Annotated in this window: 39 protein-coding genes; 14 read left to right on the top strand and 25 right to left on the bottom strand. The window is 67.5% G+C overall.

Annotated elements, in window-relative coordinates; translation table 11 throughout:
• Positions 1-180: 180 nt before the first annotated feature.
• Positions 181-1,129 (top strand): IS630 family transposase gene (locus QOZ99_RS20620; RefSeq protein WP_306891877.1). Its coding sequence is split into 2 segments (ribosomal slippage): positions 181-516 and positions 518-1,129, totalling 948 coding nucleotides; the frame shifts between segments, so codons are not numbered across the junction.
• 280 nt (positions 1,130-1,409) lie between these two features.
• Here QOZ99_RS20620 and QOZ99_RS20615 read toward each other — a convergent pair.
• Both QOZ99_RS20615 and QOZ99_RS20610 read right to left on the bottom strand, forming a co-directional pair.
• Positions 1,410-2,630 carry an FAD-dependent oxidoreductase gene (locus tag QOZ99_RS20615; protein ID WP_306891875.1) on the bottom strand — a complete coding sequence of 407 codons (1,221 nt, stop codon included), beginning with the start codon at positions 2,628-2,630 and terminating at the stop codon, positions 1,410-1,412.
• Positions 2,627-3,958: an amidase gene (locus tag QOZ99_RS20610; RefSeq protein ID WP_306891874.1), complete on the bottom strand. Its 1,332-nt coding sequence runs from the start codon at positions 3,956-3,958 to the stop codon at positions 2,627-2,629. Before QOZ99_RS20610 ends, QOZ99_RS20615 begins: the two co-directional genes overlap by 4 nt.
• A 285-nt stretch (positions 3,959-4,243) precedes the next feature.
• Between QOZ99_RS20610 and QOZ99_RS20605 the strand changes: the two genes are divergently transcribed.
• Entirely contained in the window at positions 4,244-5,302 is a 1,059-nt protein-coding gene (locus QOZ99_RS20605) for a GlxA family transcriptional regulator (RefSeq protein ID WP_306891880.1), read from the top strand.
• A gap of 63 nt (positions 5,303-5,365) precedes the next feature.
• Here QOZ99_RS20605 and QOZ99_RS20600 read toward each other — a convergent pair whose 3' ends face one another.
• From QOZ99_RS20600 to QOZ99_RS20575, 6 genes are all read right to left on the bottom strand, one after another.
• Complete coding sequence (locus QOZ99_RS20600) at positions 5,366-6,130, bottom strand: ABC transporter ATP-binding protein (RefSeq protein ID WP_306891879.1); 765 nt, start codon at positions 6,128-6,130, stop codon at positions 5,366-5,368.
• An 11-nt stretch (positions 6,131-6,141) separates the two neighbouring features.
• Positions 6,142-6,975 (bottom strand): ABC transporter ATP-binding protein, encoded by an 834-nt coding sequence (locus QOZ99_RS20595; RefSeq protein WP_306891873.1) that lies wholly within the window; start codon positions 6,973-6,975, stop codon positions 6,142-6,144.
• The gene (locus QOZ99_RS20590; RefSeq protein WP_306891872.1) at positions 6,972-7,901 is read right to left on the bottom strand and encodes an ABC transporter permease; all 930 of its coding nucleotides are present in this window, start codon (positions 7,899-7,901) and stop codon (positions 6,972-6,974) included. Before QOZ99_RS20590 ends, QOZ99_RS20595 begins: the two co-directional genes overlap by 4 nt.
• The gene (locus QOZ99_RS20585; protein ID WP_306891871.1) at positions 7,898-8,956 is read right to left on the bottom strand and encodes an ABC transporter permease; all 1,059 of its coding nucleotides are present in this window, start codon (positions 8,954-8,956) and stop codon (positions 7,898-7,900) included. The genes QOZ99_RS20590 and QOZ99_RS20585 overlap by 4 nt, the downstream gene beginning before the upstream one ends.
• Positions 8,957-8,987: 31 nt before the next feature.
• Positions 8,988-10,565, bottom strand: coding sequence for an ABC transporter substrate-binding protein (locus tag QOZ99_RS20580; RefSeq protein WP_370876902.1), 1,578 nt, complete (start codon positions 10,563-10,565; stop codon positions 8,988-8,990).
• A gap of 83 nt (positions 10,566-10,648) precedes the next feature.
• Positions 10,649-11,728 (bottom strand): dipeptidase, encoded by a 1,080-nt coding sequence (locus QOZ99_RS20575; protein ID WP_306891869.1) that lies wholly within the window; start codon positions 11,726-11,728, stop codon positions 10,649-10,651.
• A gap of 494 nt (positions 11,729-12,222) precedes the next feature.
• Here QOZ99_RS20575 and QOZ99_RS20570 point away from each other — a divergent pair, with 494 nt between their 5' ends.
• Both QOZ99_RS20570 and htpG read left to right on the top strand, forming a co-directional pair.
• Entirely contained in the window at positions 12,223-14,106 is a 1,884-nt protein-coding gene (locus QOZ99_RS20570; RefSeq protein ID WP_306891868.1) for a heavy metal translocating P-type ATPase, read from the top strand.
• 174 nt (positions 14,107-14,280) lie between these two features.
• Positions 14,281-16,173, top strand: a complete 1,893-nt coding sequence (htpG, locus tag QOZ99_RS20565) for a molecular chaperone HtpG (protein WP_306891867.1) — start codon at positions 14,281-14,283, stop codon at positions 16,171-16,173.
• Positions 16,174-16,310: 137 nt separating this feature from the next.
• Here htpG and QOZ99_RS20560 read toward each other — a convergent pair whose 3' ends face one another.
• From QOZ99_RS20560 to QOZ99_RS20515, 10 genes are all read right to left on the bottom strand, one after another.
• Positions 16,311-16,859 carry a formaldehyde-activating enzyme gene (locus tag QOZ99_RS20560; RefSeq protein WP_306891866.1) on the bottom strand — a complete coding sequence of 183 codons (549 nt, stop codon included), beginning with the start codon at positions 16,857-16,859 and terminating at the stop codon, positions 16,311-16,313.
• 36 nt (positions 16,860-16,895) lie between these two features.
• Positions 16,896-17,255, bottom strand: a complete 360-nt coding sequence (locus QOZ99_RS20555) for a VOC family protein (protein WP_306891865.1) — start codon at positions 17,253-17,255, stop codon at positions 16,896-16,898.
• 93 nt (positions 17,256-17,348) lie between these two features.
• Positions 17,349-17,885: a flavin reductase family protein gene (locus tag QOZ99_RS20550; protein ID WP_306891864.1), complete on the bottom strand. Its 537-nt coding sequence runs from the start codon at positions 17,883-17,885 to the stop codon at positions 17,349-17,351.
• Entirely contained in the window at positions 17,882-18,601 is a 720-nt protein-coding gene (locus QOZ99_RS20545; protein ID WP_306891863.1) for an ABC transporter ATP-binding protein, read from the bottom strand. Before QOZ99_RS20545 ends, QOZ99_RS20550 begins: the two co-directional genes overlap by 4 nt.
• Positions 18,598-19,458, bottom strand: coding sequence for an ABC transporter ATP-binding protein (locus QOZ99_RS20540; protein WP_306891862.1), 861 nt, complete (start codon positions 19,456-19,458; stop codon positions 18,598-18,600). The genes QOZ99_RS20545 and QOZ99_RS20540 overlap by 4 nt, the downstream gene beginning before the upstream one ends.
• A 31-nt stretch (positions 19,459-19,489) precedes the next feature.
• Complete coding sequence (locus QOZ99_RS20535; protein ID WP_306891861.1) at positions 19,490-21,163, bottom strand: branched-chain amino acid ABC transporter permease; 1,674 nt, start codon at positions 21,161-21,163, stop codon at positions 19,490-19,492.
• Positions 21,164-21,167: 4 nt separating this feature from the next.
• Positions 21,168-22,265: a branched-chain amino acid ABC transporter permease gene (locus tag QOZ99_RS20530; RefSeq protein ID WP_306891860.1), complete on the bottom strand. Its 1,098-nt coding sequence runs from the start codon at positions 22,263-22,265 to the stop codon at positions 21,168-21,170.
• Complete coding sequence (locus QOZ99_RS20525) at positions 22,262-23,497, bottom strand: branched-chain amino acid ABC transporter substrate-binding protein (RefSeq protein ID WP_306891859.1); 1,236 nt, start codon at positions 23,495-23,497, stop codon at positions 22,262-22,264. The genes QOZ99_RS20530 and QOZ99_RS20525 overlap by 4 nt, the downstream gene beginning before the upstream one ends.
• Positions 23,498-23,601: 104 nt before the next feature.
• Entirely contained in the window at positions 23,602-24,684 is a 1,083-nt protein-coding gene (locus QOZ99_RS20520) for an LLM class flavin-dependent oxidoreductase (RefSeq protein WP_306891858.1), read from the bottom strand.
• 35 nt (positions 24,685-24,719) lie between these two features.
• Positions 24,720-25,451: an SDR family NAD(P)-dependent oxidoreductase gene (locus QOZ99_RS20515; protein WP_306891857.1), complete on the bottom strand. Its 732-nt coding sequence runs from the start codon at positions 25,449-25,451 to the stop codon at positions 24,720-24,722.
• Between the two features lie 336 nt (positions 25,452-25,787).
• Here QOZ99_RS20515 and QOZ99_RS20510 point away from each other — a divergent pair, with 336 nt between their 5' ends.
• From QOZ99_RS20510 to QOZ99_RS20500, 3 genes are all read left to right on the top strand, one after another.
• Positions 25,788-26,861 (top strand): LLM class flavin-dependent oxidoreductase, encoded by a 1,074-nt coding sequence (locus QOZ99_RS20510; protein ID WP_306891856.1) that lies wholly within the window; start codon positions 25,788-25,790, stop codon positions 26,859-26,861.
• Position 26,862: 1 nt separating this feature from the next.
• Entirely contained in the window at positions 26,863-27,855 is a 993-nt protein-coding gene (gene gcvA / locus QOZ99_RS20505) for a transcriptional regulator GcvA (RefSeq protein WP_306891854.1), read from the top strand.
• 69 nt (positions 27,856-27,924) lie between these two features.
• Positions 27,925-28,710, top strand: a complete 786-nt coding sequence (locus QOZ99_RS20500) for an NAD(P)-binding domain-containing protein (RefSeq protein ID WP_306891853.1) — start codon at positions 27,925-27,927, stop codon at positions 28,708-28,710.
• A gap of 166 nt (positions 28,711-28,876) precedes the next feature.
• On the opposite strand, the gene QOZ99_RS20495 is transcribed toward QOZ99_RS20500, so the two are convergent.
• From QOZ99_RS20495 to QOZ99_RS20470, 6 genes are all read right to left on the bottom strand, one after another.
• Complete coding sequence (locus QOZ99_RS20495; RefSeq protein ID WP_306891852.1) at positions 28,877-29,812, bottom strand: acetamidase/formamidase family protein; 936 nt, start codon at positions 29,810-29,812, stop codon at positions 28,877-28,879.
• Between the two features lie 32 nt (positions 29,813-29,844).
• Complete coding sequence (gene urtE, locus QOZ99_RS20490) at positions 29,845-30,537, bottom strand: urea ABC transporter ATP-binding subunit UrtE (protein WP_306891851.1); 693 nt, start codon at positions 30,535-30,537, stop codon at positions 29,845-29,847.
• A gap of 2 nt (positions 30,538-30,539) precedes the next feature.
• Entirely contained in the window at positions 30,540-31,268 is a 729-nt protein-coding gene (gene urtD, locus QOZ99_RS20485; RefSeq protein ID WP_306891850.1) for an urea ABC transporter ATP-binding protein UrtD, read from the bottom strand.
• Positions 31,265-32,407: an urea ABC transporter permease subunit UrtC gene (gene urtC / locus QOZ99_RS20480; protein ID WP_306891849.1), complete on the bottom strand. Its 1,143-nt coding sequence runs from the start codon at positions 32,405-32,407 to the stop codon at positions 31,265-31,267. The genes urtD and urtC overlap by 4 nt, the downstream gene beginning before the upstream one ends.
• Positions 32,404-34,023, bottom strand: a complete 1,620-nt coding sequence (urtB, locus tag QOZ99_RS20475) for an urea ABC transporter permease subunit UrtB (protein WP_306891848.1) — start codon at positions 34,021-34,023, stop codon at positions 32,404-32,406. The genes urtC and urtB overlap by 4 nt, the downstream gene beginning before the upstream one ends.
• 80 nt (positions 34,024-34,103) lie before the next feature.
• Positions 34,104-35,357, bottom strand: coding sequence for a substrate-binding domain-containing protein (locus tag QOZ99_RS20470; RefSeq protein ID WP_306891847.1), 1,254 nt, complete (start codon positions 35,355-35,357; stop codon positions 34,104-34,106).
• Positions 35,358-35,738: 381 nt separating this feature from the next.
• Here QOZ99_RS20470 and QOZ99_RS20465 point away from each other — a divergent pair, with 381 nt between their 5' ends.
• On the top strand, positions 35,739-36,122 hold the full coding sequence (locus QOZ99_RS20465) for a transposase (protein ID WP_306891846.1): 384 nt from the start codon (positions 35,739-35,741) through the stop codon (positions 36,120-36,122).
• 143 nt (positions 36,123-36,265) lie between these two features.
• A complete protein-coding gene (locus QOZ99_RS20460; RefSeq protein ID WP_306891845.1) occupies positions 36,266-37,723 on the top strand; it encodes an amidase in 1,458 nt (485 codons plus the stop codon).
• Between the two features lie 79 nt (positions 37,724-37,802).
• Here QOZ99_RS20460 and QOZ99_RS20455 read toward each other — a convergent pair whose 3' ends face one another.
• Positions 37,803-39,473 (bottom strand): amidohydrolase, encoded by a 1,671-nt coding sequence (locus QOZ99_RS20455; protein WP_306891844.1) that lies wholly within the window; start codon positions 39,471-39,473, stop codon positions 37,803-37,805.
• A 161-nt stretch (positions 39,474-39,634) separates the two neighbouring features.
• On the opposite strand from QOZ99_RS20455, the gene QOZ99_RS20450 reads away from it, so the two are divergent.
• From QOZ99_RS20450 to QOZ99_RS20430, 5 genes are all read left to right on the top strand, one after another.
• Complete coding sequence (locus QOZ99_RS20450; protein ID WP_306891878.1) at positions 39,635-40,741, top strand: ABC transporter ATP-binding protein; 1,107 nt, start codon at positions 39,635-39,637, stop codon at positions 40,739-40,741.
• Between the two features lie 2 nt (positions 40,742-40,743).
• Positions 40,744-41,667, top strand: a complete 924-nt coding sequence (locus tag QOZ99_RS20445; RefSeq protein ID WP_306891843.1) for an ABC transporter permease — start codon at positions 40,744-40,746, stop codon at positions 41,665-41,667.
• Complete coding sequence (locus QOZ99_RS20440; protein ID WP_306891842.1) at positions 41,660-42,463, top strand: ABC transporter permease; 804 nt, start codon at positions 41,660-41,662, stop codon at positions 42,461-42,463. Before QOZ99_RS20445 ends, QOZ99_RS20440 begins: the two co-directional genes overlap by 8 nt.
• Before the next feature lie 64 nt (positions 42,464-42,527).
• Positions 42,528-43,562, top strand: a complete 1,035-nt coding sequence (locus QOZ99_RS20435) for an extracellular solute-binding protein (protein WP_306891841.1) — start codon at positions 42,528-42,530, stop codon at positions 43,560-43,562.
• 139 nt (positions 43,563-43,701) lie between these two features.
• On the top strand, positions 43,702-45,120 hold the full coding sequence (locus QOZ99_RS20430) for an amidase (protein WP_306891840.1): 1,419 nt from the start codon (positions 43,702-43,704) through the stop codon (positions 45,118-45,120).
• The last annotated feature ends 137 nt before the right edge of the window (positions 45,121-45,257 follow it).

Here is a 45,257-nt window from a genome sequence, read left to right as displayed (position 1 = left end):
CCCGCTATGACAAACGAGACGACAATTTCCTCGCCTCAGTCCAACTCGCGTCAATCCGCATTTGGTTGCGGAGTTATGAGTCGGTCTCCTAGAGCCTTTCTGCGTTTGATTGAATCGTAGGGATTCCAGTTTTGGGGAAGTTGTGATTCAAGATGCTGGCTGGGCGGAGGCCAGCATCGCATGGTCCGACCTCTATCGACTGACCTGCGGGAGCGGGTTGTTGCAGCGGTTCTTTCCGGAGAGACGAGCCGAGCGGTTGCGGCGCGGTTCGGAGTTGCGGTCTCCTCGGTGGTGAAGTGGTCGCAGCGTCACCGTGCGACGGGCTCGGTGGCACCGGGGCAGATGGGCGGCCACCGCAAGCGGGTGCTTGAGCCGCACCGCGCCTTCATCGCCGAGCGGATCGCGCAGACCCCGAGCCTGACGCTGCACGCCCTGAAGGGGGAACTGGCGGCGCGAGGAATCTCGGTCTCGCATGACGCCATCTGGCGGTTCTTGCGCCGCGAGGGGCTGCGCTTCAAAAAAAACGATGTGCGCCCTTGAGCAGGCCCGAGCCGATATCGCCCGTCGCCGCCAGCGCTGGCGCAAACATCAGCCCAAGCTCGACCCGAGCCGGCTCGTCTTCATCGACGAGACCTGGATCAAGACCAACATGGCCCCGCTCTATGGGTGGGGACAGAAGGGCAAGCGCCTGCGCGGCTTTGCGCCCCACGGCCATTGGAAGACCCTGACCTTCCTCGGAGCCCTGCGCGTCGATGCCCTGACCGCGCCTTGCGTCTTCGACGGCCCGATCAACGGCGCGTGCTTCCGCGCCTATGTCGAGCAGGTGCTCGTGCCCACGTTGAAGCCCGGCGACATCGTCATCATGGACAATCTGGGCAGCCATAAATCCGAGGCGGTGCGCCACCTGATCCGGGCGGCCGGCGCCAGGCTCTGGTTCCTGCCGCCTTACTCGCCCGATCTCAATCCGATCGAGCAGGCCTTCGCCAAGATCAAGCACTGGATGCGCAAGGCCCAGAAGCGAACCATCGAAGACACCTGGCGCCATGTCGGCGAACTCGTCCACGCCATCGACCCAACCGAGTGCGCCAACTATCTCAAAAATGCCGGGTACGCTTCAATCAAAACATGAAACGCTCTAGAGGGATTCTTAGCGACGGCGTTTGGCCCCAGGTCTGAAGATCAGACCGTCTCGGACCACCCGTCCAGCGATGTCGACCGGACCTACATGAACAGGCTTTTGCAGCTTGGGGACCCGGCCGGCACGTTCGGAAAGCACGGGCCTGTCACCCATCCATGGCGCCGACAGCGCCGACAGCGCCGGCTCGCCCAGGCGATGATCCCGCGGCGAGAGAGGCGCAAACAAGCGAAGCCCGGCATCCATTCGCGGCTCCAGCAGCGACTATGTGCGATTACTCCGCGATCATATCGACGAGGCGCCGTGCCGTGCCCAGCGCGAGGGTCCAGCCGAGCATGCCGTGGCCGATATTGTAATACAGGCCGGCGGTGAGGCGCGAGCGCCCGATCAGCGGTCGGGATGACGGCGTCATCGGCCGCTCGCCGGACCAGCGGCAAACCTCGGATGTGTGGTTGAAGAGGTGCGGGAACACGCTGCGTGCCGTCTTTTCCAGGGCCTCGCAGCGGGCCTCATCGAAGCGGCCGCCGCGCGGCGCGATGTCGGCCAGCCCCGCGACGCGAAAGCGGTCGCCGATACGGGCGAAGGCGAGCTTGCGGCTGACATCGGTGAGGCTCACCGACGGTGTCCCGGCCGGTGCCGGCAGGGTCAGCGAATAGCCGCGCACCGGCCAGATGGCCTGCGCCTCCGGCAAGTCGCGCAGCAGGTTCAGCGCCTGCGGTCCAGCGGCAACCACCGCGAGATCGACGGGGAGCGCGTCACGGTCGCGAAACTGCACGGCGTGCAGCCGTCGCCCCTTTCGAGCGAAGCCGGTGACGGTGTGATCGAACAGCGTCGTGATGCCGTAGTGACGGACGAGATGGGCGGTGAGCCCGCGGCAGTATTCGGCGCAATCGCCGACGGCATCCTGTGGCGTGTGCACGGCGCCGATGACGGCGCCCTCGAACGCCTCCAGCGCGGGTTCGATCAATGTCGCCTCGGCACGGCTGAGCAGGTTTTGCGCCAGCCCGCGCTCGCGCTTGCGCTGCACGGTCGGGCGCATCGCGTCGAGCCCGGCCGCACTGGCATACAGATGAAGCTTTCCCGCCATGCGATAGGAGAAGGAGAGGTCCACCTCGGCGAGAAGGCTGGCCATTTCACGCCGCGAGACCTCGGCAAGATCGAGAATGTGGGCCGTGTTGCTCCACCACCGCGCGGATCCGGCATTGGCGAGAAAGCGTACGCCCCAGATAAGGAAATGCGGGTCAAGGCTCCACGTGACGCGAAAGGCCGGGTCGCGACCGAGCGCGATGGCCGGCAGGTGCCGTAGCAGGGCGGGGGAGGCCATGGCATCGCCATAGGCATAGGAGAGCTGGGCGGCGTTGCCCGCGCTGGCGCCGCGCCCGGGTTCGGCGCGGGCGTCGACCAGGATCACATCGTGACCCTGCCGGGCGAGCCCGTATGCCGTGCTGACGCCGACCACGCCGGCGCCGATGACGGCAATCCTCCTGCGGCTCATGAAGGCGCGCGCTCAAAGCCGACAGGCGGGCTGAGCGCCGCAAGCGCCTCGCGTTCCAGCATGGCGGCAACCGCCAGAACCCGCCAATCGTCGAGCCCGCGGCCGATCAGCGTGATCCCGATGGGCAGACCGTCGCTTGTCAGGCCCACCGGCACCGACGCCGCGCACAGGTCCAGCATGTTCACATAGCGCCCGAAAAGGCTCAGCACCATGTTGGACTGGTCGATGTCGGAGAGCGGCGGCGGCGCGATCGGCACGCCCGGCATGACGAGAATGTCATAGCCGGCGAAGGCTTCGGCGAACTGTGCCTTCCACTGCCGCTTCAGTGCGTGGAGTTCGGCCACTTCCGACGCGGAAATGCTGCGGCCGAGATTGATGCGCGCGCGGATTTCGGGCGCGACGTCGGTGGCGGGATCCTCGGTGATTGTGTGAAGGCTGGCATAGCTCTCCGCCGACATCAGCCGTCCGGCCTTGTCGCACATCGTCGCGAGCGGCACCGGCAGCCTCAGGGTGCCGATGGCATCGAGCCGGTCGCCGAGCCGGTCCAGTGTCGCGCGGAACCGCTGCCGCACCTCGTCATCGAGCCGTTCGAGCGCGGGATCGTCCAGCGTGGCGAACCGTATCGACCCGGAAAAAGCCTCGTCGCGCCCGCCGAAGGCAATGGCGGGCAGGGCGAGGGTGGCGGTGTCCTCCACGTCCGGCCCGGCCAGAATGCCCATCGCCGCGCGCAGGTCCCGCACGCTGCGGGCAAGCGCGCCGACGCTGTCATGGGAGGGGGAGAGGTAGCGCATGCCGCCACGGCTGATCAACCCGGGCGTCGACTTGTGGCCGAACAGGCCGCAGAACGCTGCGGGGATGCGGATCGAGCCGCCGGTATCGGTGCCGAGCGCCAGCGGTACCATGCCGCTTGCCACGGCGACGGCCGAGCCGCTGCTCGAGCCGCCGGGCGCGCGATGCACCTTGCTGTCATAGGGGTTGACGGGCGCGCCCAGCACCGGGTTGGTGCCCCATCCGCCGAACGCAAATTCCACCGTGTGGGTCTTGCCGACGATCACCGCGCCGGCCTCCTCCAACTTGCGCACGGCGCTGGCGGAGACCGCCGCCCTGTGGTTCGGGAAGCTGCGCGACCCCGAGCCGGTGCGGTAGCCCTCGATGTCGAAGAGGTCCTTGACCGCGACCGGCACCCCGTGGAGGGCACTGCGCAGCCTGCCGGAGGCCCTCTCCCGGTCCCGCTCGTCCGCCAGTCTCGTCGCCCGTTCGTCGAGCCTCAGCACGAAGGCATGCAGCACGCCATCGACAGCGTCGATCCGCTCCAGGCTCTGGCGCACGGCTTCCCGGCTTGTCAGCCGTCCATCGCGTATCCTCGCGCCGATCTCGATGGCGTCCAGGCGGAGTATGTCCATGGCGGGCAACTTTCATCGGTTCGCGATGCGTGGCTTTTGAAACTTCGCCATGGCACGTCGCTTGCTTTCTGGATTTATCGCTTTCTTTCTGGATTTACTGACGATGGACCGCCGCCGGATTTTAGATTTCGGACTTTTCGTTGGAGGTTTTTAATGCCCGTGCAGCAGCGGGGCGGGCGATCGGCACCCGGTGTCGAACCCCTGCCGGCAATGGCTCTGGATGCCGGCGAAGATGCGAGCCGTCGCGAGTTGGGCAGCGATTACGTGACATGGCTGGACGGCCTCTGGTCGCAGCGCCTTTCCAGCGTGCCGGACCGCCGGCCGGAACTCACGATCGGCATTCTCCTGTGGCCGGGCTTCCCGATGATGTCGCTTACCGGCATCGTGGAATCGCTACGGCATGCCGGCGATTTCGGCGATAATTCCCAGCCCGTGCACTGCCGATGGTTCGTCGTCGGTGATCGCGGCGCCGCGGTGGCCGCCAGTTGCGGCCTTCGCGTGCAGGCGGACCTGCCTTACGTCAATCCCACCGATTTCGATTATCTCGTGGCCATCGGAGGATTGCTGCCGCAGTTACGGGCGGCCTCAAGCCGGCATCGCGATTATCTCCGGATCGCGGACTCGGCCGGGGTGCCGATCATCGGCGTGTGCACCGGCGTTTTCGTGCTGGCCCAGGAGGGGCTGCTGGCGGGGCGCAAGGTGGCGGTTCATCCGTTCCACCGCGAGGATTTCCATGCGGCGTTCCCCTCGCTGCGCATCTCCTCGCGCGACGACTTCCTGGCCGATGGCGACCGTATCACCGTGCCGGGCGGTGTCTCGATCCTCAGCCTGATGACCGACCTGATCCGGACCCATTGCGGCGCCGACAGGGCCGCCAAGGTGGTGCACCAACTGTCGCTGGCCAATCAGCCGGCCACCAGCGAGTTCGACCGCGCGAGGGCATCGAACTTCCGCTATTCGGCCGATCCGCGCATCCAGCAGGCAGTGGTCATCATCGAAAGCCGAATGGGGCAGGACGCGACCCCCGACGACATCGCCACCCGTGTCGGCCTGAGCAGCCGGCAATTCGGCCGGCTGTTCAAGGAGCAGATCGGCATGACGCCCAAGCGGTTCATTCTCGAAACGCGGCTGCGCTATGCCCGCTGGCTGGTGGAGAACACCCAGCGCTCGGTGACCGAAATCGCCTACGAGACCGGCTTTTCCGACTGCGCGCACCTGGCCACGGCGTTCAAGGCCAAATTCGGCAAGCCGCCGACCCATTGCCGATAGAGCGCTTCGAGCGACGTGTAGATGAACGTCTGGCACGCGACGCTCGCGGGCGCGCCAGGTCGGTCAGGCCGCGAGGCCACTCGCGCGGACGAAGCCCTCGCTCGCTCGCATGAGCTGGCGGGTATACTCGGTGGTGATACGGCCGGCGACGAGGTCATTGGCCGCGACAAGCTCCACCATCCGGCCGTGCTGCAGGACGGCGATGCGCTCGCACATGTGGGTCACCACTCCGAGATCGTGCGTGACCATGACGAAGGTCAGCCGGCGATCGCGGCGAACCTGTTCGAGCAGGTTGAGCACCTCCGCCTGCACCGAGGCATCGAGCGCGGAGGTGGGCTCGTCGAGCAGCAGGATCGTCGGTTCGAGGATGAGGGCCCGGGCGATGGCGACGCGCTGGCGCTGGCCGCCGGACAATTGGTGCGGGTAGCGGAACCGGAAGCCGGCGCCGAGGCCGACCTCGTCGAGCGCGCGCAGGATCCGGCGCTCGCCATCCCCCACCCCATGGATCGCCAGCGGCTCCAGCAATTGCCGGTCGATGGTCTGGCGCGGGTGCAGCGATCCGAACGGGTCCTGAAACACCATCTGCACGCGGGAGTAATAGGTTCTTTCCCGCCGTCCCGGCTTGAGCGTCTCGCCCTGCAGCCGGATCGAGCCGGACGTGACCGGGGCGAGGCCTGCCACGGCGCGCAGCAGTGTCGACTTGCCCGATCCGGATTCGCCGACCAGACCGAAGGCCTCGCCCGGGGTGATGTCGACGCTCAGCTGGTCCAGCGCATGATAGCCGCCATAAACCACGCTGAGATTCTTGACCGAGAGCGCCGGGGACATGCTGTCGATGGTCATAGGCGCCACTCCGGCTGGCGGTCGAGAACGGGCAGGGGATGGCGGTTCGTGCCCAGCGTCGGCATGCAGTTGAGCAGCCCGCGGGTGTAGGGGTGGCGGGCGTTGCCCAGTTCCGAGGCGGCGATTTCCTCGACCACCTTTCCCGCATACATGACCAGCACGCGGTCGCAGAAGGACGAGACCAGGCGCAGGTCATGGGAGACGAAGACAAGGCCCATGCCCCGGTCGGCGACCAGCCGGTCGAGAATGGACAAGACTTCGAGCTGCACGGTGACATCGAGCGCGGAGGTGGGTTCGTCCGCGATCAGCAGTTCGGGGCCGGCGACCAGCATCATCGCGATCATGGCGCGCTGGCCCATGCCGCCGGAGACCTCATGCGGATACAGGTCGAACACGCGGGCGGGATCGCGAATCTGCACGGCCGCGAGCATGTCGAGCGCTCGCTCGCGCGCCACCTTGCGGGAGACGTTCTCGTGGGTGCGCAGCGTCTCCACGATTTGCCGGCCAATGCTCATGACCGGGTTGAGCGAGTATTTCGGGTCCTGCAGCACCATGGCGATCCGCCCCCCGCGCAGGCTGCGGCGCAGCTTGGGCGGGGCGGAGAGAAGGTCGATGCCGTCGAACTCCAGCCGCGCCGCCGAAATGCGGGCCTGCGGCGGCGTCAGCCCCATGATGGCGCGTCCGGTCTGCGATTTGCCCGAGCCGCTTTCCCCGACAATGCCCAGCCGCTCGCGGCCCAGGGTGAAGCTGACGCCCCGGACCGCCTCGACGAGGCCGCTGCGGGTGGGAAACGACACTTTCAGGTCGTCGACATGGAGCAGAGGCCTCATTGTCCCGCCTCCCGCGGATCGAGCGAATCGCGCAGGCCGTCACCCACCAGGTTGAAGCCCAGGCTGACGATGAGGATCGCCATGCCCGGCATGGTCGCCACCCACCACTGGTCGAGGATGAAGCGACGGCCGGAGGCGATCATCGCGCCCCATTCCGGCGAAGGCGGTTGGGCGCCGAGGCCGAGAAAGCCGAGGCCGGCGGCGATCAGGATGATGCCGGCCATGTCGAGCGTCACCCGGACGATCAGCGAGGAGAGGCACATGGGCATCACATGGCGCAGCACGACCCGGACCGGCGAGGCGCCCATCAGCCGCACCGCGGCGATATAGTCGGAATGGCGCACCGCCATCGTCTCCGCCCGTGCCATGCGGGCATAGGGTGGCCACGAGGTGACGGCGATGGCGATCACGGCATTCTCGATTCCCGGCCCGAGCGCGGCAACCAGCGCCAGTGCAAGAACCAGCTTGGGAAAGGCGAGGAAGATGTCGGTGATCCGCATCAGCACGCCGTCCACCCATCCGCCCGCATAGCCGGCGACGGTGCCGACCAGGAGGCCGACCGGCGCGGTGATGACGGCGACAAGCAGCACCACCGTCAATGTCAGCCGCGAGCCGTGGATGAGGCGCGAGAGGATGTCGCGGCCCTGGTCGTCGGTGCCCAGCAGATAGCCGGGCGAGAGCGGCGGCAGCAGCTGGGCGCCGGCCAGGTCTCCCGCCGTCGGCGAGTGCGGGGCGAGAATGTTGGCGAAGGCCGCGACCAGAACGAGCACCAACAGGATGGCGAGGCCGACCAGCGCCAGCGGGTTGGAGGCGAAGCGAAGCCAGCTGATATAGGCCCGCCCGAGGCGCGCCTGGGCACGCGATTGCGGCCGGTCCGAGAGCAGCCAGGCGCGGGTGCTTCGCGGGGCAGCGGGGACGTCCGTCATGCGCGGGTCCTCGGGTCGAGCGTCCGGTAGAGCAGATCGGACAGCAGGTTGATGCCGATGAAGGTGGAGCCGATGATGATGGTGCCGCCGAGCACGGCGTTCATGTCGGCATTCTGCAGCGAGTTGGTGATGTAGAGGCCGAGGCCGGGCCAGGAGAAGACGGTCTCGGTGAGCACCGACCCCTCCAGCAGCGTGGCGTAGGAGAGGGCGATCACCGTCACCAGCGGCACGGCTGCGTTGCGCAGCGCGTGGAACCAGATGATGCGCGCTTCCGACAAGCCCTTGGCCCGCGCCGCGACGATGTACTCCTGCCCCAGTTCGTTCAGCATGAAGCTGCGGGTCATGCGGCTGATATAGGCCATGGAGAAATAGCCGAGCAGCGCGGCTGGCAGGATGATGTGGCGGAAGACGTCCACAGCCACTTCCCACTCGCCCTGCCAGAGCGCATCGATGAGATAGAGACCGGTGATCGGCGTGAAGCTGTATTCGAAGGCGATGCCGATACGGCCGGGATAGGCGACCCAGCCCAGCTTGGCGTAGAAGACCAGCAGCGCGAGAAGTCCCAGCCAGAAGATGGGAACGGAATAGCCGATCAGGCCGATGATGCGCACGAGCTGGTCGAGCAGCGTGCCGCGCTTCACCGCCGCCAGCACGCCGAGCGGGATGCCCAGCGAGGTGCCGATCAGCGTGCCGAGCGTGGCAAGCTCGATCGTGGCGGGAAACACCCGGGCGATATCGCTCATCACCGGATGTGTGGTGAGCACGGAGGTGCCGAAGTCGCCCGCGAGCGCCTGCCGGACATAGATGAAGAATTGCTGGTAGATCGGCAGGTTGAGGCCCATCGCCTCGCGGGTCCGCTCGATCGCCGAGGCGGGTGCGCGGTCGCCCAGAACGGCAAGCACCGGATCGACCGGGATGACCCGGCCGATGAAGAAGGTGACGGCGAGCAGGCCGAGGAAGGTGGTGATCACCACCCCCGCGAAACGCAGCACTCCAATGGCGACCGGCCACGCCCTCACATGAAACGGGCGGCCGGCTCGAACGGATTCGGACATCGTCGTCGAACTCATCGCACCGGCCCTCCGCTCAGTTCTTGGAGACCGGAGCGACGAAATTGGTGTCGAAGGTGGGCCCGAGCTTGAAGCCGTTCACGTTGCCGCGCAGCCCCGCCACCTCGGTCTGCTGGAAGATCAGCGCGAACGGGCTGCTATCCAGCACCGCCTGCTGAAGCTCCTGATAGATCGCCGCGCGCTTGGCGCCGTCCTTTTCCAGCAGCGCCGCCTTGGTCTTGGCGGTCAGGTCCGGGACGTCCCATGCGTTGCGCCAGGCAAGCGTCTTGAACGTGGCGTCGTCGGCATTGTTGGGGTTGGCGGTGAAGGTTTCCGCATTGGAGTTCGGATCCCAGTAGTCCGAGCCCCACTGCCCGATATAGATGTCATGATTGCGGGCGCGGTATTTGGTGAGGGTCTGCTTGCCGTCGCCCGGAAGGATGCTGATCTTGATGCCGGCCTGCGACGCCGTCTGCTGGAAGGCCTCGGCGATGCCGGTTACGGGCTGGGTGTTGCGCACGTCCATGGTGACGCTGAAGCCGTCCGTGAGGCCGGCCTTGGCCAGCAGTTCCTTGGCCTTGGCGACGTCCAGCTTGTAGGGATTGACGTCGAGCGCGCCGAGCTGGCCCTTGGGCAGGAAGGTCTGGTGGATCTCGCCGATGCCCTTGATCAGCGTCGCGCCGATGGCGTCGTAGTTGATGAGGTATTTCAGCGCCTCGCGCACCTCGGGCTTGGCGAGGTTCGGGTTCTTCTGGTTGAAGCTGATATAGTAGACGGTGCCCTTGGCGGCGCTGGTGACGTTGAGCCCCTCTTTCCTGGCTACCGCGGCAAGGTCGCCCGGCTCCAGATTGCGGGCAACGTCGATATCGCCGGCCTCCAGTGCGAGGCGCTGGCCGGCACTTTCCTTCATATGGCGGTAGACCACGCGCAGCAGCTTGGCCTTGTCGCCATAGAAACGGTCATTGCGCTCCAGCACGACCGCCTCGTTGGCCCGCCATTCGCGCAGCTTGAACGGGCCGGAACCCGCGAAATTGGTCTTCAGCCAGCCATTGCCGAAATCGTTATCGTACTTGTTCGTCGCGTCGACGGGGATCGCCTTGACGTGCGGCAGCACCAGCTTCTTGTCGATGGCCGAGATCGGGCTTGCCGCCATCACGTTGAGCACGAAGCTCGGCGCGTAAGGCTGGTCGACGGTCATGGTCAGTGTCGAGGGGTCGAGCGCCTTCACCTTCTCGGTGACATTGTCGCCGGTAAGCCCGAACTGGTTGAGCAGGAAGGCCGGGCTCTTGTCGAGCTTCACCATGCGCTCGAACGACCAGGCGAAGTCCTCGGCGGTGATCGGGTTGCCGGAGGCGAAGGTCAGGCCCGGCTTGAGCTTGAACGTGTAGGTGAGCCCGTCATCCGAGACGGTCCAGCTCGCGGCGAGATCGCCCACCACCTTGCTGGTATCGCTCAGGTCGAGGCGCACCAGCTGGCTGTAGATGTTGCCGATGACCTCGCCGGCGGTCAGCTCGAAGGATTCCGCCGGGTCCATGCTGATGATGTCGTCGATGGCGAAGCCTTCGACCAGCGTGTCCGCCGGCGTCTTGGCCATGGCCGGCGTGCCGGCGGCCATCAGGACGGAGAGGGCGGTTCCCACCGCAAGAGCACTCAAGAACGGAAGTCGCTGCATGATCATTGTGGGCCTCTTCTGGAAGGTTATTGTTTGCTTGGGGTGTCTTCATGCCAGGCACGACCGAGGATTCTCAGCCAGTTCTCACGGCATATCTTCGAGAGGTCGTCGGCATTGAAGCCATCGGCCGCGAGCGCGACAAGGAGGTTCTGCTGGCCGGCTGCATCGGCGAGCGCCGCGGGAATGGTGGCGCCGTCGAAGTCGGATCCGAGCGCCACGCAATCGATGCCCATGCGCTCGACAAGATGGTGGATGTGCCGGACCATGTCGCAGAGCGGCGTCTGCGCGTTCTCCTGCCCATCCGGGCGCAGCATTGTGGTGGCGTAATTCAGCCCGACGAGACCCTGGCTCTCGCGCACGGCGTCGAGCTGGCGGTCGGTCAGGTTACGCGCCACCGGGGTCAGCGCATGGGCATTGGAATGGCTGACCACCAGCGGCTGATCGCTGGTGCGGGCGACATCCCAGAAACCCTGCTCCGTGATATGGGCGAGGTCGACCACGATGCCGAGGCGGTTGCAGGCGCGGATCAATTCGAAGCCGGCCCCGGTCAGTCCCGGGCCGCAATCCGGGCTCATCGGATAGGCGAAGGGCACGCCATGGCCGAAAATATTGTGGCGGCTCCACACCGGGCCGAGCGAGCGGAGCCCGTCCGCGTAGAAGCTTTCGAGCACGGCGAGGTCGGCATCGATCGCCTCGCATCCCTCCATGTGCAGCACGGCGGCGAAGCCATCCCGCGCCATCGTGGCCCGGATCTGCGCGGTACTCCGGCAGAGGGTCCAAAGTCCCGCGCGGTCGAGCCGCAGCGCGATGTCGAGCAGTTCCCGCGCGGTTTCCAGCGCCGCGATCCGGTCGACCGGCTGCGACATCGGCGTGATGTAGTGGCCGTTCGCGTCGGGCGTCGCCAGAATGAGTTCGCCCGAGGGCACGAAGATCGCGCAGAATCCGCCATGGAGCCCGCCGCGGCGTGCGCGCGGCGCATCGATATGCCCCTCGCTTGCGCCCTCGCCATATTCCAAGATGGGGTCGCCGCCCTGCGCCGCGTGCTTCCAAAGCCGCAGCAGCACGTCGTTGTGGCCATCAAAGACTGCCTGCTTGTGTAACGGCATGCCCCGGCTCACCCTGTAAATGTCTCACGTCTGACACATGAATGGTGTTGCAGGGCGGAGGGGATTCATTTTGGATTTCGGCCAACCTCTTTTAGTTTCCGCCATACTCGCCGGCTCAGGCCGACGGAACAGACGCGAGGCGCGGAAGTCCGCTCCGCAGCGGTCCCGGCTTCGCGCCGTTCGCCTCCGTTCCGCTCACGGTCCCGATCGTCGCGGCGATCGTTGATCGATGACGCATCGGCAACAGCACGGATGGCGACAGGCATTCGGCACGGCGTATGACGTGTTCCATGGGCGGGACGCCGCCCAGCTCGGGAGGGCATGGGCTGGAGCTTTTGCGGGGAACGCCGGTTTACCGGAAAAGCTCCAGATTATTGTTCTGACGCATTTTCTTGACGCGAACCAGAATCCACTTCGCTCGAAAATGCTCTGGACGGCGGTTCGATACCCGTTCGGTTTCCGAGCGTGTGGATTGATTGCGGGATGCACGCCAGATGAACCCCTTGCGGCTCGATCGCCTCAACATCGCGCTTCTGGCCATTGCCGGGCTCGGCCTCGTCTCGGGCCTCGCCCTGCTGCTGGGAGGCCAACCCCATCTTGCCACGCTGGCATGGACGGCGGGTGTCGCCCCGGTACTGGCGGCGCTGGTGGTCGAGATCGTTCGCAGCCTCGCGAAGGGCGATGTCGGGTTGGACATCGTCGCCGCCCTGTCGATGTCCGCCGCCTTGCTGGTCGGCGAGACGCTCGCGGCGGCGGTGGTCGCGCTCATGTATTCCGGCGGAACCTTCCTGGAGAGTTTCGCCGAGGGCCGTGCGCGGCGCGAGATGACCGATCTTCTGTCGCGCGTGCCAAGAACCGCGACACGCAAGCGCGGCGGCGCGCTCGAGGACGCGCCGCTTGACGAGATCGAGCCCGGCGACCTTCTCCTGATCCGGCAGGGCGACATCGCGCCCGTGGACGGCACGGTCGAGAACGACCGCGCGATGATCGACCAGTCCGCGCTGACGGGCGAATCCATGCCCGTGCGCCTGGAGCGCGGGCAGGAGGTGATGAGCGGCTCCACCAATGCGGGCGACGTGTTCGATCTGCGCGCCAGCCGCCGCGCCACCAACAGCACCTATGCCGGCATCGTCCGGCTGGTCGAGGCGGCGCAGCAGTCCAAGGCGCCGATGGCCCGGCTCGCGGACCGCTACTCGCTGCTGTTTCTGGCCGTCACGCTGGCGCTGGCGACGGCGGCCTGGTGGTTTACCGGCGATCCGATCCGCGCGGTGGCGGTTCTGGTGGTCGCCACGCCCTGTCCGCTGATCCTTGCCGTTCCGGTCGCGCTGGTGGCCGGCCTGTCGCGTGCCGCCCATTTCGGGGTGCTGATAAAGGGTGCGAAGCCGCTGGAATCGCTGGCGCGGATCCGGACCCTGATCCTCGACAAGACCGGCACCCTGACCGACGGGCGGCCGCAGGTGGTGTCTATCCACACGCTCGGCGCCTTGACCGAGGACGAGGTTCTGAGCTTCGCCGCCGCGCTGGATCAGGCGTCGAAACACCCTATCGCGCAGGCCATCGTCGCGGCGGCCCGGGCGCGCGGTGCCGTGCTGCCGCTCCCGGAGCAGATCGTGGAGACGGCGGGAGACGGCGTCACCGGCATCATCAACGGCCGCAGGGTCGTGGTCGGGGGCGCGGGTTTCGTCGCCTCGCAGATCGACGCGGCCGAGCCTGAAGGCGCGATCCGCGACGCCGGATCGGTCGTGGTGGCGCTCGCGGTGGACGGAAAGCTCATGGGCCATCTGGTCATGGCCGATGCGCTGCGGGCCGGCATCGCCGACCTGCTCGCCGGGCTGCGCCGACTGGGCATCCGCCGTATCCTGCTGGCGACGGGGGATCGCCGGGCGGTGGCCGAGGCTGTCACCGCCGGGCTTCGCCTCGACGCCATCCGCGCGGACCTGACGCCGGACGAGAAGGTTGGGGTGGTCCTCGCCGAGCGCGCGAACGGCCCGGTGATGATGGTGGGCGACGGGGTCAACGATGCTCCCGCGCTGGCCGCCGCCGATATCGGGGTCGCGATGGGCGCGCGCGGTGCGGCCGCTTCGGCCGAGGCGGCCGATGTCGTCCTGCTGGTCGACCAGCTGGGCCGGCTGCTGCCGGGGATCGACATCGCCCAGCGCTCTCGCCGCATCGCGCTGGAAAGCGTCGTGGTCGGAATCGGCCTGTCGATACTGGGCATGGTGGCGGCGGCGCTGGGATATCTCACGCCCGTACAGGGCGCCCTGCTGCAGGAACTGATCGATGTCGCGGTCATCCTCAACGCGCTGCGGGCGCTCAGGATCGTGCCGGAACAGGCCGGGCGGCCCGCGTCCGCGGCGGCCGAGGCCTCATCGGGCTGACCCCGCCCGCCCCGGGCGCGGATCCACGCCCCTCATCGTCGGCGTCCGGGTTGCCTCGCGCCGCAGGATGCGGCCGTGGCGCGCGCGCGTGAGCGGGAGGCGAGCCGGCGTCTTGAAACTCTCACGCGTTCTTGCCATGTCACGGCCTGAGTTTCCCTCGAACAGCGTGCCGCCATGACGATAGAAACCACCGAGAACCGCCCCTTCGAGGCCGATGTTTCCCGCCTGCTGCACATGATGGTGCATTCGGTCTATTCCGACCGCGACGTGTTCCTGCGCGAACTCGTATCCAACGCCGCCGATGCCTGCGAGAAGCTGCGCTACGAGGCGATCGCCAGCCCGGATCTGCTGGGCGACGATCCCACTCTCGCCATCACCATCGCCGCCGACCCGGAAGCCAACACGCTCGCCATTGCCGATAACGGCATCGGCATGAGCCGGGATGAGATGATCGAGGCGCTCGGCACCATCGCCCGCTCCGGCACGCGCGGCTTCATGGATCGCGTCGCGGAGGCGGAGGGCCAGGACGGTGCCAGGCAGGGCGCGCAGCTCATCGGCCAGTTCGGCGTGGGTTTCTATTCCGCCTTCATGGTGGCTTTGAGGGTCGAGGTCGTCAGCCGCCGCGCCGGCGCCTCGGAGGCCTGGGCCTGGACCTCGGATGGCAAGGGCGCCTATTCCGTCGCCCCCGTCGCGCTGGAAGACGCGCCCGTTCGCGGCACGCGGGTGCTGCTGCACCTCACCGACGACGCCAAGTCCTATGCCGAGCGCTGGACGCTGGAGCGCATCGTCAAGGAGCAGTCCGGCCATGTGCCGGTGCCGATCACGCTGATCGAGAAGCCCGGCGCGGAAGCCGCCTCCCTTTCCGATGGCGCCGCGCTGTGGACCAAGCCGAAATCCGACATCACCGCGCAGGATTACACCGACTTCTACCGCAGCGTCGCCGGCCAGTATGACGAGCCGGCGCTCACCGTGCATTTCCGCGCCGAGGGCCGGTTCGAGTATACCGCGCTCGCCTTCATCCCCGGCGCACGCCCGTTCGACCTGTTCGACGCCGACCGCAAGGGCCGCATCAAGCTTTACGTGAAGCGCGTCTTCATCACCGACGATGCCGAGCTGCTGCCGCGCTATCTGCGCTTCGTGCGTGGCGTCGTCGACAGCGCCGACCTGCCGCTCAACGTCTCGCGCGAGATGATCCAGGACAGCCCGCTGCTCGGCGCGATCAAGAAGGGGGTGACCAACCGCGTGATCTCCGAACTCGCCAAGCTCGCCGACACCGATGGCGAGGCGTTCGGCAAGGTGTGGGAGAATTTCGGCGCGGTCATCAAGGAAGGCCTCTACGAGGATTTCGAGCGCCGCGAGCAGCTTCTCGGCCTCGCGCGGTTCAAGACGACCGCCTCGGGCGAGGGCACGCGCAGCCTCAAGGATTATGTGGCGGCGCTGCGGGAGAACCAGACGGCGATTTATTACATAGCCGGCGACGATGCCGCCCGCATCACCAGATCACCGCATCTGGAGGGCTTCCGCGCCCGTGGCATCGAGGTGCTGCTGCTGGCCGATCCGGTCGACGCCTTCTGGGTGGCGAGCGGGCTCGATCATGAGGGCAAGCCGTTCAAGTCGGTGACGCAGGGCGCCGCCGATCTCGGCCTCATCCCGCCGCTGGACAGCGATGCGCCGCTCCCGGCCGAGGCCAGCGCGGAAGTGACGGCCCTCATCGCGGCGATCAAGGAGACGCTCGCGGAAGACGTGGCGGATGTGCGCGCCTCCGACCGTCTCACCGACAGCGCGGTGTGCCTGATCGCCGCCGAGAGCGGGCCGGACCGCCAGTTCGAGCGCATGCTCGCCGCCGCCGGTCGCATCGGCAGCGCCGCCAAGCCGATCCTGGAAGTGAATCCCCGCCACGCCATGATCGCGAGCCTCGCGGCCAATACGGACGAGGCGGTCAAGGTGGATGTCGCGCACCTGCTGCTCGACACCGCCCGGGTGCTCGATGGCGAGAAGCCGACCGACGCCAGGGCCTTCGCCGAGAGGCTTAGCCGGCTGATCGCCCGCGGCCTCACGGCTTCCTGAAGCCGGGCCCGATCCGCCTGGAGCGGGCGGATCGGGCCTTCCGGCCGGCGGGGCCGAGGCTCCGCTGGCGATCGGCGCACCATGGCGCCCGAGTGGCACTCGAGTGGCACCCGCCCGATGGGCGGCGGCGGGGGAGGTCAGATTTTTCCGTCGAGGCCCATCTGGTAATATTTGTGGACGATCTTGTCCTGGTTCTCCAGCAGCCAGTCGATCGAGGGCTCGCAGGTCATCGCCTTGCGGATGGCCTCGGTCGTTCCCCGGCGATGCAGGTCGAACAGGATCTTATGGTCGAGATTGGCGTCGGTCACGACGGAAGGGGCGAGCCAGACCGAGCAGATGATGCCGAGATCGTTGGCCTGTTCCTTCGGGATATAGCCCGCGCGCACCGCGTCGAGCACGCCATTGGCGATGGCGAACTGCACCGTGCCCATCAGGATGCTGGTGTAGCGGTTATCCTCGACCGTCACCTTGGAGACGCACAGCGTGACGGGCCGCACCATGATGTCGGTGTTGAGCAGCGCGAACACCTTGGTGTGGCCGGCGACCTGCGAGCCGGTCAGCGTCGCCAGCGCCGTGCCGACCGGCCCGTCGAGCGCGCCGATCACCACCTCGGGCTCGGCGGCCGTGCCGGGCGGGCCGCCGGCGACAAGCGCCTCGCCCGCGCGCAGAATGATGCGGTCGGTCATGTCGATCTTCCTCGTTCCTGAATAAGCCGGGCGCGCTCAGGACGCGCCGCGACGCTGGAAAAGCTGGAGATAATTACCCGCTGGATCGATCAGCGTCACCGTGCGGCCGTGACTTCCCATGTCGCGCGCGGCAAGGATGCGGATGCCGGCCGCACTCAGTTCGGCCTGCCGCGCGTCGAGATCGGGCACCTCGAACACCGCGACCGCGCCGGCCGCGCCGTCGGGAAACTCCGCCGCCGAGCCGACGGCGAAATTCACCCCGCCCGCATCATATTGCACCCAGCGCTCTCCGTCGGCGAATTTTGGGGTCAGACCCAGCACCTGTTCGTAGAAATGGCGGCTCGCCGCCATGTCGCTGGCGCCCACATAGACATTATGCAGTTTTTTCACGGTCATTGTCGTGTTTCCTCGCGGGGGCACCGGCGGCGGAGCCTTGCTCCCTCTGCCGTGCGCGCGCGTCCGACCCCTGTGGTCCGGTCGCGATTGCCGTCAACTCGCCGCGGCGAACGTGCCCGCGCGATAGAGCAGCGCGGCGCGTTGCGGCGAGACGGTGGTGGCGGTGACGGCGCCGAGAAACACCGTGTGCGTGCCGGCGTCGATCGCCTGGATCACCTGGCAGTCGAAGGCGGCGACGGCGTCCGCCAGCACCGGCGCGCCAGTGGCCAGCGCGCGCCATTCGCCATGCTCGAAACGCTCGGCGCCGCGCGCCCCGTCCCGGCCGGCGAAGCGCTCGGCGAGGCATTGATGCTCGGCGGCGATGACATTGACGCAGAAGGCCCCGCTCTCGCGGATCGCCGCGTGCCCCTCCGCGCTGCGATTGACGCAGACGAGCAGTGTCGGCGGGTCGGCCGATACCGAGCACACCGCGGTGGCGGTCAGCCCGCGGCGCCCGTCCTCGCGTCCGGCGGTGATGATGGTGACGCCGGCGGCCAGTTCGCGCATCGCCGCGCGGAAATCGGCCGCGCCGGCCGCGTCCGGCGCCCGGGTGGAGGAGGCAGGTGGTGTGGGGTCGGGTGAGGGCATCATGCGTCATATCCCAGATAGGCACTGCGCACGCGCGGGTGGGTGATGAGGTCGGGTCCGTTGCCGGTGAGCGTGATCTCGCCCGATTCCAGCACGAAGGCGCGGTCGGCGATTTCCAGCGCGCTATAGGCATTCTGCTCGACCAGCAGCACCGTCACGCCTTCGCCATTCACCCGCCGCACCGCGTCGATGACGAGGTCGACGATCTGCGGCGCCAGCCCCATGGTCGGCTCGTCGAGAAGGAGCACCTTGGGCGCGGTCATCAGGGCGCGCCCCATCGCCACCATCTGCTGCTCACCGCCCGAGAGCGTGCCGGCCAGTTGCCGGTAGCGCTCGCGCAGGCGCGGGAACAGTTCCAGCACATGCTCAAGGTCGTGCCTGCGCGCGGCATGGTCGCGTCTTGCATAGGCGCCGATCTCAAGGTTTTCCGCCACGCTCATGCGGCCGAACAGCCGTCGTCCTTCCGGGACCTGCGAGAGCCCGTGGCGCACCCGCTCGTGCGGGGGCAGGGCGGTGATGTCGTCCTCCCCGAGCTTGATAGTGCCCGCCCTGACGTCGCGCAGGCCGCACAGCGCGTTTAGGATCGTCGTCTTGCCCGCGCCATTGGCGCCGATGATGGTGGCGATCTCGCCGGCTTCCACTGTGAAGCTGACATCGCGCACCGCGGCAATCTCGCCATAGGCGACGGTGAGGTTGGAGACGTCCAGCGCCTTGCTCATGCGATTCCCGCCTCCATCTGGCGCTGCGGCTCGGGGGACGCGGCGGCGGCGACCTGCCCGCTGCGGCGGCCGAGATAGGCCTCGATCACCCGCTCGTCGGCCTGGATCTCGCCCGGCGTGCCCTCGGTGAGGATGGCGCCGCGATTGAACACGGTGATCCGCTCCGCTACCGCCATCACCACGCGCATGTGGTGCTCGATCAGCACGACGGTGACACCCAGATCCGCGCGTATCCGCTCGATCAATTCCACCAGCGCGCGGCCCTCGGCCGGGTTCATGCCGGCGGCCGGCTCGTCGAGCATGAGGATGCGCGGCCCGGCCACCAGCGCGCGGGCGATTTCCAGCCGGCGCTGGTCGCCATAGGGCATGTGGCGGGCGAGGTCTCCGGCCCGCTGCGGGATGCCGACAAAGGCGAGATATTCCATCGCCCGCGCGCGCGCCTCCGCCTCCTCGCGGCGGAAGCGCCCGCTGCCCAGGATGGCTTCCCAGAAGGTGGCGTGCAGCCGGCGGTGCTGGCCGACCAGCACGTTCTCCAGCGCCGTCATGTTGGGGAACAGCCGCACGTTCTGGTAGGTGCGCGCCACGCCGTGCCGGGCCACCACATGGGCGGGCAGCCCGTCAATGCGCTCGCCGCCGAGGAAGATCCTGCCGGCGGTGGGCGGCACGAAGGCGGTGATGCAGTTGAAGGCGGTGGTCTTGCCGGCGCCGTTCGGCCCGATAATGGCGTGAACGCTGCCCTCGGCGATGCTGAGATCGACATTCTGGATGGCGATCATGCCGCCGAACGCCTTCTTCAGGCCGCGCACGTCCAGCAATGGCGCACGCGAGGGAATGGGCAGCGGTCTGTCGAGGAGCAAGCCGTCGGGGAGCCGATTTGGGGGGAGGACGTCAGGCACGGGCGTTCTCCTTGGTCTGGGTCGTGGCGGGCCAAAGCCCTTCGGCCCGAACATGCATCATCGCCACCAGCGCGATGCCGTAGAACAGGTAGCGGAACTCGCCGAACTCGCGCAGCAGTTCGGGCAGGCCGATCAGCACGATGGCGCCCACCAGCACGCCGGGGAGCGAGCCGAGACCGCCGATGACCAGGATCGCCAGCACGTTGATCGAGACCAGAAGCTGGAAGGAATGGGGGTAGACCGAGCCCACCAGCGCCGCGAACACCGCGCCCGCCGCCCCGGCGAAGGCCGCGCCGATCGTGTAGGCGAGCAGCTTCGAGGCCACGGGATCGATGCCCAGCGCCTGCGCCACGTCCTCGTCCTCGCGCATGGCGAGCCAGGCCCGGCCGATGCGCGCATGCTGCAGCCGCCAGGAGATGAAGGCGACCACGCCGGCCAGCGCCAGAGCGAGGTAGTAGAGCGCGGCCGGCGATTGCAGCGAGATGCCGAAGATGCGCGGATGGTCGATCTCGATAATGCCCTGCGATCCCCCGAGATAGGGCGCCAGCGCATCCGACAGCACCAGCACGCGGATGATTTCGCCAAGACCCAGCGTCGCCATGGCGAGGTAGTCGCCGCGCACCCGCAGCACCGGCAGGCCGAACAGCATCCCCGCACCCGCCGCCAGCACGACAGCGACCGGCAGCGCCACCCAGAACGACACGTCGGCGACCGCCAGCGGTCCGGACGAGCACATGAGAGCGACCGTGTAGGCGCCGACCGCGAAGAAGGCGACGAAACCGAGATCGACCAGCCCGGCAAGGCCAAGCTCGATGTTCAGCCCCATCCCCATCAGCATGTAGAGCGCCACCAGCATGGCGACCTGGGCCACGAAGTCATTGGTGACCAGCGGCAGGACAAGAACACCCACCAGCAGCAGCACGAGCCCGGCTTTCGAGGAGCGCGCCCGGCGCGCGGGGTCGATCCGGGCGTTCCAGCGATCGCGCAGCAGGCAGAACAGCCCCCCCGCCACCAGCAGCACCAGAGCCGCGCCGCGGTTGAGCCCGCCCGGGCCGAACACCTCCCAGTCCGGTCCGTTCAGGTCCGGCAGGTTTTCCAGCACGCTGACGAACACATCGCGGAACAGGCCGGCGATGAGAACGGCGGCAAAGCCATAGGTCAATGCCCGGCGGTAGCGACTCGGCATGGCCGCGAACAGCCCGCCGATCACCCCGAGAAGGGCACCGAGCGCGGGCAGTTGCACCAATGCCTGCAGCGAGCCGATCGGCGCGCCAAGGCTCAGCGCCTTGATCAGCATCGGGCTGGCCGCCACCAGCGTGGCGCGCAGGCTGATCGAACCCATGAGCAGGAGCAGCGCCGAGACGCACAGCCCCGCCATGAGCCCCGCCACCGCGCCGTGAACGACGACGCGGGTGCCCGAGGGGCGGCCCTGCCGGTCGCGGCCGGCGACATAGCCGGCGGCGATGGCCATCAGCGCGAAGGCGATCTGCGACAGGGTCAACGTGTCTTCGACCACATGGCGCTTGTCCATCGCCACATAGGCGCCGATCAGCGCGAAGCCGATCGCCGCAAAGCCGGCGAGGGCGCCGACCTGAAGGGTCTCGGCCAGCGGCGCCCTGCGCCGCCGCGTGACCTTGAAGGAGCTGGTAACGGCGTTGAAGGACATGGCGTCAGGCCCGCTTCGAGGCGAGTCGCTCGCCGAGCAACCCCTGTGGACGGAAGATCAGGATCATCACCAGCATGCCGTAGCCGATCACGTCCTTGAGCTGATAGGGCGCGGGCAGGCCGAAGCCTTCCAGCACCAGCGCCGGGCCGAGCGCCTCGGCGAGCCCCAGCACCAGCCCGCCGAGCAGCGCGCCGCCCAGATTGCCGATGCCGCCGAGAATGGCCGCGGCGAAGCCCTTGACGCCGAGAGCGAACCCCATGAAGACGGTGATCTGCTTGAACACCAGCGCGTAGAGCACGCCGGCGACCCCGGCCATGGCGCCGCCAATGGCGAAGGTGGCGACGATGACGGCGCCGACATTGATGCCGACCAGCGCCGCCGCATCGCGATCCTCCGCCACCGCCCGCATCGCCTTGCCCAGCGGGCTCAGCTTCACCAGCGCCAGCAGGCCGGCCAGCACGATGAGCGCGGCGATGAAGGCGACGATCTGCGGGATCGGCACGATGAGACCGAACAGGCTGACGGTGCCCTCCATCCAGCCGAAGCCCGGATAGGCGCGGTTACGCGTGCCGAACAGGCCGCGCGCGGCATATTGCAGGACGAAGGACATGCCGATGGCGCAGATGAGCGGCGCCAGCGAACGCACATGCAGGAAAGGCCGGTAGGCGATACGCTCGATGATGAGCGACATCGCCGCGCCCCCCGCCATGCCGGCGGCGAGCACCAGCGGCAGCGCCAGCAGCGGCAGGGCGTTGACCAGCCCCGCATCGTTCAGCGCTCCCGCCGCGAACAGCCCGGCGAAGGACCCGATCATCATCACGTCGCCATGGGCGAAGTTGATCATGCGCAGGATGCCGTAGACCATGGTGTAGCCCAGCGCGATCAGCGCGTAGATGCTGCCAATGGTGAGGCCGAACATCGTGAAGGACACGAAATCGGCGGCGGAGTAGGTGCCGGCGGTGAGACCGCCGGCAAGACCCACCAGGACGAGAGCCGCGACACTGATCCGAATGGCGAGAAGCACGTGGTCGACCCAGGTCGACCGGCGCAGCCATTCGGAGAATGCCCCCGGCTCCGTCGCGGAGCGCGGGACCTCGCTCACGGAAAGATCCGCTTCGGGTTGGTGCCGGGCGCGAAGGAGGACTGGTCGTCGCTGGTGAACTCCCAGATCGCATAGGTCGCGGCGCCGCAATCGCCGTGGGTGTCGCAGGTCAGCGCGCCGGTGAGGCCGGGCAGGGCCTTGGTCGCCATCATCGCGTCGTGCAGCGCCTGGCGGCCGATATAGAGGTTGCCCTCGGCATCCGTCTTGCCGACTTCCTTGATGGCCGCCATCGTCAGCAGCGCGGCGTCATAGCCATAGGCGCTGAACCCGCCGATCGGCGCCTCGCCATATTCCGCGGTGAAGTTCTTCACGAAGATCGGGAAACGCTCGGAGAACAGGTCGGTCGAGGGGCCGACAATGTGGAAGCCGACGATCTTCGGGCCGACCGCTTCGATCACGTTCGCGCTGAACACGCCTTCGCCGCCGATCACCTTGGTGCCGGCGAGCCCGGCCACTTCGTCCTTCTGGCGCATCAGGAAGCCGACAGTGGAGGTGAAGACCGGGGTGAAGATGAGCTCCGGCTTCTTGGTGGCGATGCGCGTCAGCACCGGGCGCAGGTCCGTGTCGGTCGGGGAGACGGCCTCGCTGGCGACGATGGTGCCGCCCTTGGCGACGAAGTTCTTCTCGAAGGCCCGCACCAGCTGCTCGGTATAGGGGCTGCCGTCATGGATGGTGGCGGCGGTCTTCACGCCCAGCTTGTCATAGGCGTAGCTGGCGGTGAAGGCCGCGCTCTTGAGGTCGTTCGGCACCACGCGCAGGAAGCCCTTGAAGCCGTCCGGCCGGTCGGCGGCGGTCAGCGCCGGCGCGGTGGCGCCGATGGCGACGCTGGGAATGCCAAGCTTCCACAGGATGGGAGCGCCGACGCGCGCGCCCGAGGAGCAGCTCGGGCCGAGCACGGCGACGATCTGCTTGTTGCCGGCGAGCTTGGTGGCGGCGGTCTGGCCGCCCTCGGCGGTGCACTGCGCGTCCTCGCCCAGCAGCTTCACAGGGAAGCCCAGCACCTTGCCGCCGGCATCCTTGATGGCGATCTCGGCGCCGCGCAGTTCGTCGATGCCCTGGTTGGTATCGCCGCCCGACTGGGAGGAATAGCCGCCGATCTGGATCGGCTGACCCTTGGTGATCTTCACCACGCCAAGCGCGTCGGTGACGGGGCCGAGCGTTTCCGCCCGGCTGCCGGATGCGGCGAGAAGCACCGCGGCGAGGGTCGCCGCGGAGAAGAATACCTTGTTCATCGTCGTCCATCCTCTGGTTGGCGCGCGGCCTTTTGCCGGCCGCGTCGTTCGAAAGATCGGTTGGGGCTACACCTCTCCGAAGCGGTTCCGGAGTATTTCGCGCATCACTCGGCCGCGACCGGGACAGGCTTTCCGATCGCCGACAGGGGTCCCACCTCGCGCTCGACGAGGGGCAGCACCTCGGCGCCGAAGCGCTCCAGCGCGCGCCGCGCGCGGGCCACCGGCATGTCGCCGAACTGGAAGAAACAGTTGTAGTGCTGCGGGTTGAGCCGGCGGATTTCCGAAACCAGCCGCTCCGCCACATGATGCGGGTCGCCGATCAGCAGGTTGTCGCGGAAGGTCTCCAGCGGCGGCTCGTCGGGAATGGGGGCCGCTTCCACGAAGGAGCCGTTCAGCGTCAGCACGTTGCTGCGCAGACCATGCACCATGCGCCCGACATAGCGGGCGCGCTCGGCCGCCTCCAGCGCTTCGCTCGCGCTGTCGGTGACGTGGATATATTGCTGCAGCGCCACCGGCATGGTCGGGCCGTCCAGCCCGCCCTGCACCCAGGAGGCGCGTACCTGCTCGGCAATGCCGAACAGTGCCTCGGAGCCGCGCCAGCCGGCCGTGATGAAGGGCACGCCGCCCCATTTCGACAGCGCCTTCAGGATCGGCGGATGCGGCGAGGTGCAATAGACCGGCGGCATGGGCTGCTGCACCGGGCGCACGGTGATGGCCGTCTCCGGCACGGTGATGTGCCGGCCCTCGAAGGATACGCGCCCTTCGGTCAGCACCTGTTCGACCACCGACCAGTATTCGAGGAAGATCTCGGTCTTCTTCGCGACCTCGGCGCCATAGCGCTCGAATTCATAGGCCTGGTAGCCGGTGCCCACGCCCAGCACCGCGCGCCCGCCGCTGATCTGGTCGAGCAGCCCGATTTCCTGCGCCACCCGCAACGGATGATAGAGCGGCAGCACCACCACGCCGGCGCCGAGCCGGATGCGGCTGGTGTGGCCGGCCATGTGCGCAGCCACCATCAGGGGCGACACGCTGACGGAGTAATTGGTGAAATGATGCTCGGCGAACCAGGCGATCTCGAAGCCGATATCCTCGGCGAGCGTCACCATGCTGCGCGTATCATCGATGACGCCCGCGACCCCGCCGGGATTGTCGCGCAGGCCCATCAGGTTGAATATGCCGAAGTGCATGTTCGTACTCTTGTTCTCAAATAAAGGACGAAAGATCAGGCGATGAAGTAACCGCCGCTGATCGCGACCGTCTCGCCGACCATGTACCTGTTCTTTTCCGAGATCAGGAAGATCACCACATCGGCGACATCTTCCGGCTCCGCGGCGCGGCCCAGCGCGGTCTGCGCCGCCAGTTCCGGCAGGAAGCCGGCGGCGCGCGCCTTCTCGGTGGCGATGCCGGCCGGCGCCACGCCGTTGATGAGGATGTTGTCGGGCGCCACCGCGAGGGCCATGCTCTTGGTCAGGCTGACCACCGCCGCCTTCATCGCCGCGTAATGCGCGTTCTTCGGATGCGCCTTGAGGGCGTCGATCGAGGCGATGTTGACGATGCGCCCGCCGCCCTGCGTCTGCATGTGCGCGATCGCCGCCACCGAGACATTGTAGAGCCCGCGTACATTCACCGCGAAGCTGAAGTCCCAGTCGGCGTCGGTGATCTCAAGGATCGGCCGGCGCGGATACACCCCGGCGCAGTTGATCAGGCCATGCACGCGCCCGGCCTTGGCGATCGCGCCGTCCACCAGCGCCTTGGCGCTGTCGCGGGTGGTGATGTCGCCGATCACCGAGAAGGCCTTCCCGCCCTTGGCCGTGATTTCGTCGACCACGACCTGCGCGGATTCGGCGTTGATCTCGAGGATGGCCACCTGCGCGCCGGCATCGGCCAGGCCCAGACAGATGGCACGGCCCAGGCCGCTGCCCCCACCGGTGACGATAATGGTTTGACCCTGCATGGAGGCTCCGATGTCTGGAAAGGTTGCATCGCCACTTGAGGCATGACGACGTTCTTGTGACGGAGTGTTCCCGACCGAGGGCACCGATCACAAACGATGAATTCTCATGGAACGATAAGGAAAGACGCCGCTCGCCCGCGCCGCCAAGCCCGGCTTGGCCAAGCATAAGAACAGCTAATTTGCCGGGCGCCGGAGCTGTTCCTATGCTTTGAGATAACGAGCGCCATGCCTTGAGATGACGGGCATGCGAGCCACATGACAGGCCTGCGACGGATAGCGGAGCAGGCGGCGGAAGGCGCGTGTCTGCATCCGCATCCGTCGCAATGGGGGAACGCCATGACCAAACTCGGCCTCTTCAACCTCATGGGCCTGTATGACCGCAATACCTCGCCCGCCTCGGTGCTGCGGACCACGGTCGACACGGTGAAGATGGCGGAGGATTTCGGCTTCGATGTCGCGTGGTTTGCCGAGCACCACTTCACCAATCACTCGATCTGCCCGTCATCCCTGGTGATGGTTGCCCATTGCGCGGCGGAGACGACGCATATCCGCCTCGGCCCCGCCGTTCTCGCGCTGCCCTTCTACGAGCCGCTGCGGCTGGTGCAGGAGGCCGCCTTCGCCGACCTGCTGACGCGCGGCCGGCTGATCCTCGGGCTGGGCTGCGGCTACCAGCCCTATGAGTTCGACCGCTTCCGCGTCGATCCGAACTATCGCTACCAGAAGATGCTGGAGACCTGGGACATCCTGGAGCAGGGCCTGACCAGCGGCGTGGTCGAGTATGCCGGCCAGTTCCACCGCATCCCGCGCACGGAGCTTTCCATGCGCCCCTTCGGGCTGGCCATGCCGGAGGTCTTCGTGGCCAGCAGCCATCCCGAAATCCTCGCCCGCATGGCGACGCGCGGCCACACGCCATTCATGAGCTTCGGCCATCGCGGGCTGACGGCGGCGCAGGCTTTTCGCGACGTCATCGCCGAGCGCTGGCAGGCGGGCGGGGGCGATGCCGCCCACATGCCGCTGGCGGTGCAGCGCTATGTCTATGTCACGGACAACCCGGACGAAGCCCGCCACGCCGCGCAATGCGTGCGGGACCTCGCCCGCGCCGCCGTGCCGCTCTCCACCGCGCAGCCCAGCAAGGATGGCCCGTTCCTGCGGCTGATGCCGCTCAATGACGAGCCGCCGCTGGACAATTTCCTCGACAACGCGGTGATCGGCTCGGCAAGCTACTGCGCCGACAAGCTGGCCGAGGAACTCGACAGCCTCCGGCCGACGCATCTGTCCTGCTTCATGGGTTTCGCCGGCATCGGCCGCCGCGAGACCCTGGCGTCGCTGGAGCGCTTTGGCTGCGATGTGATCCCTCAGCTCGACGGCCTCGTCGAACTGAGGGACATGGGCCTGCAGGATGCCGCATGAGATGACGAAGCCCCCGGACGAGAACCTCCTGAGCGACGCGGCGGCCCTGGTCTCCGATGCCGTCGCGCCGCGTGTTGCCCCGTCCGATCCGCGCCCCCTCCGCCGGGCGGCCCGGCTGCCGCCGCTCAATCTCTTCCGGGTATTCGACGCCGCCGCGCGCAATGGCAATTTCACCACCGCCGCCGAGGAACTCTGCGTCACCCAATCGGCGGTGAGCCAGCAGATCCGCCAGCTGGAGGAACTGCTGGAAGTGCGCCTGTTCCGGCGCATGCCGCGGCGGGTGGAACTGACGCGCGAGGGCACCGCCCTCGCCAGCGCGGTGGGCGAATCCATGGCGCTGCTGGTGCGCGCCTGCGAGCGCATCGCCGATCCCAAGGCGCCCGTGGTGCTGTGCGTCAACGCGCCGCCCGCCATCGCCTCGCGCTGGCTGGTGTCGCGGCTCAAGCGCTTCATGCAGTTGCACCCGCAATTCAAGGTCACGCTGCTCGCCTCCAACGATCCCGTCGATTTCGACCGTCAGGACATCGACGTCGCCATACGCTGGGGCCATGGCGACTGGCCCAATGCGCGCATCGAGCTTCTGGCGCCGGACCGGCTGTTCCCGGTGTGCAGCCCGGCGCTGCTGCGCGAGGGGCCCCCGCTGCTGGTGCCGGGCGACATCATCCGCCACACGCTGCTGCAGGTGGTGAATGGCAGTTTCTGGGGCGCGTGGTTCGGCGCGGCCGGGGCGGGGGGCATGTCCTTCGACGAGACGCTCTATTTCAACGATGCCGGGCTGATGCTCGATGCCGCCGTGCAGGGCCAGGGCGTGGCGCTGGCCAGCCGGCTGCTGGCGGAGAGCGACCTCAAGGCCGGGCGACTGGTGCGGCCGTTCGATCTGGAGATCGAAACCGGCGCCGGCTTCCATGTGCTGACCAGCCCGGATTTCTCGGAGAAGCCGGCCGTGGCCGAATTCCGCCGCTGGATCGGCTTCGAGGGACGCGAAAGCGCCTGACGCAGGCTCGCCTCCCGCACGCATCTCACCCCTTATCCCCTCCGTTCAGCCCTCATCAGGAGCATGGTCATGTTGCGTCTCGGTTTCGTCGGTACGGGCACGCTCGTCAGCGCAGTCATCGACGGCCTTCAGGCGACCCATGGGGATCGTTGCCGCATCCTGCTGTCGCCGCGCTCGCAGGAGACCTCGCAGGCGCTCGCCGCGCGCTATGCCAATGTCGAGCGGGCGGAAAGCAGCGCGGCGGTGGTGGAGGGCAGCGACGTGGTGTTCCTCGGCATGCGCCCCAACCAGTTGGACGAGGCCACAGCGGGACTTCCCTTCCGCCCCGACCAGACGGTCGTCAGCTTTCTCGCCGGCGTGTCGCATGCGCGCGTGAGCGAGAAGGTGCAGCCGGCGGGCCATGTGGTGCGGGTCAACCCGCTGCCGCCGATTCGCCTGCGCAAGGGGCCGGTGGTGATTTATCCCGCCAACCCGATCGTCGAAGATCTGTTCGGCGGGCTCGGCGACCTCATCGTCGCGGGCAAGGAGAGCGACCTCGCGGCGATCGCCAATGGCAGCGCGATGATGTCGTCGCACTACGCGCTGCAGAACGCCATCATCGACTGGCTGGTGTCGCGCGAGATGGCGCCCGACACCGCGACGCATTATGTGCGCTCCATGTTCAGCGGGCTCGCCGCCGTCGGGCTCGATGCCTTCGCCAAGGGCGAGCCGGTCGATCCCGCCCATCACGAGACCAAGGGCGGGCTGAACGAGCGTGGGCGACGCTATCTCGGCGATATCGGCTGGTTCGACGAGATCGGCCGGGCGCTCGACGTGATCGAGGGCCACGTTCTCACCGCCCGCCCGAAAAGCTGAGGGCACCGCCCCTAGAGCTTTTCCGGTGAATTCCGGTTCACCGGAAAAGCTCTAGGTTATTGTTCTGACGTATTTTCTTCACGCGAACCGGAATCCACTTCGCTCGAAAATGCCCTAGGGTACGCCGAGGGGCGGCGGGCTTCGCCAGACCAGGAGCGGCGGGCGCTCAGAGAAGAGACTTGCGCAGCATCATGTGCACGCCCTTATTGCCGTCCACCATCTGCGTCACGCGCAGGTTGCCCGCCAGCGAGCACAGCATATAGGCTTGGTTCCGCGAGAGGTTGGTGCGCTCGCATACGTGCTTCACCATTTCGCGCGTCGCCTGCTTGGCGGCATCGTCGAGATCCTCGTCGAGGCCGATGGAAATCAGGTGCGTCGCGCTCTCGGCGAACGGCCAGCTCAGTTCCATGTCCTTGCGGACGGTCAGCCGGAAGGTGCCGGTGACGCCGGTTTCCAGCGCGGTGATGCAGACCTCGCCGTCGCCCTGCACGCCGTGGCCATCGCCGGCGAAGAACAGCGCGCCCTCGTTGAACACCGGCAGGTACAGCGTGGTGCCCGCGCGCAGCTCCTTGTTGTCCATGTTGCCGCCGAAAGCGCGCGGCACCGGCGAGCCGCAGCGGCCCCAGGCCGGCGGCGGGGCGGTGGCGATGATGCCGAAGAACGGGTCCAGCGGAATTTCCGTGCCCCACGGCATGACGCAGACATTCTTCGCGTGATCGACCACGGGGTGGATGGTCTCGTAATCGGTGAACTCGTCGGGCAGCGTGCCGAGCAGCGGCAGGATGGAGACGAAGCCCCAGTCCTGTCGCACCTTCACGTCGAGAATATCGACCTGCAGCACGTCGCCGGGCCGGGCGCCGGCCACATGGACCGGTCCGGTGATGAAGTGGGGGCCCGCGCCCTGCGGCATGGTGTCGAGCGCCAGCTGGTAGTCCGCAGGTACCGGCAGCGTGTCGGGCAGCGTTTCCTTGCCGCCGGCGGGGAAGGAATGCAGCGTCACCACATCGCCCGAGGCGACTTCGAGGACGGGCGGGGTCGAGCTGTCGAGATAGCCCCAGACCATGTTTTCCGGTGTGGCGGGGATTTCAAAGCGGCGCGACATGCTGAACTCCTGATGCTGGCGCGGATACGAAATCAGACGGCGATGAAACGGGTGAGATGCTCCCGGCTCATCGCTTCGGCGCGGCCGGTCTCGACGATCGAGCCACGCGAGAGAATGACGAAGGCGTCGGCGGTGTCGATGGCGAAATCGAGATACTGTTCCACCAGCAGGATCGACAGCCGGCCCTTGAGCGCGCGCAGCACCTCGCCGATCAGCGCCACGATATTGGGCTGGATGCCCTCGGTCGGCTCGTCGAGGATGAGCAGGCGCGGCTGCGTGACCAGCGCGCGGGCGATGGCGAGCTGCTGCTGCTGGCCGCCGGAGAGTGCTCCGCCCGAGCGTTTCCACATGTCGCGCAGCACGGGAAACAGGCTCACCGTCTCCTCCGTCGCCGCGGTGCCATAGGTGCCGTGGGCGCGCGCGGCGGCCTCGATATTCTCGCCCACCGTCAACTCGGCGAAGATTTCCCGCCCCTGCGGCACATAGGCGAGACCGGCCCGCGAGCGGCGGTTCGGCGACCAGCCGGTGGCGTCGGCCTCATCGAGCAGGATCCGGCCCGCGCTCGGCGCGAGCAGGCCCATGATGCATTTGAGCAGCGTGGACTTGCCGGCGCCGTTGCGGCCGAGCACCGCCAGGCACTCGCCGGGCGCAATCTCGAAGCCGACATGGCGCAGAACCTGCGCCGAACCGTAATGCTGGTCGAGATCCTCGACACGAAACCGCATGATCAGCGCCCCAGATAGACCTCGACGACCGCCTTGTCGGCCCGGACCTTGTCCATGGAGCCTTCGAACAGCGTGCGGCCCTCGTGCAGCACGGTGACGCGGTCGGCGATGCGTTCAACGAAATCCATGTCGTGCTCGACCACGACGATGGCGCGGTCGGGGCGCACCAGCGCGCGCACGAGGCGGGCGGTGCGCTCGGTTTCCTCATCGGTCAGCCCCGCCACCGGCTCGTCCAGCATCAGCACGCGGGGATCGGACGCCAGCACCATGCCGATTTCCAGCCACTGCTTGTGCCCATGGCCGAGTTGCCCGGCCAGCCGCTCGCCCTGCTCGGCGAGGCCCACGGTCTCCAGCACCTCGCCTATGCGGTCTTCCAGCGCGGGCGCGTCGAGCCTGGAGCGGAAGCCGACATCGGCGCCGATGGCGATGTGCTGGCGCACGGTGAGACCCTCGAACACGCTCGGCTTCTGGAACTTGCGGCGCAGCCCGGCGCGGGCGATGGCGGATTCGCTCCAGCGGGTGATGTCGTGGGCGCCGTCGAACAGCACGCGCCCCTGCTTCGGCCGTGTAATGCCGGAAATCACGTCGAGCAGCGTGGTTTTGCCGGCCCCGTTCGGGCCGATCACCGCGCGCACCTCGCCGTAATCGATGGCGAGCGACAGGTCGTCGATGGCGCGGAAACTGCCGAAACGGACGGTGAGCCCATCGACCAGCAGGGCGGTGAGGCTCATGGCCGGGCCTCCCCGATCCCGCGCGCCATGCGGTTGGGCTCCATGCGGTTGGGCTCCATGCGGTTGGGCTCCATGCGCTTGGGCCCCATCGGGCGGGTCAGCCGGAACTTCGCGAGGTCCATCAGCCCGTTGGGGAACACCAGCACGACGAGGACGATGAGGCCGGAGAGGATGAAGGGCCACACGTCCGGCGCGGCGGAGGAGAGCCAGAACTTGAGGGCGTTCACCAGCAGCGCGCCGATGACCGCGCCGACCAGATGGCCGCGCCCGCCAATGGCGACCCATACCGCGATTTCCAGCGACAGTTCGGGCGAGAGCACGCGCGGGTTGATGATGCCGACCTGCGGCACGTAGAGCATGCCGGCCAGCATGGCGAGGAGCGCGGAGAGGCACCACACGATGAGCTTCAGCCGCAGCGTCTCGTAGCCGAGCGTGCGCAGGCGGGTCTCGTCGTCGCGCGTCGCCAGCATCAGCGCGCCGAAGCGGCTGCCGACCAGCCAGCGGCACCCCACCAGCACCAGCGCGAGCGTCACCAGCGAGGCGACCGCCAGCGCGGTGATCATGCCGCTCGTTCCCATCGGCTGGCCGAGGATGACGGAAAACCCGGTCATGCCGTTATTGCCGCCGAAGCCGGTGTCGTTGCGGAACATCAGCAGCATGGCGACATAGACCAGCGCCTGCGTGATGATGGCGAAATACACGCCGCCCACCCGCGAGCGGAACGAGACATAGCCGAAGATGCCGGAGACCAGCAGCGTGACCGCCACCGCGACGCCCAGCGCATAGGGAAAGAACTCGAACCCCGCCCAGTAGAACGGGAATTCCTTCCAGCCCATGAACTGCAGGAAATCCGGCACCGTGCCCGTGACCACGAAGGAGTGCTTGAGCAGGTACATGGCGACGACATAGCCGCCAATGGCGAAGAACAGCCCGTGGCCGAGCGAGAGAATGCCGAGATAGCCCCAGATCAGATCGAGTGCGAGGGCGAGCACGGCGAAGGCGGCCAGCTGGCCGATGGCGTTGGTGAGGTAGCGCGACGGCGCCAGCCCCGTGCCGGTCAGCAGCGGCATGGCCACCGACAGGATCACGAGCAGCGCGACGAGAAGGAGGAAGGGGCGGTCGCGGGTGATGGGCGTCATTTGCGGCGGCCCCTCACGGCGAACAGGCCCTCGGGCCGCCATTGCAGGAAGGCTATGATCATCAGCAGCACGATGACCTTGGCGGCGACGGCACCCCAGAGCGGCTCGATCAGAACGTTGATCTGGCCGATGCCTAAGGCCGCGACCACGGTGCCCGCGATGGTGCCGACACCGCCGAGTACCACCACCATGAAACTGTCGATGATGAAGTTCTGCCCCATTTGCGGGTTCACGCTGTAGATCGGCGAGAGCGCGAGGCCGGCGAGGCCGGCAAGGCCTGAGCCGAGCCCGAAGGTCATCATGTCGACGCGGCGGGTGGGAATGCCGATGCAGGCGGCCATGTCGCGGTTCTGCGTCACGGCGCGGATGTTGAGCCCGAGCGGGGTTCTGCGCACGATCGCCCAGGTCAGCGCCAGCGTGACCACCGCGAAGGCAATCGCGAACATGCGGTTCCAGGTGAAGATGAAGTCGCCGATGACCGGCACGCCGCCGGAAACGTAGAACGGCGTCTCGAACTGCATGTTCTGCGTGCCGAAGACCACCCGCACCAGATTGACCAGGAACAGGCTGACCGCCCAGGTGGCCAGCAGGCTCATCAGCGGGCGCTTGTAGAGATGGCGCAGCAGCAGCGCTTCCAGCGCGATGCCGATCGCCGCCGTCACCACGAAGGCGACGGGGATGGCGAGGATCAGATACCAGTCGAGCAAGGCAGGGGCGACGATGCGCAGGCCCTGCTGCACCATCCAGGTGACATAGGCGCCGATCATGATCAGCTCGCCCTGCGCCAGATTGATCACCCCCATCAGCCCGAAGATGATGGCGAGGCCGATCGCCGCCATGAACAGGATGGAGGCAAAGCTCAGTCCATTATAAAGCGCGGCCAGCACGTCGCCCATGGCGATGCCGCGCTCGATGCGTCGCGTGGCGGCATCAATGGCGGCGCGGAACTCGGCATTCGCGGCATAGGCGGGGTCGTGGGTCAGTTCGGTCATCTGCGCCAGCGCCCGGCGGCTGGGATTGTCGGCGATGCGGCCGATGGCGCGCAGGCGGGCCGCCGGATCGGAGGCGTTGAGCGCGGCCGTCTGCGCCAGCCCCACGATCTGCGCCTTGAGGGCGGGGTCGCTCTCGGCGGCGGCCGCGGCGTCCAGCAGTCCTTCGGGAAGGACGGCAGGGCGGCGCTCCAGCATCCTGAGCGCGGCCGCGCGTGCGCCGGCACCGGGCGCGCTGCGTAGGGCGAGTGCGGCGTCGGCCTGCTCGAACACGGCGCGGTTCTTCAGGCTCAGCACCGGCGCGCGGGCGTCGGGGGCGGGCTCGCGCACCGCGCGGGAGACGGCATCGAGGCTGCCATTGCCCAACACGGCGCCCGCGGCGTCGCAGGCGAGCGTCTTCTCGATCAGCGCACGCGGCAGCGCCAAAGCCCAGGCGCGGTCCTCGTCGCTGCCGGTGGCGGCGGTGGCGGTGAGCGCGGCGGCGGCCTCGAACATTTGCCCGGCATTGCCGCACAGGCCGGCGACGAGGGCCGCGCGGTCGAGCGCCGCCGCCGCCGCGCCGGGTGTGGCCAGCACGGCGGAAACGAGAAGCCCGGCGAGAAAGGTCGGCAGATGCCTGGATGTCATCAGCGGGATCACGACGGCCGCCCGGTGGGACAGCCGTCACTCATGCGAGAACGCGGGTGGAGCGGGGACGGCGCGGGCGATCAGCCATAGGGGCTGAACGGCACCGGCTTGGGCGTGTCCTTGGACTGCCACAGGATGTCGAAGCCCTGCTTGTCGTTGACCGAGCCGATGAACACGCCGCGCGACACGTAATTATTCTCGCCGGTCATGGCGATCTTGTAGCCCGACGGGCAATCGAAGGAGAGGCCGGCAAAGGCCTTGGAGACTTCCGGCACCTCGAACGAGCCCGCCTTCTGCGCCGCCATCGCCCAGAGGTGCACGGAATCATAGGCCGACACCATCGGGTCGATCGAGACGTCACCCTTGAAGGGCACGTTCTTCGCGGTCACGTAGCCGGCCCAGTTCTTCAGGAAGGCCTCGTTCGCCGGCCCCTTGGCGTTCTGCAGATAGGCCCAGCAATTGAGGTGGCCGACCAGCTTGGAGGTGTCGAGGCCTTCGAGATCGGCCTCCACCATGTCGAGGCCGAGCACCGGGATATCGGTGGCGAGAATGCCCTGGTTGGCGAATTCGCGCATGAAGTCCGGAATCGAGTTGCCCACCACGGTGAGCACCACCACCGGCTGCCCGCCGCCCTGGTCGGCGAAGGCGCGGATCTGGTTCACCAGCGTCTGGAAGTTGGAGAAGCCGAAGGGGACATATTCCTCCTTCCACGCGCTCTCGGGGATGCCCTTGGACTTCCAGTAGCCCTTGAGCTGCTTGTTGATGGTGCGCGGCCACACATAATCCGAGCCGAGCATGAAGAAGCGCTTGGCCGAGACGCCTTCCTCGCTCATGAGGTAGTCGACGGCGGGCAGCACGGAGCTGGCCGGCGGCGAGTTCACGTAGACGACGTTCTTGGAGTTCTCGTCACCCTCGAAATGCAGGGGGTAATAGAGCAGGCCCTTCTCCTGCTCGACCACCGGCAGCACGGTCTTGCGCGAGACCGAGGTCCAGCAGCCGAACAGCGCCGACACCTTCTCCTGCTGCAGCATCTGCTTCGCGGTCTGGGCGTAGAGCGGCCAGTCGGAGGCGGGGTCGGAGACCAGCACGTCGAGGGTGCGCCCATTGACGCCGCCCTTCGCGTTGATCTCGTCGGCGGCCATCTTCACCACATAGTTCAGCCGGCCCTCGAGATTGGCCATGGTGCCGGAGGACGAGAACAGGCAGCCGAGCTTCACCGGGCCGGACTGTGCCTGCGCGCTGCGCAGCAGGGCGGGCATGCCGACGGGGGAGGCCAGACCGGCGGCGGCAACACCGCTCGCCTGCAGGAAGGAACGCCGCGTGAACTTGACCATGGCCGACACCTCAAGGTTCCAGGATGTCGCGAATTCTGTTGAGCGCCGGCCCGCGCGCAACTTCATATAATGCACAGCGCTGCCCAAACCCGCGCCAACCCGCCGGCCGGTCCGCGCTTTCTGGCACTATTGTCACATGCGCCGGCCAGCCCGGTTTCGCCATGCCGCTCGCCGGCGCGCCGGGGCCGGGCGGCAAGAATCGGCATTCACGCGCGGGCCCGATGGGCTATAGTGCTGCCCACAATAAGCGCATGCCTAGACGATGTGCGGCTGGCGGCCGCCGCGCGTTCCGGGTCCGTGAGACAAGCCTAGGGGGAATGGCTCCCGCCCCATGGGGATGGACCGTCATCCGATCCGTCAACACATGCTGAGGACGATCCGATGCGACGTTCGCAATTCACCGACAACGAGATCATCCAGCTCATCCGTGAAGCCGATTCCGGCGTTCCGGTCGACGAGATCTGCCGCACCGCGCGGGTGTCGCTGCGCACCTTCTATCGCTGGCGCCGGCGCTTCGGCAGCCTGAGCGAGCCCGCCGTGCTGCAGATGAAGGAACTGGAGGCCGAGAACCGCCGTCTCCGCTCGCTGGTCAGCAATCTCTCCGAGCGCCTGCACGCGCCCGCCGGCGAAGCGCCGCGTCGGCCGGAGCATCCCACGGCTGGAGCGGCTGCCGGCCTTGCGCCCGGCCGGGCTTCCCTCCTGGCGGCGGAACGCTGCGGCGGCGCGGTGGTCGGGCGGTTCGCCTCGGTCCGCATCACGCGCTGAACGGCCGTGCGCGGGCGCCCGGCTGGCCCGCGACGCGGCCCTGGTCGAAAAAAGACCTCTGGCGGCCATCGGGGAGGCGGTCCAGAAAGGGGGCGCCGGCACGCCTCGCGCCGGCGCGTTTTGGCGGTCAGTGGCGGACGTCCATGGATATCAGTGATCTCTACGAATCGAGCGACGCCGTCGCTCTGGCCGAGCATGTGCACAAGGGCGATGTCCGTCCGGGCGAATTGCTGGACGAAGCGCTGCGGCGCGTCGAGGTGCTCAATCCGCGCCTCAACGCCGTGACCCTGCTGCGCGAGGGCGTGGCGCGCCGGCTGATCGAGGAGGGGCTCCCGGAAGGGCCGCTGAAGGGCGTGCCGTTCCTGCTCAAGGATCTCGGTGCCGAGGCCATCGACTTCCCGTCCAATAACGGCTCGAAACTGTTCGCCGGCACGCATTACGGGCAGGATTCCGCGATCTATGCCCGGCTCCGGTCCGCCGGCCTCGTCACCTTCGGCCGCACCACCTCGCCCGAAGGCGGCGTCGGCCCCACCACCGAGTCGGCGGTCTATGGCGGGCCGACCCGCAATCCGTGGAATCTCGACCACACGCCGGGTGGCTCGTCCGGCGGCGCCGCGGCGGCGGTGGCCGCGGGCATCCTGCCCGCCGCGCATGGCTCGGATGGCGGCGGCTCGGTGCGCATCCCCGCGTCCAGCTGCGGGCTGTTCGGCTTCAAGGCGACCCGCGCACGCACGCCCGATGGGCCCTATGTCGGCGAGGGCTGGGCGGGCATGGCGATTGACGGCTTCCTCACGCGCTCGGTGCGCGACACCGCCGTGCTGCTCGACATCACCCAGGGCCCCGATCTCGGCGCGCCCTATGTCGCCCCGCCGCTGGAAGACTCCTACCGGGCGGCGCTGGAGCGGCGCGACAGCCCGCTGCACATCGCCTTCACCACCACCACGCTGACCGGTGAGCCGATCGCCCCCGAATGCCGCGTCGCGGTGGAAGAGGCCGCGCGGCTGCTGGAGAGCCTCGGCCATCGGCTGGAGGAGAAGCGCCCCACCGCCGACACGTCGGGCATGATGGCGGCATGGACCAAGATCGTCGGCTGCGGCACCGCGCTGTCGGTCGAGAGCGCGGTGCGCCGGCGTGGCCGGCCGCTGGGCGACGACGAGATCGAGAGCGTGGCGCGCACCGCCATCGACTATGCCCGCACGGTGAGCGGCGCCGATTACCTCGAAGCCATCAACAAGGTACACGCCTATGGGCGGGAAATGGCGGCGTTCTTCCAGCCCTACGACATCCTGCTGACGGCGACGCTGGCCGAGCCGCCGGCGAAACTGGGGCGGTTCGATCATGTCGGCAAGGATTATGTCGACTATCGGATGGGGCGCGATGGCGTGTTCGCCTATTCGCCCTTCACCGCCGCCTTCAACGCTTCCGGCCAGCCGGCGGCCTCGCTGCCGCTGCATTGGACGGAGGCCGGCCTGCCGGTCGGCGTGCACCTTGCCGCCGCGTTCGGGCGCGACGAGTTGCTCATCGGGCTGTGCGCGCGCATCGAGGAGGCGGCGCCGTGGGCCGGCCGCCGCCCGCCGGTGAGCCTGTTCCGCAAAAGTTGAAGACTTTTGCGACACGAACAGGCTCCGCCAGAAGGGCACTTTCGCGTCGATCCGGCGCATCGCCGGATCGGAAAGGGCCCTACGCGGCGCTGCGCTCATAGGTGATCTGGCCGCCGCAGATCGTGGCGGCCACTTTCAGCGTGTCGATATCCTGCGGCGCCGTTGCCTCGATGTCGCCGGAGAGGATGACGACATCGGCGGCAAGGCCGGGCACCAGCCGGCCCTTGCTGGCCTCCGCGAACTCGGTGAACGCCCCGTCGAGCGTGAAGCCGGCGATCGAATCGGCGAGGCTCTGGCGCTCGTCCGGGGCGCCGTCGAAAACCGGGCCGCGCGTCATCGCCGTCTTGATGCCGAGCAGCGGGTCCAGCGGGGCGACCGGCCAGTCGCTGGCGAACACGATGCGGGCGCCGGTATCGCGCAATGTCTGCCAGGGGTAGGCAAGCCGCATCCGCTCGCGGCCGACCATGGAGAGGATCGGCTCGGGGGGATAATAGCCGCCCGGCGCATGGGTCGGCTGCATGGAGGCGATGACGCCGAGTCCCGCGAAGCGCGGCAGGTCGGCCGGCGCCAGAATCTCGATATGCTCGATGCGGTGCCGGCTGTCGCGCACGCCATTGGCGCGCTGCGCCGCTTCATAGCCATTGAGCGTGCGGTTGACGGCGGCGTCGCCAATGGCATGGACGGTGATCTGGAAGCCGAGCCGGTCGATTTCCGTGGCGATGGCGTCGAATTCCTCCGCCTCGAAATAGGAGGAGCCGCGCACGCCCGGCGCGGTGTCGTAATCGGCGAGCATGTGGGCGGTGGTGGATTCGACCACGCCATCCATGAAGATCTTCACGAAATCCGCCTTCAGCCGGTCGGAGTGCCAGCGCCGGCGCATCTCCACCGCTTTCTCCAGCTCGGAAAGCGCCATGCCCGGCAGGAAGCGGAAGGGCACCCGCCCGCGCACGATGAGTTCGCCCGCCGCCTCGATTTCACCCAGCAGCTCCAGCTGGTAGAAATTGCCGTCCATGTTGTGGAAGCTGGTAATGCCGAGCGAGGCGCAATAGGCGAGGGCCTGCTTGATGATGTCCTTGTCGATCGCGCGCTGGGCGGGCGTCGGCGGGGCCGGGGGCTCGACGCCCTGCAGGCCGAGCATCTCGCGCCCGCCGGCCGGCGTGAGGCGGGCCACCGGCGCGAAGCCCTCGAATTCGCGCAGTTCGCCGGTGGCGAGCCCATCCGCGCCCATGACGATCTCGTTGCCGGGCGGCACCGGCCTGCCATGCAGGATGCCGGCAAGGGTCAAGGCTGCCGTATTGGCCCACATCGTGTGGTGGTCGCTGGCGAAGAAGGCGAGCGGCCGGTCGGGCAGGACGCGGTCCAGTACATGGCGGGTGATCGGCTCCTGCTCGCCGAACATGAAATAGGCGGCCTGCTCGACCACCAGAAGGTCCCCCGAGGGCTCCGCCGCCGCCCGCTCGCGCACCGCTTGGGCGATGGAATCGAAGCCGGTGATGCCGGCCAGCGAGAGGCTGTTGAGCTGTGCGCCGCCGGTGAACAGATGGATATGGCTGTCGATGAAGCCGGGCAGCACGGAGGCGCCGCCGGCATCGATGCGCCGGCGCGCCGTGGGCGCGGCTGCGGCGATGTCGGCACGGGAGCCGACCGCGAGGATGGCCCCGTCCTTCAGCGCGATCGCCTCGGCGAAGGGCTGCGCGGGGTTCATCGTGACGATGCGGGCGTTCTCGATGATGAGGTCGGCGGTCGACACGGATTGCTCCCAAATGTGGCGGGCCAAAAATATGATCACATTCTTAGCCTCCCGCCTTGCCGGAAGCCAACCCGTCACATACGCTCCCATCAAAATCAGAAATCGGATGCGTGGGTTCCCGCGTGTCTTCCAGAGAACGGTACGACAGCAACGGGTGAATGATGCTGGAGCCTGCCGCGGCACAGGATAAGCGCATCGCCATTGAAGCCAGGGGTATCGTCAAGCAATTCGGTGAAGGGCCGAGCGCGCTTCGCGCCCTCGACAATGTCTCGGTCGCCATTCGCGAGAACGAATTCTTTACGTTGCTTGGCCCCTCGGGTTGCGGCAAGACGACGCTTCTAAGAATGATCGCGGGGTTCGAATACCCCACGGAAGGCGCGATCCTGCTCCATGGCGAGGACATTGCCGGCCTGCCGCCCTTCAAGCGGCCGATCAACACCGTGTTCCAGAGCTATGCGCTGTTTCCCCATCTGAGCGTCTGGGAGAATGTCGCCTTCGGCCTGCAGATGCTGGGGCGGCCCTCGGCGCAGATCGGCCCGCGCGTGGCCGAGATGCTCAGGCTGGTCCACATGGAGGACCTGGCGCAGCGCCGCACCGACCAGATTTCCGGCGGGCAGGCCCAGCGCGTGGCGCTGGCCCGGGCATTGGCCCCCGCGCCAAAGGTGCTGCTGCTCGACGAGCCGCTCTCGGCGCTGGACTACAAGCTGCGCAAGGAAATGCAGATCGAGCTCAAGCGCATGCAGAGCGAGACCGGCATCACCTTCGTGTTCGTCACCCACGACCAGGAGGAGGCGCTGACCATGTCCGACCGCATCGCCGTGATGTCGAAGGGCAAGGTTCTGCAGATCGGTTCGCCCTGGGACATCTACGACAAGCCGGCCGAGCGCTTCGTCGCCGACTTCATCGGCGAGACCAATTTCCTCACCGCGGCCATGGTCGGCATCGAGGGCGGCATGGCCCGGGTGCGACTGCGCTCGGGCATCGAAATCCCCGCCACCATCGCGGAGGGCTACACGCCCGGCGCGCAGGCCACCATCGTGGTGCGGCCCGAACACGCGCGGGCGGTCAAGACCGGCGGCCAACTGGCCGGCAAGGTCGAGAACGTCGTCTATTTCGGCACCGACACCCACATCTACATCGTGCTCGACGAGGGCGGCCCCTTCATGGTGCGCCAGCAGAACTCGCGCAGCCAGTCCTGCGGCTTCGAGGTCGGCGATCGCGTGGGCATCGACATCGCGGCGGATGCCGCGCAAGTGTTGCGGGACTGATCATGGCGAGCGCAGCAGACGTCGCGCGTCAGGAGGAGGGGCGGAAGATCCGGTCGCGCTGGCTGCTCTCGGCGCCGGCGCTGGTCATCGTCTTCATCGCCGCCATAGGCCCGCTTCTGGTGATGCTGGCCTATTCCTTCATGGCCAAGGCCGATTATGGCGACGTGAAATTCGGCCAGTTCTCGCTGGATGGCTGGTTCTCGGTCATCCTCCAGCGCGACATTTTCGACGACACCCTCACGCTGGCCGATGCCCACCTGTCGATCGTCTGGCGGTCGATCCGGCTGTCGGTCATCACCACCTTCGCGACGCTGGCGCTGGGTTTTCCGACCGCGTATTTCATTGCCACAAGGCCGCGCCACACCCGCGAGGTGTGGGTGTTCCTGGTGACGATCCCGTTCTGGACCAACCTGCTGATCCGCACCTTCGCGATGCAGCAGGTCATCCGCAACGAGGGCATCCTCAACTCCCTGCTGATCTGGCTCGGCGTCATCAAGGAGCCGCTGCAGATCATGTATACCGACTGGGCGATCCTGTTCGGCATGGTCTATGTCTATCTGCCGCTCATGGTGCTGCCGCTCTATGCGAGCCTGGAGAAGCTGGATTTCCGGTTGATCGAGGCGGGGTACGATCTCTATGCTGGCCGGCTCGCCGTGCTGCGCCGCATCATCCTGCCGCTGGTCAAGCCGGGCATCGTCGCCGGTTCGATCCTCGTGTTCATCCCCTCGCTCGGCGCCTATGTCATTCCGCGCGTGCTGGGCGGGGGCAAGAACCTGATGCTGGGCAATCTCATCGAGCTGCAATTCGGCGCCGGCCGCAACTGGCCGCTGGGCGCGGCGCTGTCGATCACGCTGATGGCGCTGGTGATGGTGGCGATGCTGTTCTATGTGCGCAACGCGGCGCGTTCGGGAGGCGGGCATGGCTAGGGCACGCTTCGACGTCCGCTCGCAGCCGGGTTTCGGCACCATCGCGCTGTTCACCTTCGTGGTGCTCTACCTGCCGATCATCACGCTGGTGGCCTACGCGTTCAACGCCAGCGAATCGCTCACCGCGTGGGGCGGCTTCTCGCTGCACTGGTTTGGCGAGGCGGCGCGCAACACAGCCGTGCAGGATGCGGCCTGGCGCTCGCTGGTCATCGCGCTGAGCGCGGCCAGCGTGGCCGCCGTTGCCGCCACCATGGCGGCGATCGCCACCACCCGCACGGCGGCCTATCGCGGCCTCGGCTTCAAATATGCCTTCATCAACCTGCCGCTGATGGTGCCCGAGATCGTCACCGCCGTGGCGCTGCTCATCGTCTTCGCGCGGGTGAAGGTTTGGACCGGCTATTCCGGCCTCGGCTATCTCATCCTCGCGCACACGGCCTTCTGCATCCCCTTCGCCTATCTGCCGATCCGCGCGCGGCTCGAGGGCATGGACGAGGCGCTGGAGCGCGCCGCGGCCGACCTTTACGCCCCGCCATGGCAGGTGTTCCGCCGGGTGACGCTGCCGCTGCTGCGGCCGGGCATCATTGCCGGCTTCATGCTCGCCTTCGTCATCTCGCTCGACGACGTGGTCATTTCCGAGTTCGTGAAGTCGGGCGGGCAGGATACGCTGCCGACCTACATGCTGGGCCAGCTGCGGCGTACGGTGACGCCCGAGGTCAATGCGATCGCGGCGGCCTTCCTGGCGCTGTCCGTGGTGCTCGTCACCATCTTCTTCTTCATCAACCGCAAGAAGACGTAGGCCAGAGCGACGATCAGACATCCAATCGCGAAGATCTCGAACCGAAAACGGACGGAGTGGGAACATGAACTGGAAATTGACGGCAGTCGCCTCGGCGATGGCCATTTTCGGCAGCGTCGGTGGCGCCAGCGCCGCAGGTTCGCTCAATATCTATAACTGGGGCGATTATACCAGCCCCGAGATGATCAAGAAGTTCGAGCAGAAATACGACGTCAAGGTAACGGTCACCGACTACGATTCGAACGATACCGCCCTGGCCAAGGTGCGCGCCGGTGGTCATGGCTTCGACATCGTGGTTCCCTCGGCCAATTACGTGCCGATCTGGGTGAAGGAAGGCCTGCTGCTGGAGGCCCGGCCGGACCAGATGTCCAACTTCAAGAACGTCGACGAGCGCTGGGTCAACGTTCCCTGGGATCCCGGCCGTCACTATTCGGTGCCGTGGCAGTGGGGCCTCACCGGCATCGGCGTGAACAAGAAGGTCTATGGCGGTGACATCAACACCTCCGCCATCTTCCTCGATCCGCCGAAGGAACTGGTCGGCAAGATCAACGTCGCGCCGGAAATGAACGACGTGCTGTTCGCCACCATCAAGTATGTCGGTGGAGACTGGTGCACGGCCGACAAGGAAGTCCTGAAGAAGGTGCGCGACAAGCTGGTCGAGGCCAAGCCGAAATGGCTGGCCATGGACTATAGCGTGACCGAGAAGCTGCCCGCCGGCGACTATGCCGGCGTGTATTACTGGAACGGCGCCATCATGCGCTCGCGCCTGAAGAACCCGGATATCGCCTTCGGCTATCCCAAGGAGGGCTTCCCCTTCTTCATGGACAGCGTCACCATCCTCAAGGATGCCAAGAACGTCGAGAACGCCAAGCTGTTCATGAACTTCATCATGGAGCCCGAGAACGCGGCACTGATCTCGTCCTTCGCGAAATATGCGAACGGCATCAAGGGTTCGGCCGAGTTCCTGCCGCCCGAGATGAAGACCGCCCCCGAGCTGACCGTACCGGCGCAGTTCGAGAAGGCCGGCGAGTTCCTCACCGCCTGCCCTCCGGACGTCGCCCAGCTCTATACCCGCATCTGGACCGACGTGAACAAGTGATGCCGCGCCCCGCCGCGCCGATCGCGCGCGGCGGGACGCTTCCCATGGTCGTTCCCGGCCGGGCGCCGGGGATGACCACGGGGAGAAACCTGTGCACGGGTTGGCCTCTCCTGTCGCCGACCGAGACCGAGGCTTGTCCATGCACCTCATGGATCTGACGGCGACCGAGCTGTCCCGGCTGATCGCCACGCGCGCCATCAGCCCGTCCGAGACCATGGCGGCCTATCTTGCGCGGCTGCCGGCCGTGAATGGCGCCATCAACGCCATCGTCTCCCCATGCGATCCCGATGCGCTGATGGCGCAGGCGCGGGCGATGGATGACGCGCCGCGGCGCGGCTGGCTGCACGGCATGCCCTTCGCGGTGAAGGACCTCGTGGCGGTGCGCGGTGTCCGCACCACCTACGGCTCGCCGCTCCATGCCGACAATGTGCCGGAGCGGGACGACCTGTTGGCCGCGCGGCTGCGCGCGGCGGGGGCGATTTTCACCGGCAAAACGAATACCCCGGAATGGGGCCATGGCAGCCACAGCTTCAACCCCGTGTTCGGCGTGACCCGCAACCCGTATGACACGACGCGCAGCGCCGGCGGTTCGTCGGGCGGCGCGGCGGCCGCGCTGGCCGCCCGGCTGGTGCCGGTGGCCGATGGCTCCGACATGATGGGCAGCCTGCGCAACCCCGCCGCCTTCTGCAATGTCTACGGCTTCCGGCCGAGCTATGGCCGCGTGCCCGGCGATGCGGAGGGCGACACGTTTCTCGCCACGCTGGCGACGGACGGGCCGATGGCGCGCACGGTCGAGGATGTGGCGCGGCTGCTCGACGTGCTGGCGGGTGAGAACCCGGACGTGCCGTTCGGCCGGCCGGCGGGCGATTTCGCCGGGCAGCTGGAGCGCGATGGGCGCCGTGACCTGCGCGGCCTGAGGGTCGGCTGGCTGGGCGACTGGGGCGGCGCCTATGGCTGCGAGCCGGGCATACTCGACCTTTGCGAAGAAGGGCTGGGCGTGCTGGAATCTCTCGGCGCCCGGGTGGAAGTGCTCGCGCCGCCATTTCCGGCGGCAGACCTGTGGACGGCGTGGGTCCACCTGCGCGGCTTCCTCAATGCCGGTGCGAAGGGCGCGCAGGCGGCCGACCCCGCCGTGTTCGCGCAGCTCAAGCCCGAGACGCAGTGGGAAATCCGCGCCGGCCAGGCGGTGACCGCCGCGCAGGTCTATGCGGCGAGCGTCGTGCGCTCGCGCTGGTATGCCGCTGCCGCAAACCTCTTCCGGCGCTTCGACATTCTGGCGATGCCGGCCGCGCAGGTCTGGCCGTTCCCCGCCGATTGGCGCTGGCCGCAGGCCATTAATGGGCGCGCCATGGACACCTATCACCGCTGGATGGAGGTGGTGGTGCCGGTGAGCCTGCTCGGGCTGCCATCGCTGGCGGTGCCCTGCGGCTTCGGCCCGGGTGGCCTGCCCACCGGCATGCAGCTCATCGGGCCGGATGGCGGCGATGAAGCGGTTCTGGCGGTGGGCGAGCACTATCATCGCGCCACCGACTGGCCCGCGCGACGCCCGCCTCCCTAGAGCGTTTCTGCGTTTGATTGAATCGAGGGGATTCCAGTTTTCGGGAAGTTGTGATTCAAGATGCTGGCTGGGCGGAGGCCAGCATCGCATGGTCCGACCTCTATCGACTGACCTGCGGGAGCGGGTTGTTGCAGCGG

This window comes from Ancylobacter amanitiformis (genome assembly GCF_030814815.1).
GTDB classification, from domain to species: domain Bacteria; phylum Pseudomonadota; class Alphaproteobacteria; order Rhizobiales; family Xanthobacteraceae; genus Ancylobacter; species Ancylobacter amanitiformis.
Note: the sequence above shows the minus strand (reverse complement) of the source record. Positions and strands in the feature narration are given on the sequence as shown.

What these genes read in the sequence shown, in the direction of transcription:
- QOZ99_RS20615 (WP_306891875.1), bottom strand. Translation starts at nt 2,630, where the DNA reads ATGAGCCGCAGGAGGATTGCCGTCATCGGCGCCGGCGTGGTCGGCGTC.
- QOZ99_RS20605 (WP_306891880.1), top strand. Translation starts at nt 4,244, where the DNA reads ATGGCTCTGGATGCCGGCGAAGATGCGAGCCGTCGCGAGTTGGGCAGC.
- QOZ99_RS20600 (WP_306891879.1), bottom strand. Translation starts at nt 6,130, where the DNA reads ATGTCCCCGGCGCTCTCGGTCAAGAATCTCAGCGTGGTTTATGGCGGC.
- QOZ99_RS20595 (WP_306891873.1), bottom strand. Translation starts at nt 6,975, where the DNA reads ATGAGGCCTCTGCTCCATGTCGACGACCTGAAAGTGTCGTTTCCCACC.
- QOZ99_RS20590 (WP_306891872.1), bottom strand. Translation starts at nt 7,901, where the DNA reads ATGACGGACGTCCCCGCTGCCCCGCGAAGCACCCGCGCCTGGCTGCTC.
- QOZ99_RS20585 (WP_306891871.1), bottom strand. Translation starts at nt 8,956, where the DNA reads ATGTCCGAATCCGTTCGAGCCGGCCGCCCGTTTCATGTGAGGGCGTGG.
- QOZ99_RS20580 (WP_370876902.1), bottom strand. Translation starts at nt 10,565, where the DNA reads ATGGCCGCCGGCACGCCGGCCATGGCCAAGACGCCGGCGGACACGCTG.
- QOZ99_RS20575 (WP_306891869.1), bottom strand. Translation starts at nt 11,728, where the DNA reads ATGCCGTTACACAAGCAGGCAGTCTTTGATGGCCACAACGACGTGCTG.
- QOZ99_RS20570 (WP_306891868.1), top strand. Translation starts at nt 12,223, where the DNA reads ATGAACCCCTTGCGGCTCGATCGCCTCAACATCGCGCTTCTGGCCATT.
- htpG (WP_306891867.1), top strand. Translation starts at nt 14,281, where the DNA reads ATGACGATAGAAACCACCGAGAACCGCCCCTTCGAGGCCGATGTTTCC.
- QOZ99_RS20560 (WP_306891866.1), bottom strand. Translation starts at nt 16,859, where the DNA reads ATGACCGACCGCATCATTCTGCGCGCGGGCGAGGCGCTTGTCGCCGGC.
- QOZ99_RS20555 (WP_306891865.1), bottom strand. Translation starts at nt 17,255, where the DNA reads ATGACCGTGAAAAAACTGCATAATGTCTATGTGGGCGCCAGCGACATG.
- QOZ99_RS20550 (WP_306891864.1), bottom strand. Translation starts at nt 17,885, where the DNA reads ATGATGCCCTCACCCGACCCCACACCACCTGCCTCCTCCACCCGGGCG.
- QOZ99_RS20545 (WP_306891863.1), bottom strand. Translation starts at nt 18,601, where the DNA reads ATGAGCAAGGCGCTGGACGTCTCCAACCTCACCGTCGCCTATGGCGAG.
- QOZ99_RS20535 (WP_306891861.1), bottom strand. Translation starts at nt 21,163, where the DNA reads ATGTCCTTCAACGCCGTTACCAGCTCCTTCAAGGTCACGCGGCGGCGC.
- QOZ99_RS20525 (WP_306891859.1), bottom strand. Translation starts at nt 23,497, where the DNA reads ATGAACAAGGTATTCTTCTCCGCGGCGACCCTCGCCGCGGTGCTTCTC.
- QOZ99_RS20520 (WP_306891858.1), bottom strand. Translation starts at nt 24,684, where the DNA reads ATGCACTTCGGCATATTCAACCTGATGGGCCTGCGCGACAATCCCGGC.
- QOZ99_RS20515 (WP_306891857.1), bottom strand. Translation starts at nt 25,451, where the DNA reads ATGCAGGGTCAAACCATTATCGTCACCGGTGGGGGCAGCGGCCTGGGC.
- QOZ99_RS20510 (WP_306891856.1), top strand. Translation starts at nt 25,788, where the DNA reads ATGACCAAACTCGGCCTCTTCAACCTCATGGGCCTGTATGACCGCAAT.
- gcvA (WP_306891854.1), top strand. Translation starts at nt 26,863, where the DNA reads ATGACGAAGCCCCCGGACGAGAACCTCCTGAGCGACGCGGCGGCCCTG.
- QOZ99_RS20500 (WP_306891853.1), top strand. Translation starts at nt 27,925, where the DNA reads ATGTTGCGTCTCGGTTTCGTCGGTACGGGCACGCTCGTCAGCGCAGTC.
- QOZ99_RS20495 (WP_306891852.1), bottom strand. Translation starts at nt 29,812, where the DNA reads ATGTCGCGCCGCTTTGAAATCCCCGCCACACCGGAAAACATGGTCTGG.
- urtE (WP_306891851.1), bottom strand. Translation starts at nt 30,537, where the DNA reads ATGCGGTTTCGTGTCGAGGATCTCGACCAGCATTACGGTTCGGCGCAG.
- urtD (WP_306891850.1), bottom strand. Translation starts at nt 31,268, where the DNA reads ATGAGCCTCACCGCCCTGCTGGTCGATGGGCTCACCGTCCGTTTCGGC.
- urtC (WP_306891849.1), bottom strand. Translation starts at nt 32,407, where the DNA reads ATGACGCCCATCACCCGCGACCGCCCCTTCCTCCTTCTCGTCGCGCTG.
- urtB (WP_306891848.1), bottom strand. Translation starts at nt 34,023, where the DNA reads ATGACATCCAGGCATCTGCCGACCTTTCTCGCCGGGCTTCTCGTTTCC.
- QOZ99_RS20470 (WP_306891847.1), bottom strand. Translation starts at nt 35,357, where the DNA reads ATGGTCAAGTTCACGCGGCGTTCCTTCCTGCAGGCGAGCGGTGTTGCC.
- QOZ99_RS20465 (WP_306891846.1), top strand. Translation starts at nt 35,739, where the DNA reads ATGCGACGTTCGCAATTCACCGACAACGAGATCATCCAGCTCATCCGT.
- QOZ99_RS20460 (WP_306891845.1), top strand. Translation starts at nt 36,266, where the DNA reads ATGGATATCAGTGATCTCTACGAATCGAGCGACGCCGTCGCTCTGGCC.
- QOZ99_RS20450 (WP_306891878.1), top strand. Translation starts at nt 39,635, where the DNA reads ATGCTGGAGCCTGCCGCGGCACAGGATAAGCGCATCGCCATTGAAGCC.
- QOZ99_RS20445 (WP_306891843.1), top strand. Translation starts at nt 40,744, where the DNA reads ATGGCGAGCGCAGCAGACGTCGCGCGTCAGGAGGAGGGGCGGAAGATC.
- QOZ99_RS20440 (WP_306891842.1), top strand. Translation starts at nt 41,660, where the DNA reads ATGGCTAGGGCACGCTTCGACGTCCGCTCGCAGCCGGGTTTCGGCACC.
- QOZ99_RS20435 (WP_306891841.1), top strand. Translation starts at nt 42,528, where the DNA reads ATGAACTGGAAATTGACGGCAGTCGCCTCGGCGATGGCCATTTTCGGC.
- QOZ99_RS20430 (WP_306891840.1), top strand. Translation starts at nt 43,702, where the DNA reads ATGCACCTCATGGATCTGACGGCGACCGAGCTGTCCCGGCTGATCGCC.